49 protein-coding genes (2 of these 49 running past the window's edge) are annotated in these 57671 nt (G+C 60.4%); 12 read left to right on the forward strand and 37 right to left on the reverse strand.

Going from position 1 to position 57671, the window contains the following annotated elements:
• Window positions 1–1396, reverse strand: the 5' portion of a protein-coding gene (locus ABGT66_RS01575) for an L-serine ammonia-lyase, iron-sulfur-dependent, subunit alpha (RefSeq protein ID WP_346688362.1). 191 nt of this gene lie to the left of the window's left edge; the window shows 1396 of its 1587 coding nt (coding positions 1–1396); the start codon lies at window positions 1394–1396; its stop codon lies off the left edge, out of view.
• Window positions 1365–2294, reverse strand: a complete 930-nt coding sequence (locus ABGT66_RS01580) for a LysR family transcriptional regulator (RefSeq protein ID WP_346688364.1) — start codon at window positions 2292–2294, stop codon at window positions 1365–1367. The genes ABGT66_RS01575 and ABGT66_RS01580 overlap by 32 nt, the downstream gene beginning before the upstream one ends.
• A 112-nt stretch (window positions 2295–2406) precedes the next feature.
• Between ABGT66_RS01580 and ABGT66_RS01585 the strand changes: the two genes are divergently transcribed.
• Together ABGT66_RS01585 and ABGT66_RS01590 are read left to right on the forward strand one after the other, a co-directional pair.
• Entirely contained in the window at window positions 2407–2643 is a 237-nt protein-coding gene (locus tag ABGT66_RS01585) for a hypothetical protein (protein ID WP_346688365.1), read from the forward strand.
• 54 nt (window positions 2644–2697) lie between these two features.
• A complete protein-coding gene (locus tag ABGT66_RS01590; RefSeq protein ID WP_346688366.1) occupies window positions 2698–3756 on the forward strand; it encodes an alpha/beta hydrolase in 1059 nt (352 codons plus the stop codon).
• A 187-nt stretch (window positions 3757–3943) separates the two neighbouring features.
• Here ABGT66_RS01590 and ftsH read toward each other — a convergent pair whose 3' ends face one another.
• The 5 genes from ftsH to ABGT66_RS01615 all read right to left on the reverse strand — a co-directional run bounded on the left by ftsH (window position 3944) and on the right by ABGT66_RS01615 (window position 12740).
• Window positions 3944–5749, reverse strand: a complete 1806-nt coding sequence (gene ftsH / locus ABGT66_RS01595; protein ID WP_346688368.1) for an ATP-dependent zinc metalloprotease FtsH — start codon at window positions 5747–5749, stop codon at window positions 3944–3946.
• A 155-nt stretch (window positions 5750–5904) separates the two neighbouring features.
• Entirely contained in the window at window positions 5905–10557 is a 4653-nt protein-coding gene (locus tag ABGT66_RS01600) for a YadA-like family protein (protein ID WP_346688370.1), read from the reverse strand.
• 5 nt (window positions 10558–10562) lie between these two features.
• Window positions 10563–11033 carry a hypothetical protein gene (locus tag ABGT66_RS01605; RefSeq protein ID WP_346688372.1) on the reverse strand — a complete coding sequence of 157 codons (471 nt, stop codon included), beginning with the start codon at window positions 11031–11033 and terminating at the stop codon, window positions 10563–10565.
• A 453-nt stretch (window positions 11034–11486) separates the two neighbouring features.
• The gene (locus ABGT66_RS01610; protein ID WP_346688374.1) at window positions 11487–12107 is read right to left on the reverse strand and encodes a flavodoxin family protein; all 621 of its coding nucleotides are present in this window, start codon (window positions 12105–12107) and stop codon (window positions 11487–11489) included.
• A gap of 84 nt (window positions 12108–12191) precedes the next feature.
• Window positions 12192–12740, reverse strand: a complete 549-nt coding sequence (locus tag ABGT66_RS01615; RefSeq protein WP_346688375.1) for a flavodoxin family protein — start codon at window positions 12738–12740, stop codon at window positions 12192–12194.
• 160 nt (window positions 12741–12900) lie between these two features.
• Between ABGT66_RS01615 and ABGT66_RS01620 the strand changes: the two genes are divergently transcribed.
• Window positions 12901–13263, forward strand: coding sequence for a helix-turn-helix domain-containing protein (locus ABGT66_RS01620; protein ID WP_346688377.1), 363 nt, complete (start codon window positions 12901–12903; stop codon window positions 13261–13263).
• 131 nt (window positions 13264–13394) lie between these two features.
• Here the strand turns inward: ABGT66_RS01620 and ABGT66_RS01625 are convergent, their stop codons facing one another.
• The 6 genes from ABGT66_RS01625 to ABGT66_RS01650 form a co-directional block, all read right to left on the reverse strand.
• Window positions 13395–13823, reverse strand: a complete 429-nt coding sequence (locus tag ABGT66_RS01625; RefSeq protein ID WP_294192892.1) for a flavodoxin — start codon at window positions 13821–13823, stop codon at window positions 13395–13397.
• Between the two features lie 55 nt (window positions 13824–13878).
• Window positions 13879–14475 carry a DUF3793 family protein gene (locus tag ABGT66_RS01630; protein WP_346688379.1) on the reverse strand — a complete coding sequence of 199 codons (597 nt, stop codon included), beginning with the start codon at window positions 14473–14475 and terminating at the stop codon, window positions 13879–13881.
• 321 nt (window positions 14476–14796) lie between these two features.
• Window positions 14797–16038, reverse strand: a complete 1242-nt coding sequence (gene gltS / locus ABGT66_RS01635; protein ID WP_346688381.1) for a sodium/glutamate symporter — start codon at window positions 16036–16038, stop codon at window positions 14797–14799.
• 342 nt (window positions 16039–16380) lie between these two features.
• Complete coding sequence (locus ABGT66_RS01640) at window positions 16381–17577, reverse strand: M20 family metallopeptidase (protein WP_346688383.1); 1197 nt, start codon at window positions 17575–17577, stop codon at window positions 16381–16383.
• 133 nt (window positions 17578–17710) lie between these two features.
• Window positions 17711–19783, reverse strand: coding sequence for a heavy metal translocating P-type ATPase (locus tag ABGT66_RS01645; protein WP_346688385.1), 2073 nt, complete (start codon window positions 19781–19783; stop codon window positions 17711–17713).
• 63 nt (window positions 19784–19846) lie between these two features.
• Window positions 19847–20077 (reverse strand): hypothetical protein, encoded by a 231-nt coding sequence (locus ABGT66_RS01650; protein WP_294192882.1) that lies wholly within the window; start codon window positions 20075–20077, stop codon window positions 19847–19849.
• A gap of 407 nt (window positions 20078–20484) precedes the next feature.
• On the opposite strand from ABGT66_RS01650, the gene hydG reads away from it, so the two are divergent.
• The gene (gene hydG / locus ABGT66_RS01655; RefSeq protein WP_303148214.1) at window positions 20485–21912 is read left to right on the forward strand and encodes a [FeFe] hydrogenase H-cluster radical SAM maturase HydG; all 1428 of its coding nucleotides are present in this window, start codon (window positions 20485–20487) and stop codon (window positions 21910–21912) included.
• 105 nt (window positions 21913–22017) lie between these two features.
• On the opposite strand, the gene ABGT66_RS01660 is transcribed toward hydG, so the two are convergent.
• On the reverse strand, window positions 22018–22641 hold the full coding sequence (locus ABGT66_RS01660) for a methyltransferase domain-containing protein (protein ID WP_346688387.1): 624 nt from the start codon (window positions 22639–22641) through the stop codon (window positions 22018–22020).
• A gap of 617 nt (window positions 22642–23258) precedes the next feature.
• Window positions 23259–24509, reverse strand: a complete 1251-nt coding sequence (locus tag ABGT66_RS01665; protein WP_294192876.1) for a dicarboxylate/amino acid:cation symporter — start codon at window positions 24507–24509, stop codon at window positions 23259–23261.
• 417 nt (window positions 24510–24926) lie between these two features.
• Between ABGT66_RS01665 and ABGT66_RS01670 the strand changes: the two genes are divergently transcribed.
• The gene (locus ABGT66_RS01670) at window positions 24927–25790 is read left to right on the forward strand and encodes a Bro-N domain-containing protein (protein WP_346688389.1); all 864 of its coding nucleotides are present in this window, start codon (window positions 24927–24929) and stop codon (window positions 25788–25790) included.
• 60 nt (window positions 25791–25850) lie between these two features.
• Here the strand turns inward: ABGT66_RS01670 and ABGT66_RS01675 are convergent, their stop codons facing one another.
• Window positions 25851–26669 carry a NifB/NifX family molybdenum-iron cluster-binding protein gene (locus ABGT66_RS01675; RefSeq protein ID WP_346688391.1) on the reverse strand — a complete coding sequence of 273 codons (819 nt, stop codon included), beginning with the start codon at window positions 26667–26669 and terminating at the stop codon, window positions 25851–25853.
• 234 nt (window positions 26670–26903) lie between these two features.
• Here ABGT66_RS01675 and eamB point away from each other — a divergent pair, with 234 nt between their 5' ends.
• Window positions 26904–27491 carry a cysteine/O-acetylserine transporter gene (gene eamB, locus ABGT66_RS01680; RefSeq protein ID WP_294192870.1) on the forward strand — a complete coding sequence of 196 codons (588 nt, stop codon included), beginning with the start codon at window positions 26904–26906 and terminating at the stop codon, window positions 27489–27491.
• Here eamB and ABGT66_RS01685 read toward each other — a convergent pair.
• From ABGT66_RS01685 to ABGT66_RS01740, 12 genes are all read right to left on the reverse strand, one after another.
• A complete protein-coding gene (locus ABGT66_RS01685) occupies window positions 27488–27796 on the reverse strand; it encodes an AzlD domain-containing protein (RefSeq protein ID WP_346688393.1) in 309 nt (102 codons plus the stop codon). The genes eamB and ABGT66_RS01685 overlap by 4 nt on opposite strands.
• Entirely contained in the window at window positions 27793–28515 is a 723-nt protein-coding gene (locus tag ABGT66_RS01690) for an AzlC family ABC transporter permease (RefSeq protein WP_346688395.1), read from the reverse strand. Before ABGT66_RS01690 ends, ABGT66_RS01685 begins: the two co-directional genes overlap by 4 nt.
• A gap of 130 nt (window positions 28516–28645) precedes the next feature.
• Window positions 28646–29512 carry a lytic transglycosylase domain-containing protein gene (locus ABGT66_RS01695; protein WP_294192862.1) on the reverse strand — a complete coding sequence of 289 codons (867 nt, stop codon included), beginning with the start codon at window positions 29510–29512 and terminating at the stop codon, window positions 28646–28648.
• A gap of 389 nt (window positions 29513–29901) precedes the next feature.
• Window positions 29902–30843 carry a DUF3137 domain-containing protein gene (locus ABGT66_RS01700; protein ID WP_346688398.1) on the reverse strand — a complete coding sequence of 314 codons (942 nt, stop codon included), beginning with the start codon at window positions 30841–30843 and terminating at the stop codon, window positions 29902–29904.
• Window positions 30836–31579, reverse strand: coding sequence for a LemA family protein (locus ABGT66_RS01705; RefSeq protein WP_346688399.1), 744 nt, complete (start codon window positions 31577–31579; stop codon window positions 30836–30838). The genes ABGT66_RS01700 and ABGT66_RS01705 overlap by 8 nt, the downstream gene beginning before the upstream one ends.
• A gap of 94 nt (window positions 31580–31673) precedes the next feature.
• Complete coding sequence (locus ABGT66_RS01710) at window positions 31674–32555, reverse strand: DMT family transporter (RefSeq protein ID WP_346688401.1); 882 nt, start codon at window positions 32553–32555, stop codon at window positions 31674–31676.
• A gap of 12 nt (window positions 32556–32567) precedes the next feature.
• A complete protein-coding gene (locus ABGT66_RS01715) occupies window positions 32568–33575 on the reverse strand; it encodes a hypothetical protein (protein ID WP_346688403.1) in 1008 nt (335 codons plus the stop codon).
• Window positions 33576–33740: 165 nt separating this feature from the next.
• The gene (locus ABGT66_RS01720; RefSeq protein ID WP_346688404.1) at window positions 33741–36077 is read right to left on the reverse strand and encodes a BspA family leucine-rich repeat surface protein; all 2337 of its coding nucleotides are present in this window, start codon (window positions 36075–36077) and stop codon (window positions 33741–33743) included.
• Between the two features lie 44 nt (window positions 36078–36121).
• On the reverse strand, window positions 36122–37090 hold the full coding sequence (locus tag ABGT66_RS01725; RefSeq protein ID WP_346688405.1) for an NTF2 fold immunity protein: 969 nt from the start codon (window positions 37088–37090) through the stop codon (window positions 36122–36124).
• 50 nt (window positions 37091–37140) lie between these two features.
• Entirely contained in the window at window positions 37141–38019 is an 879-nt protein-coding gene (locus ABGT66_RS01730; RefSeq protein WP_346688407.1) for a LysR family transcriptional regulator, read from the reverse strand.
• 46 nt (window positions 38020–38065) lie between these two features.
• Window positions 38066–38518 carry a YhcH/YjgK/YiaL family protein gene (locus ABGT66_RS01735; protein WP_346688409.1) on the reverse strand — a complete coding sequence of 151 codons (453 nt, stop codon included), beginning with the start codon at window positions 38516–38518 and terminating at the stop codon, window positions 38066–38068.
• A gap of 11 nt (window positions 38519–38529) precedes the next feature.
• A complete protein-coding gene (locus ABGT66_RS01740; RefSeq protein ID WP_346688410.1) occupies window positions 38530–40461 on the reverse strand; it encodes an ATP-binding cassette domain-containing protein in 1932 nt (643 codons plus the stop codon).
• Between the two features lie 223 nt (window positions 40462–40684).
• Here ABGT66_RS01740 and ABGT66_RS01745 point away from each other — a divergent pair, with 223 nt between their 5' ends.
• The 3 genes from ABGT66_RS01745 to ABGT66_RS01755 all read left to right on the forward strand — a co-directional run bounded on the left by ABGT66_RS01745 (window position 40685) and on the right by ABGT66_RS01755 (window position 45998).
• Entirely contained in the window at window positions 40685–42820 is a 2136-nt protein-coding gene (locus tag ABGT66_RS01745; RefSeq protein WP_346688411.1) for a glutamine synthetase III, read from the forward strand.
• Between the two features lie 204 nt (window positions 42821–43024).
• The gene (locus tag ABGT66_RS01750) at window positions 43025–44506 is read left to right on the forward strand and encodes an aldehyde dehydrogenase family protein (protein WP_346688413.1); all 1482 of its coding nucleotides are present in this window, start codon (window positions 43025–43027) and stop codon (window positions 44504–44506) included.
• 220 nt (window positions 44507–44726) lie between these two features.
• Window positions 44727–45998 (forward strand): MFS transporter, encoded by a 1272-nt coding sequence (locus tag ABGT66_RS01755; RefSeq protein ID WP_346688414.1) that lies wholly within the window; start codon window positions 44727–44729, stop codon window positions 45996–45998.
• Between the two features lie 101 nt (window positions 45999–46099).
• Here ABGT66_RS01755 and ABGT66_RS01760 read toward each other — a convergent pair whose 3' ends face one another.
• The 3 genes from ABGT66_RS01760 to ABGT66_RS01770 form a co-directional block, all read right to left on the reverse strand.
• A complete protein-coding gene (locus tag ABGT66_RS01760; protein ID WP_346688416.1) occupies window positions 46100–46942 on the reverse strand; it encodes an amidohydrolase family protein in 843 nt (280 codons plus the stop codon).
• Window positions 46943–47084: 142 nt separating this feature from the next.
• On the reverse strand, window positions 47085–48308 hold the full coding sequence (gene pepT, locus ABGT66_RS01765) for a peptidase T (protein WP_346688418.1): 1224 nt from the start codon (window positions 48306–48308) through the stop codon (window positions 47085–47087).
• Window positions 48309–48330: 22 nt separating this feature from the next.
• The gene (locus ABGT66_RS01770) at window positions 48331–49758 is read right to left on the reverse strand and encodes a sodium:solute symporter family protein (RefSeq protein ID WP_294192835.1); all 1428 of its coding nucleotides are present in this window, start codon (window positions 49756–49758) and stop codon (window positions 48331–48333) included.
• 246 nt (window positions 49759–50004) lie between these two features.
• On the opposite strand from ABGT66_RS01770, the gene ABGT66_RS01775 reads away from it, so the two are divergent.
• Window positions 50005–50796, forward strand: a complete 792-nt coding sequence (locus tag ABGT66_RS01775; protein ID WP_346688420.1) for a radical SAM protein — start codon at window positions 50005–50007, stop codon at window positions 50794–50796.
• Between the two features lie 17 nt (window positions 50797–50813).
• Here the strand turns inward: ABGT66_RS01775 and ABGT66_RS01780 are convergent, their stop codons facing one another.
• The 4 genes from ABGT66_RS01780 to ABGT66_RS01795 all read right to left on the reverse strand — a co-directional run bounded on the left by ABGT66_RS01780 (window position 50814) and on the right by ABGT66_RS01795 (window position 54799).
• On the reverse strand, window positions 50814–51719 hold the full coding sequence (locus ABGT66_RS01780) for a DMT family transporter (RefSeq protein WP_346688422.1): 906 nt from the start codon (window positions 51717–51719) through the stop codon (window positions 50814–50816).
• A gap of 165 nt (window positions 51720–51884) precedes the next feature.
• Window positions 51885–52673: an SDR family oxidoreductase gene (locus ABGT66_RS01785; RefSeq protein WP_303147346.1), complete on the reverse strand. Its 789-nt coding sequence runs from the start codon at window positions 52671–52673 to the stop codon at window positions 51885–51887.
• Window positions 52674–52688: 15 nt separating this feature from the next.
• Window positions 52689–53597, reverse strand: a complete 909-nt coding sequence (locus ABGT66_RS01790) for a fumarylacetoacetate hydrolase family protein (RefSeq protein WP_346688424.1) — start codon at window positions 53595–53597, stop codon at window positions 52689–52691.
• Window positions 53598–53617: 20 nt separating this feature from the next.
• Window positions 53618–54799: a pyridoxal phosphate-dependent aminotransferase gene (locus ABGT66_RS01795; RefSeq protein ID WP_346688426.1), complete on the reverse strand. Its 1182-nt coding sequence runs from the start codon at window positions 54797–54799 to the stop codon at window positions 53618–53620.
• Between the two features lie 156 nt (window positions 54800–54955).
• Here ABGT66_RS01795 and ABGT66_RS01800 point away from each other — a divergent pair, with 156 nt between their 5' ends.
• Complete coding sequence (locus ABGT66_RS01800) at window positions 54956–55930, forward strand: LysR family transcriptional regulator (protein ID WP_346688427.1); 975 nt, start codon at window positions 54956–54958, stop codon at window positions 55928–55930.
• A gap of 23 nt (window positions 55931–55953) precedes the next feature.
• Here ABGT66_RS01800 and ABGT66_RS01805 read toward each other — a convergent pair whose 3' ends face one another.
• Both ABGT66_RS01805 and ABGT66_RS01810 read right to left on the reverse strand, forming a co-directional pair.
• Window positions 55954–56259: an AzlD domain-containing protein gene (locus ABGT66_RS01805; protein ID WP_346688429.1), complete on the reverse strand. Its 306-nt coding sequence runs from the start codon at window positions 56257–56259 to the stop codon at window positions 55954–55956.
• On the reverse strand, window positions 56252–56968 hold the full coding sequence (locus ABGT66_RS01810) for an AzlC family ABC transporter permease (RefSeq protein ID WP_346688430.1): 717 nt from the start codon (window positions 56966–56968) through the stop codon (window positions 56252–56254). The genes ABGT66_RS01805 and ABGT66_RS01810 overlap by 8 nt, the downstream gene beginning before the upstream one ends.
• A 182-nt stretch (window positions 56969–57150) precedes the next feature.
• On the opposite strand from ABGT66_RS01810, the gene ABGT66_RS01815 reads away from it, so the two are divergent.
• A protein-coding gene (locus ABGT66_RS01815) for a S8 family serine peptidase (RefSeq protein ID WP_346688432.1) crosses the window boundary here: on the forward strand, window positions 57151–57671 show its 5' end (the start). 835 nt of this gene lie beyond the right edge of the window; 521 of the gene's 1356 nt are visible here — the first part of the coding sequence; its start codon is at window positions 57151–57153; its stop codon lies off the right edge, out of view.

The raw sequence follows: 57671 nt of genomic DNA on the forward strand, positions 1-57671 counted from the left end.
AGCCGCCCATGACGTTTTTGCCGAGGCAGGGCACTTCGACGCGGTTCGCTACGGGGTCGCAGGCTAAGCCCGTGATGTTCTGGAGCGCCATCGAGGCGGCGTCAACGCACCGGCGCGCCGTCCCGCCAGCGAGCTGGACGAGCGCCGCCGCGGCCATGCCGGAGCCCGCGCCGCACTCGACCTGGCAGCCTCCGACCTCGGCGGCGAAGGTCGCGCCCTCGGCTATGAATATTCCGACGAGCCCCGCCGCGAGCATCGCGCGCGTGATTTCCGCGCGGCCCATGCCGAGCGCGCGCGCCGCGCCGATTACGGAGCCGGGCAGGCAGCCGCAGGAGCCCGCGGTCGGCGCGGCGACAATCACGCCCATCGAGCTTTTCGTCTCCATTATCGCCGTTATCGACTTTATCATCGAGTTGAGCACGTCGCAGGGCAGCAGCGCGCCGCGTCCGCGCGCGGCATCAATCATATATGCCTGCGAGCCGAGTATGCGGTCGGCGTAGTCAGTTCCCGCAAGGCCGCCGTCGAGCGCTCGCTCCATGATTTCGACGAGCGCGGACATTTTATCGAAAACCTCTTCGCGAGAGGTGCCGCCGCGCGCGGCTTCGTACTCCGCGGCGAGCTGCCACATTTCGAGATTTTTACCCTCGTTCCACGCGAGCATATCTTCCGCAGAAGAAAAAGGCACGGCTACGTTCGCGCGCGAGAGCGTCGGGAGCACGGGGTTGAGGAAAATCACGTCCGAAGCCCCGGCCATTTCGAGCGCGGCACGAATCGCCGCCTCGTCGGGCTTTTCATGGAATTTCGCGGAGAGCAGAGCTTTGCCGCCGCGCTCCTCCACGCTCATAAAATCCGGCGCGGGGATGAAGCCCACGGAGGCCGCCGCGTTTTGCCCCGTAAAGAGCGCGAGCAGCTCGTAGAAATCGCCGCGTATCGAGACGGGGAAATCCTCGAAGCGCGTCATCTCTATCATGCCGCCGCCGGTCGATATCGCCTCCCAGCGGCGCGCCGTCCCGCCGCGCGTCTCCGCCGTTATGCGGTAGGTGTTCGGATGCTCCGCGCCGTAGTCGTATTCGCGGAATTTCAGCTCGAGCCCCGCGGCCTTCGCGTTGTCCCAATATTTATCGACGCCCTCCGCCGTCAGCGGCGTGCCGAGAAATCCGCAGACGAGCCCCAAGTCCGTGCCCTGCCCCTCGTGGACGACCGCGAGCGAGCCGTTCACGTCGAAGTCTACGACTGCGCGCGCGGGCGTCGCGCCGAGAGACATGCGCACAATCTCCGCAATGCGCGCCGAGGCCGCCGTGTGCGAGCTCGACGGCCCGCGCATCACGGGGCCTATAACGTCGTTGAAAATGCTTGCCGGAGTTTTATTCATCGTCTTTTCCCTCACTTTCGGCATCTTCGCCGCGCTCCGTTTCCGCCGCCGCCGCGGCCTGTACGTATTCCAGGAATTTTTCCGCGGCGCGCGAGAACACCTGATATTTCTTCCACGCGAGGACGAGCCCCGCCGTCACGCGCGGCTCGAGCGGACGGAAGCAGAGGCCGCCGTTCGCGTAGAGGCCGCCGACGCCCTCAATCGTCAGCACCGCGCCGATTCCCTCCTCGGCCATCAGCGCGGCGTTGAATACGAGATTGTAGGTCGCCACGATGTTCAGCTCGCGGAAGTCGCGGCCGAGCCAGCCCGACATCTCGTTGTTGTCGAGCATCTGACGAGAGCATATCAGCGGCACGCCCTCCAAATCCGCGGGGCGCACGACGTCCTTCGCGGCGAGCGGGCAGTCGCCGCGCATCAGGAAGCCCCACTCGTCCTCCCGCGGAAACGTCAGATAGTTGTATTTATCGAGATTCACCTGCCCGACGAAGAGCGCGAAATCTATCAGCCCCTTGTCTAGCCGTTCGGCGACCGCCTCCTCGTGGCCGCTGAAAAGGTGAAAGCGCACGCCGGGGTAATCGCCGCCCATGCGCTTCATCTCGCGCAGTAGGAAGCGCATTCTGTCCGTCTCGGCGCAGCCGATGAAGACGTCGCCGCTCACAGCCTCGCCCGCCGCCGTTATCTCGCTCTCCGTCTTGTCGAGCAGCGCCGTGATTTCCTCGGCGCGCTTGCGCAGCAGCATCCCCTCCTCGGTCAGCGTAATCTTGCGGCTGCCGCGCACGAAGAGCCGCCGCCCGAGCTCGTCCTCAAGCTCCTTGATCTGGCGCGAAAGCGTCGGCTGCGTTATATGCAGATACTCCGCCGCGCGCGATATGCTCTCCTCGCGCGCGATTGCGAGAAAATACTGAAGCACACGAAGCTCCATACGACCACCTCCGGCTCTTATTATATACCTCGGAGGCATGGATTAGCCTTTAATTTAAGCATTTGATATAGCCGTTGCGCTTCCATATAATGCGCTTAAAGGATGTGAGGCGATGAAAAATCCTGAACAGAGCGGCGAAGCCGCGGCGGAGCGCAACCTTCGCGACGCGGGCTGCTGCGATGAATTTATCCGCGAATTCACGGAGCTCGGACGCGGCGGCAGAGAGGCAGAACAACGGCGGCTGCTCGCAAAGCGCAGGGCGGAGCTGCTCGACGAGCTGCACGAGAGCCAGAAGCGCATCGACTGCCTCGACTATCTGATTTACATGCGGCGCAGGGGCGGCGCGTAAATTCCGCGGAAGAAGCAAAGATTTACAAAAAACCATAAAATAGGAGGACGAACGATGAAAAAAGGATTTACGGCAAAATTCAAGGCGGCGGCGATTTTCTGCGCCGCGCTGCTTACGGCGGGGGCGGCTTACGCCGCGGAGACCGAGGAATGGGACAAGACCTTCCCGAAGAGCGGCAAGGTCGAGCACAGCAAGGTGACCTTCCGCAACCGCTACGGCATCACGCTGAAGGCCGACCTCTACAAGCCGAAGGGCGCGCAGGGCCGGCTCGCGGCGATCGCGGTCTGCGGCCCGTTCGGCGCGGTGAAGGAGCAGGCGGCGGGGCTTTACGCGCAGACGATGGCGGAGCGCGGATTCCTGACGATAGCCTTCGACCCGTCGTTCACGGGCGAGAGCGGCGGCGAGCCGCGCTACATGGCGTCGCCCGACATCAACACGGAGGACTTCATGGCGGCGGTGGACTATCTCTCCGTGCGCGACGACGTGGACCCCGATAAGATAGGAATCATAGGCATCTGCGGCTGGGGCGGCATGGCGCTCAACGCCGCGGCGCTCGACACGCGCGTGAAGGCGACGCTCGCCTCGACGATGTACGACATGACGCGCGTCAACGCGAACGGCTACTTCGACGCCGAGGACAGCGCCGACGCGCGCTACGCGAAGAAGCAGGCGATGAACGCCCAGCGCATCGAGGACTACAGGAGCGGAACGTACAAGCTCGCGGGCGGCCTGCCCGACAAGCTGCCCGAGGACGCGCCGCAGTTCGTCAAGGACTACTACGCCTACTACAAGACGGAGCGCGGCTATCACCCGCGCTCGCTGAACTCCAACGGCGGCTGGAACGTCACGGGCTGCGAGTCGTTCCTCAACCAGCCGATACTGCGCTACAGCAACGAAATCCGCAGCGCCGTGCTCGTCATGCACGGAGAGAAGGCGCACTCCTGCTACTTCAGCCGCGACGCCTATGCCGCGATGATAAAGGACAACCCCTACGCGGACAACAAAGAGCTGCTGATAATCCCCGGCGCGTCGCACACCGACCTCTACGACAACCTCGACGTGATACCGTTCGACAAGATTACGGAGTTCTTTACGAAGTATCTGAATAAGTAAAAATTACGGAAGCGGCGGCGAGAACGGCCCGGGCGCACGGCGCGGGCCGTTCTTTGCTTGTATATTCATGCGGCTGAAATTGCCGGCACGGCACAGCCTTGGCAGGCACGGCGAAGCCGCCGCCGCTCCGCGGATTTCGCGGGAACGGCGGCGGCTCTTTTGTTTTATCGGAAGCTTTATTCCGCGCTTATCCTTTTAGGATCTTCATAAACTCCTCGCCCGTTATCGTCTCTTTTTCGTAGAGGTACTGCGCGAGCTCGTCGAGCTTGGCGCGGCGGTCTGACAGGATTTTCAGCGCTTTTTCGTGCTGCGTCTTGACTATCGCGGAGACTTGGCGGTCTATCTGCGTCTGCGTCTCGGGCGAGCACTGCGAATAGGTCTCGCCGCCCAGGTAGCGCGCGCCTTCCGTTTCGAGCGCGACCATGCCGAACTCGTCGCTCATGCCGTAGCGCGCGACCATCGCGCGCGCGAGCTTCGTCGCCTGCTCTATGTCGTTCGCGGCTCCCGTGGACATCGTGCCGAAGGCCGTCTCCTCCGCCGCGCGTCCGCCCGTCAGCGTCGCTATTTTGTTTTCGAGCTCCTCGCGCGTGACGATGTAGCGGTCAGCCTCCTCGACCTGCATCGTGTAGCCGAGCGCGCCCGAGGTGCGCGGGATTATCGTTATCTTTTCGACGGGGGCGGAGCCGCTCTGCTCCGCGGCTACAATCGCGTGGCCTATTTCATGGTAGGCGACGGTGCGGCGCTCGCTCTCGGTCAGTATCGCGTTTTTCTTCTGGTAGCCCGCGATGACGACCTCGATGCTTTCCTCCATGTCCGCCTCGGTCGCGGCGGAGCGTCCGGCGCGGACTGCGCGCAGCGCCGCTTCGTTGACGATGTTCGCGAGCTCCGCGCCAGACGCGCCGGAGGACATTCTCGCTATCCTGTTGAAATCGACGCTCCCGTCCGTCTTGACGTGCTTCGCGTGTACGCGCAGTATCGCCTCGCGGCCCTTAAGGTCGGGCAGCTCGACGGGGACGCGGCGGTCGAATCTGCCCGGGCGCGTCAGCGCGGGGTCGAGCGACTCGGGCCTGTTGGTCGCGGCGAGTATCATGACGCCGTTGTTGCCTTCGAAGCCGTCCATCTCGGTCAGGAGCTGGTTCAGCGTCTGCTCGCGCTCGTCGTTGCCCATCGCGCGCGCGTCGCGGCGCTGGCCTATCGCGTCTATTTCGTCGATGAATACGATGCAGGGCGCTTTCTCCTTCGCCTGCTTGAAGAGGTCGCGCACCTTCGCGGCGCCCATGCCGACGAACATTTCTACGAATTCGGAGCCCGATATCGAGAAGAAGGGCACGTTCGCCTCGCCCGCGACGGCCTTCGCGAGCATCGTTTTGCCCGTACCCGGAGGGCCGACGAGCAGTATGCCCTTCGGCATCGAAGCGCCGATTTCCTTATATTTGCTCGGGTCGTGCAGGTAGTCGACTATCTCGGAGAGGTTTTCTTTCGCCTCGTCCTCGCCAGCCACGTCGCTGAACTTTATGCCCTCGGAGGATTTCACGTAGATTTTCGCGTTCGACTTTCCCATGCCGAAGGACATGAAGTTGCCGTTTCTGTCCATCATCTTTTTCGACATGTACTGCCCGATGAGGAAGAATATGCCTATCGGGATTATCCAGCTCAGCAGGATGTTGAGCAGCGGCGACATCTGCTTGATTATCTGCCCTTCGAATTTCGCGCCGGCCTCGTGCAGGCGGACGACCAGCCCGGGGTCGTTAAGCGGGCCTGTCTTGTAGATGTTCTTTTCGTCCTTGTCGGTGAATATTATCTGATTGCTCTGGATTTCGACGCGGCCGATTTCCTTGTTCTCAGTCATCGTCATGAACGTGCCGTAGTCGATGTTCTTGACCTGCTTTTCCGCCATGTACGGCATCGCGAGCAAGTTGAAGCACATCAGTATGAGCATCGCCACGCCGTAGTAATAATAGAGAGGCTTTTTGGGCTTCTGTACTTCGTGCAATTTTCCGCGCTCCTTTCGTTTCTGTCATTGACACAGCGCAATTCTAGCATACCGCGATAAAAAATAAAATGATACGCCGCAAAACGTTACGATTCGCGCCAAACGGCACGAAAAAAGCGGCCCGAAGGCCGCCTTCTAGTTAACTTTAACAATCGTTAGTTGTCATTCTCCTCAAGTCGCAGCGTTAGCTTCTTAATGGTTTCTTCGTTGCGTTCATTTCTCTCTTGTAGCTCTATGATCATAGCCTGCATAGCCATCATCTGCCTCTGCATACCCACCATGTCGCGAGCGAGTTCAGGTTTCTTTTTGATAGATTTACCTATAGCAAAGCTCACACCGGCACGTCCCATAACATCCCCATCCGAAGCTAACGACGCGCCTATATTGAACATTAGATTTTCACGTACATAGTGGAATACGCCAACTGCAACGGAGTATTCATCACGGTAAGTACCGATTCCAGCGGAAAGCGTAGTCGGTTCATACGGATTATAGGGTACGGGATGCAGCGCAGAAAGCGCGGCGGCATGAGCTCCCACGACATGGATATCTTCATTTAAGTGATCTATTCTTTGGTATGCATTCCAAAGCTGATCGCCTGTAACAGCATCGCTGCTTCCCCGGGCAATCCGTCCCGGAGCCAGGTTGCTGATTCGTGTGTTTGCCATATTGATACCAGAGCTGTTAATGTCAATATTTCCGACTCGTACGCTGTTGAACCGGGGATTATCCGATACATTGAAAGAATATGAGCCGTCCGTCTCTTGTCTTATATTTAGATTGCCGTTCGCTCCGTCTACCAAACGAAGTTTTTGCCCGTGGCTAATTTCATCTGCGGGACTGTCATTTGCTTGGAATATCCAGCTGCCCTCTTGCGATGTTTGTTTTATCGATTCCATTGTCTCATAAATATCACCGATAGCGTCGTTGAGCGTCAGGTTCTGCGCTTTGCCGCCAAATCCTTCTGTAACGGAAAAGCTATCGCCATCGTACGACACATTGTCGCCTAATATGCCGGAGATAGATGTTCCTAAAGAATACATTTGGCCTCCAGTAACGGCATCCTTGCTTCCATCTGCAATAGCGCCGTCTTTAACATTTGTCAACGCAACAGCGTCACCGCCCTTATTCAGCGTCACTTGGCTCTTCGAGTCATCATCATATGTCACCGCGCTTTCGACAGCGCCCTCAAGGTTAGCTATATTATTCTTGATATCATAGACGTCTCCCTCAACTGAAACCAATCTATTGTCTATGTCTGTTACATTTTGTTTGATATCGATAATATCATTTTGAACATCTCCGACATTACCGATAACTTCATTTAGCTGTCCAAAGTTCACGGCGTCAAGCTCATCCGTTCCTCTAGCTACATTGGATACGCGCACGGCTCCGTCATGGTCTGGGTGATCCAACACCGCAGCGTTTTCGGTCTCGTGGTAACGAATCGCGTATTTATCGAGTCCACCGATTGCTGCGCTCATATCTCCTATGCTGTCATCCACGTACTTTTTATTCGCGGCATCATAATCGCCGACCGGCGTAGCGACATTTCTTACAATGACGTTTTGAGCCCCGTCCCCTAAAGTCACTATATCTTTACGGGCCGAATCGTATCTAACAGAAAGTTCGCTGATATTTTGCAGCTCCGTAACTATCGCAGATGTCTCTGCAATATCAGCGCTGACGGCGGAAAGCTGCGAATAATTAACGGCATCTAATGCATTCCTTCCAGCGGCCACGTTACTAAGCTCGGTACCCGCTCCGTTGTTGTACTCCAAAGACACGGAAGTCTTAGTATCGTCGCTATACAGCACCGATAGGTTGTTAAGAGAATCGACTTTTGTGGTGACATCGCTAAACGCGTTATCTACATACTGTTTATTCGCCGCGTCATAAGCCCCGTTCGGAGTCTGTAAATTTGTAATCGACGCGCCGTCCATATCAATACCGGAAGCTGACAGAGATAGCTTCCCTCCTACGCTGACGCTGGTGCTCGCCGTAATAGTCCCGGCGCTTACGCTGTCGAACGCGGGAGAGGCCGCAACGTTAAACACATACGCTCCGTCAGTGTTTTTCTCTATTTCCAAATTCCGTCCGTTCGATATGCCGACTGTTCCGCCGTTGCCGACGGAGACTGGATCGTAGCTGTTGACTTTAAGATTCCAGCTTCCCTTGTCTTCCGCCGCGGCTTTGACCGCATTCAGCTGCGAAACGTTTACTGCGTCAAGGTCGTTCACGCCAGCCGCGACGTTAGTTATCGTCGTCCCGCCTTCTCCGCCTAAAGAAACCGTCTTTCTAGTTTCGTTTTCATATGTCACTGCAAGTGCGCTGGCCGCAACAGCATCACCCAGGCTGTCAATCTGTTCGCCGACATACTCTGTCAAGAAGCCTTTATTTACGGCATCATTTTCGTTGACCGGCGTTCCAAGGTTTTCTATTCTCGTATTGTTCATGTCGATGCCGGAGGCTGACAGGGACAGTTTTCCGCCCACGCTGACGCTGGTGCTCGCCGTAATAGTCCCAGCGCCTATACTGTCGAACGTTGGGGAGGCCGAGACATTAAACACATACGCTCCGTCAGCGTTTTTCTCTATTTCTAAATTCCGTCCGTTCGCTATGCCGACTGTTCCGCCGTTGCCGACGGAGACTGGATCGTAGCTGTTGACTTTAAGATTCCAGCTTCCCTTGTCTTCCGCCGCGGCTTTGACCGCATTCAGCTGCGAAACGTTTACTGCGTCAAGGTCGTTCACGCCAGCCGCGACGTTAGTTATCGTCGTCCCGCCTTCTCCGCCTAAAGAAACCGTCTTTCTAGTTTCGTTTTCATATGTCACTGCAAGTGCGCTGGCCGCAACAGCATCACCCAGGCTGTCAATCTGTTCGCCGACATACTCTGTCAAGAAGCCTTTATTTACGGCATCATTTTCGTTGACCGGCGTTCCAAGGTTTTCTATTCTCGTATTGTTCATGTCGATGCCGGAGGCTGACAGGGACAGTTTTCCGCCCACGCTGACGCTGGTGCTCGCCGTAATAGTCCCAGCGCCTATACTGTCGAACGTTGGGGAGGCCGAGACATTAAACACATACGCTCCGTCAGCGTTTTTCTCTATTTCCAAATTCCGTCCGTTCGCTATGCCGACTGTTCCGCCGTTGCCGACGGAGACTGGATCGTAGCTGTTGACTTTAAGATTCCAGCTTCCCTTGTCTTCCGCCGCGGCTTTGACCGCATTCAGCTGCGAAACGTTTACTGCGTCAAGGTCGTTTTCACCATTAGCTACATTAGTTAATTTGGTACCTGTGCTGTTAATGTTTTCAAGCGAAATCGTCTTTTTCCCGGAGTCGTCGTACTTTACGACAAGCTCGCTAAGCGTGCTTACTTCGCCGGATACGCCGCTTACGGCAGAATCTACATACTTTTTGTTAGTCGCGTCGCGTTCTAAAACAGGGTCTCCCAAATTTGTTATTTTGGCCTCGCCCATATCGATGCCATCTGCATTTGCTGAGATCGCGCCGGCTGTAATACTATTCGCTGTTAAACTGTTGGCCGTAACATTTCCGAAATTCGGATTGGACACGACATTAAAAGTGTACCCGCCGCTTCCGTCCGGCCTAATTTCTATATTACTGCCGTCGGAGATAGTTACAGATCCGCCGTTTTCGATTATCGACGGGCTATCATTATTAACTTTAAGGTTCCAAGCCCCTTTTCTTTGCGCTTCTGTCCGTACTTCATCAAGCTGAGAGACGTTCACTGCGTCGAGAGCGTTTTCTCCGTTCGCCACGTTTGTAAGTTTCGTGCCGTTACCATCGTTATTTGCTAAAGCTACTTCTGTCTTCGCTTCGCTAGTGTACTGGACGGCCAAGTTATTGAGTGAATTGACTGAGTTAACGACACTATCAACGGATGTATCTACGTATCTTTTATTCGCCGCGTCGCCGTCATTGACCGGAGATGCGAGATTGGTTATGGAGGTACCGGCCATATTTACGCCGCTCTCGCTGATTTGCACCTTTCCGCCTATCGTAACCGAAGTGAAATTCGGCGTCGGGGAAAGCGCGAAAGTTATAGCCTTGCCGTCCGCGGCGTCCGGCGTGATTGTGATATTGCCGTCGTCACCTGATTTCAACGTTACTGTGTCACCCGCTGCAATTTGCTGGCTGTCGGCATCTCCGACTTTTAAATTCCAGCCACCAGAACCGGACCCCGCATTGTATCCGTCAAGCGCTTTTTTCAGAGTCTCGACGTTTACCGCGTCATATCTGTAGTTAATACCGTCAGATGCCGTGAAGTTTTCATCCGTCAGGACTTCCGCAATGTCGCCGATCGTCGCTACATTCGTCAGATAGCGTTGAAAAGGCGCTACTGTTACAGTATTAGTTCCATTTTTTAATGAGTTATACGTGTACCCTGTGCTGCCGATTGATACTGTGTAGTTCCTGGTAACGCTGGACTGCGCACCTAAAGCGACCGAATTGAGCGTTTGTTCGTCTTGATTCTTACGGTCGCCGACAGTAGCGAAATAACCGATAGCAGTATTGTAACCTGCATCATTATCGCTGCCATAAGGGAAGTTAAACGTATAGGCACCATACGAAAGAGCCATATTAGTTTTAGAACGATCCTCGTATCCGTCATCAGGACCTGGAGTATTGCCATAATAAGCAGGATATCCCCATGCTTCAGCATTATCAGCAAGCGTAGGCGTCATTGCTTTAACAAATATTATCCCCAAGAATATGAGAATTATCATCGGGCGAAATTTTATATCATTTATGTGCTTTTTTAACATATTCTTCACCTCTTTCATGCCACCTATTTAGTCGAAAAATTGATTTTCACTGAGTTAAAGCGCAGCTGAATATCTCGGCTTATATCAACGCTATCAGCGAACCCCAACGCCTCATGCGCGGGCAGTACGACTGTCACGCCTTTTTTATTGTTTTTTATCCACTGTGAAATAACTTTTTTAAGCTCGGATGAAATGAGATTCGTAACGCGCAAATACTCGTTCTTAAATTGCACATTGAGCTCAACGCGTTTCTGCGTAATTTTTGCTTCCGCTTCCTTATCTTTGGCTACGGTTTTTCTGTATTGTTCGAGTTCTGCGTTAAGGCGTTTCTCCAAGTCATCGATATAACGCTGTCCTGCTTTACCCGGCGCACTAGAATCAATGACACGCGCGACATTTACGACAGCTACCTCCGTGGCAAAAGATGGGATTGAGAAAATTAATATCACAAACGCTATAGTTAGCATTGTGAATATTGTTCTGTTGTGTGACATTAAGATACCTCCGTTCGTTTTCTCTAGAAATAAAAGGCAAAGGCCGGACAAAAAGTTTGAAAAGAACGAAGTTTATCCCGAGTCTAAATAATTGCACGACTCAAAAGCATAAATGCGGCATAATACAGATGCAGCGCAGAAAATTATTGCGCATTTTAGGCATGATTGAAGAGTTATCACCAGGCAGGAGTTATATTTTATGAACTGAGTTTTCTCTGGGGGGGGGGGGGGTAAATATCAGTTTATCAATGTCGATTTTTTGATCCACCAGCCTTTCCTCCTAATCTATAAATTTTATGTGAAGCCTAAATCTATTTGAATTATACCAAAATTTTTCTGTTACGGCGTCTTCTGTGCCCTGCGTGCGAGGACTCTTCATATAATCTTTCGGCTGGCGTGGAAGTGCTCAAAAGCGGCCCGAAGGCCGCCTTTGAGAATTTATATCCCGCAGCTTTATCTTATGAAGTTTGTCGCGATTTTGGGTTCGCGCTCTAGCGCGGGCACTCCGGCCTTGCGGCCCGCCTCGATGCACTTCAGCAGCCACGCCATGTTCTCGCCGAGGACGCGCATCGTCTGGAGCCCTTCGGCGTCCTGCTTCGCCTCGTCGGGCGTGTTGCCGTGGATCTGGTTCCAGTAGTTCGACGAGACTATTGGCATGCAGTTTATCGTGAAATATTTGTTGAGCCTGTCGAAGGCCGCCGTCGCGCCGCCCCTGCGGCAGGAGACGACCGCCGCGCCGAGCTTGCCCGCGAGCTTCCCGCCCGCGGAGTAGAAGAGGCGGTCTAGGAAGGCGCATATCTGCCCGTTCGGCGCGGCGTAGTAGACGGGCGAGCCGGCTATGAGCGCGTCATACTCGCCGAGCTTCGCCGCCGTTTCGTTCACTATGTCGTTCCGCACGCATTTGCCGAGCTTGCGGCAGGCCCCGCAGCCCATGCAGCCCGGTATCTCTCCCTTGCCGAGCCAGAGGATTTCCGTCTCGATGCCGCGCTTTTCAATCGCGTCCGCCGCCTCGCGCAGCGCCGTGTATGTGCAGCCGTGCTCGTGCGGGCTGCCGTTTACGAGAAGAACCTTCATTATCGCCAACTCCTTTATAAAAAACGGAGCGCCGCGCGCCTTTCGGCTTCCTCCGCGCGGCGCCCCTCCGACGTATATTTTACTCTACTTTATCGACGCGCCGAGCCTGCGCGCCTCTTCAAGCTCCGGCTTGCCCTCGATGTCGCCGACGGCCATGACGCCGCCGCAGAGCACCTTGCCGCAGTCCTTCCATCCGATGTGTCCCATCAGGCGGTCGTACCAGTAGACGGTCTCCTCGAAGCCGTTGCCCTCGGCCGCCATCAGCAGCGCGCTCTCCTTGCGCGGGTTCGTATAGCTCGGGTCGCACTCCGCGACGGCGAAGAGCCTGTCGAAGGCGCACTTGAGCTGGCCGCTGATAGTCCAGTAGTAGAGCGGCGAGGCGAGCACGACGACGTCCGCCTCTTTATAAGCCGGGTATATCTGCTCCATGTCGTCCTTCTGCACGCAGGGGCTTTCGGGATTTTTGCCGCCCGCGCAGCAGCCGCGGCAGCCGTTTATCTTCATGCCTTCAAGCCAGAACTCCGTCACGCTGTGGCCCGCACTCTCCGCGCCCTCGCGGAACGCCTTTACCAGCGCCGAGGTGTTGCCGTTCTTACGCGGGCTGCCGTTCAGTACGATTATCTTCTTTCCCATTTTTATCTTCCTCCCGTTCGTTCTGCGCCGCGCCGCGCTCTTCGCGCGTTTCCCCCGCGGCGTTGACTTTGTCTCAATTCCACGCTACAAATATATACCTAACGCGGGCGCGCGCAAGTACGCACATTCGCGTGTAATACTTACCCGGAGGAAAGCGTATATGACAGAGGACAGAAAACGCTGCATCGCGGCGGCGTCGCTCGGAGAGACCGGCTTCAGCTACACGCTCTCGCTGATAAACGGCAAATACAAGATGGTGGTGCTCTACACGCTGATGGAGTTCGGCGTTGTGCGCTTCAACGAGATGAAAAAATATATCGGCGCAATTTCGTACAAGACGCTCAGCGCGACGCTCAAGGAGCTCGAAGCGGACAAGCTCGTCCACCGCGAGGAATATCCGCAGATTCCGCCGAAGGTCGAATACAGCCTGACCGATCGCGGAAAATCTCTGATACCGATACTCGACGGCATGTGCGAGTGGGGAGAGAAGAACCGCCTGCCGAAACGAGGGAGCGAAGCATAAAAAGATCCGGCCCGCGGGAGGAAGGCCGCGGGCCGGGATGTGTGGGGTGTGGAGTTGAACTCTATCGGAGGAGTTTTAAGCTTTCGCCGCGCCGCGCGGCCGCGCGGCGGGCGTAATCTGCAAGTTTGTGATTAGAATTTGGCGAAGCGCTTTCCGAACTCTTCGCACTGCTTTTTGCCCTCGTCGTCGGGCGTCAGGTTGATGATGAGCCCCTGCTCGAAGAGCGCGCAGTTGTCGCCCTTCATGCGGTCCTCCCAGTTGCGCATCCATTCGCCGTCGCCCCAGCCGAAGGAGCCGAAGAGGGCGACCTTCTTGCCCGCGAGCTCGGGCTCTATGGAGCAGAGGAACGGCTCGAACTCGCATTCCTCGAGCACCTCGGCTCCCATCGACGGGCAGCCGAGCGCGAGCTTCGCGTAGTCCGCGGTGCTGCGCGAGCCGAACTCCGCGACCGAGAAGAGGTCCGCGTGCGCGCCCTCCGCGCGTATTCCCTCGGCTATCGCGTTCGCCATAGCCTCTGTGTTGCCTGTAGCGCTCCAGTATATGACAGCTGTCTTATCCATTTATATTCCGCCTTTCCTGAATTTTATCCCCGCCGCAGCGGGAGCAGAGTATCCTTTATTGCGCGGGGCCGCCGCAGAGCTCCGCAAGCTGGACTATGCGCGCGCCGCGCTCCACCATCGAGCAAAAATATTCCGTGCATCTTCTGTAGCTTTCGAAAAGCCCCGCCGCGCGTTCGCCGTCGCCGTAAACCTTCCACGTGCCGCAGGCCTTGAAGTTTCTGCCCTCGTTCGCAATGAAGCCGCGCACGTCCTCGACGGGATAGCCGAGGAAAATTCCGATCTCGTGCGGGAACTCGCCGCATTTGCCGAGCCTCGAGCGAAGCCGCGCGATTTTCTCCGCGAGCGTCAGCCCGTGCCTGTAGCCGCAGCCGGCAAGGAAGTCTTCGGCCTCCGGCCCCATCGCCGCCGCGAGAAGCTCCTCGCGGTAGACGAAGACGAGCGCGTAGCGTTCGCACTCGCAGAGGATTTCCATCCTCACGCCGCAGGCGCGCAGTCCGTCCGCCGCTTCGCGCAGCTCCCGCGCCTCGGGCTTCCCCTCCGAAAAGTGGAGGGTGAAGAGGTTCGACGGCTTGACGCCGGCTAACGCGGGCGCGCAGTGAAGCGCGAGCAATTTTTCAACAGAGCTTCCGGTCGACATCGTTTTATCCGCCATCGTTTTTTCATCCTTGCGTTAGTCTTTGCTAACCACGCTGATATAATAAGTTAGCCAGCTCTAACTGTCAAGGGGCAAATTTATGTTTCGCGCGAAAATTTTGCGCGCGGGCGGCGGCGCTGCGCGCCTGCGTTAAGTTGACGGAGCTTCCGCGCGTCCGTATGACATGGATATCTCATCACTCACGGAGGTGACGGAAGACCCGTCGCACCATCTCCGTGAGGGTTATTTTTTGCGTTCGCCCGGCTTACGACGAAGCGCCACAAAAAAGCGCGGCCTTCCCCGACGTGAGGAAGGCCGCGCTGCGTTTAGCCGGCGGCGTTAGTTTCCGAAGCCTTTGACGAAGAACTTGATGAAGGTCAGCGTTTGCGGCTGGTAGATGATGTCGACGAGGAAGGCGCCGACTATCGGGACTATCATGAAGGCGCGGCTGCTCATGCCGTAGCGCTCGCAGACGGCGGTCATGTTGACGATCGCGGAGGGCGTAGCGCCGAGGCCGTGGCCGCAGAGGCCCGCGCACATGACGGCGGCGTCGTAGTTTTTGCCGAGGATGCGGAATACTACGAAGTAGGCCGCGCAGACCATGAAGAGCACCTGGCAGACGAGGACGAGCAGAAGTCCGCCGATGAGCCCCGAGAGGTCCCAGAGCGCGAGCGTCATCATCGCGAGCGAGAGGTAGAGGTTGAGCATTACGTCGCCGATGCCGTCGACGAGCGGGAAGCTGAATTTGTAGAGGCGCATCGAGTCGTTGATGTTGCGGACGATTACCGCCGTGAACATCGAGCCGACGTAGGTCGGGAAGCTCATGCCTATGAGCTTGCCTATCGCGCCGGAGACCTGCGTGCCTATCGCCATGCAGACGATTATCGCGACGACGTTCGTCATTATGTCGAGGCCAGTGAGCTCGCCGCCCGTGGCCGCGTTGACGCTCTTGATGTCGTCGTAGTTGTGCTGGTTTTCCTCGGGCTTGAGCTGGTATCTCTCAATGAGCGAGCGCCCGAGCGGCCCGCCGACGAGGACCGCCGAGATGAGTCCGAAGGTAGCCGCCGCCGCTCCTACGAGCGTGCCGTGCGGATAGCCCATGCGCACGAAGTCGCCGCCGTAGCTGAGCGCGGCGCCGTGGCCGCCTATCATGGATATCGCCGAGGCGAGCAGCGCGTACGGCGCTTCGACGCCGACGAGCGAGCCGACTCCGATTCCGATGAGGTTCTGGAATACGGAGATGACGCCGCAGCATATCCAGTAGACGACGAGCAGCAGGCCGCCCTTCTTGAGCAGTTTGAGGCTCGCGCCGAGTCCGACCGTCGTGAAGAAGGCCAGCATGAAGTAATCCTGGAAGATGTTCGTGAATTTCACCTGGAAGCTCCCCGTCACGTGGCCCGCGAAGGTGACGAACATGAAGATGAAGCCGCCGATGACGGGCGCGGGGATGCAGTATTTCGCAAGCGCGGGGATTTTCTTCCTGACGTAGTAGCCGAGCAGCAGTAGCAGCCCCGCGAGCGCGAGCGTCATGACGGCGTTCAGCACGATGCTTGTAATGTTGTCTGCGAATTCAAAGGACATTGTTTTACCTCCGTCCGCGGCCTTAGCCGCGTTTGATATTATTTTCCTGCGCCGCGCCGTGCGGGCTGCGGCGGCGTATAATGAAATCCGTTTGAAAACCCGCCCGCGGCCCAGCCGCGCTCCGGGCGTTCATTTTTATGGGGTTTGGCCCTCACTCCTTTTTAAGTAAAACTGTCTTGATGTTTTTAGGTAAAAATACGCATGTAATTTTTTAAAATACATGCAGTACGCGCTAGTATAGCACAAAAAAGAGAAGAGCGCCTCCGCGTCTCTTCCCTCCCGTCTTTTATGTTAGGTTTTGTTTTTTTGCGGGCGTTTTTGTTTTCGCCGCGCGGCGGTCTTTTACAGCGTCTGTTTCAGCGCCGCCTCGAAGCCGCCGCGCATCGCCAGCCGCAGTTTTTCGTCGGCGAAGACGCGCAGGCATATCGCGGCGAGGATTTTCGTCCCTTTGACGAGCGCCGCGTGGCCTTCGTCCGTCATGGTCGCGGCGGCGAACTCCCGCGTGTGGAGAGCAAGCTTCCGCTCCGTTATCGCGAGCTCCGGCTGTATCGCCGGGCAGCGGTACGATACGTTGCCTACGTCTGAGGAGCCCTGAGGACCGCGGCCCCGCGTACATTCGACGCCGTATTCCTTCATGACATCCTCCGCAAGCTTCTCCGCGGCAGGGTTCGGCAGCACCGGCTCGAAATGCCCCTCGAAGCGCTCCCACGAGACCTCGGTCGCGGTCGCTACGGCCGCGCCCCTCGCGCAGCGGAAGACGCCCTCTGTCAGCTCGTCGAGCATGTTTTTCTCCGGCGCGCGCGCCTCGACGCGGCAGACGGCCTTGTCCGGGATTATGTTCGCCGCGCCGGAGACATGCGTGATTAACGCGTGCAGGCGGCAGCCGTCGCGCATGTGGAGGCGCAGCATGTTCATCGCCTCCATGAAGAGCAGCGCCCCGCTCTGCGCGCTGCGCCCGTCCCACGGCGAGCCGGCGGAGTGCGCCGTCTGCCCCGTAAAGGTGAAGTCGAAGCCGTTGAGGCCGAGCGCGCGGTAGTCCGCGAGGCTTTCCGCGGCGTCGGAGTGTATCATCACGGCGAGGTCGGCGTCGTCGAATACGCCGTCGTCCGCCATTTTTATCTTCGCGCCGTCGCCCTCCTCGGCGGGCGTGCCGACTACGCGCAGCTCGCCGCAGAGCCCCGCGCCGGCCATTGCCTCGCCGAGCGCGAGCCCCGCGTAGAGCGACATCGTGCCGTGCAGGTTGTGCCCGCAGCCGTGGCCGATGCCGGGCAGCGCGTCGTACTCCGCCATTATCGCTACGGCGGGCTTTTTCGCGCCGAAGGATTTTTTCGCCATGAAGGCGGTCGGTATGCCGCAGAACGGATATTCGACCTCGAAGCCCTCCCCGCGCAGCTTTTCCGCCATGAGCCTGCTGCTCTCGTACTCCTCGCCGGACAGCTCCGGGTGCTCCGCGAGCCAGTCGCTGAAGGCCGCCATCTCCGCGGCGCGCGCGTCGATAATTTCCTCGGCCCTGCGCAAAATCGCTTTTTCGTCCTGCATTTCATACCGCTCCCTTCTGTTTTACGGATATTATAAAGCCTGCGCGCGCGGCGAAGGAGCATAAAAAAATCCCGCCGTCCGGGCGCTCGGCGCGCGGCGGGCGGCGGGAAGATACAAGCTGCGGCGGCGGCGCTTACGGCTGTTTTTTCAGCACGGGGCTGAGGGCGCGGCCGCAGGCGAGCAGCGTCGTGAGGTTGTGCAGTATAGCGGAGGTGCGCGGCGTGACGCGGCCCGCGAGGCCGAGCAGTATCAGCAGCGTGTTGACGCCGACTATCGCGGCGTAGTTCGTCTTTATCTTGCTCATCGTGCGCGAGCTTATGCGGCGAGCGTCGGCGAGCCGTTCGAGCCTGTCGTCGAGCAGGACGACGTTGGCCACCTCCTGCGCGATGTCCGCGCCGTGCTTCATCGTTACGCCAACGGAGGCTTCCGACAACGCGGGCGAGTCGTTTATGCCGTCGCCTATCATTACGACGCGGCGGCCCTTTTCGCGCAGTTCCTTGATGTATTTCGCCTTGTCCTGCGGCAGCATCTCGGCGCAGGTCTCGGTGATTCCGGCCTCGGCTGCGGTCTTCTGCGCGGCGCGCCTGCCGTCGCCCGTAAGCATGACTATGTTCGTCAGCCCTTCGGCCTTGAGTTCGGCTATGACGTATGGCGCTTCGCGCTTGAGCGGGTCTTCGATGCATATTATTCCCGCCAACTCGCCGCCTATCGCCAAATAGAGCAAGGAATAGCGCTCCGCCTCCTCCGTCGCTGCGGTTTTCTGTTCGTCCGTCCACGCAGTGCCTTCGTCGTCGAATACGAAGTGGCGGCTGCCTATTATCGTCTTTTCGCCGCGCAGGCTCGAAGCTATGCCGTGCGCGACCATATATTTGACTTCGGCGTGCTCCTCTTCGTGGCGCAGCTCCTCCTCCGCGGCTTTGCGGACGACGGCGCGCGCTATCGGGTGCGGGAAGTGCTCCTCAAGGCAGGCGGCGAGGCGCAGCACCTCTTCGCGGCTGCGTCCGCCGAAGGGCACGACCTTCGCGACGCGCGGCTCGGCGGCGGTCAGCGTGCCCGTCTTGTCGAATACCGCGGTGTCGGCCTCCGCCAGCGCCTCGATGTACTTTCCGCCCTTTATCAGCACGCCGTTTTTGACGCCCTCGCGCATCGCGGCGAGTATCGCGAGCGGCGTCGCTATCTTTATCGCGCAGGAGTAGTCGACCATTATCGCCGACGCCGCGCGCTCCGCGCTGCGCGTGAAGAGATAGACCGCCGCGGCGAGCGCGAAGTTGTAGGGCACTATCGAGTCGGCGAGCTTTTCGGCCTGGCTCTGGACGCTCGCCTTGCGCCCCTCGGATTCTTCTATGACTTTGATTATTTTGTCTATCCGCGTGGTCCCGGCGACGGCTTTCACTTCTATTGTGATTTCGCCTTCTTCGACCGCGGTCCCCGCGTAGACGCTCGCCCCGGCGCGGCGGACTATGCCGAGCGGCTCGCCGGTCATCGAGGACTGGTTGACGACCGCCTCCCCTTCGGCGACCGTGCCGTCGGCCGGTATTATCGAGCCTGCGCGGACTATGAGCATGTCGCCCGCGCGCAGCTCGGAGAAGGGTATCTCAACCTCCGCGCCGTCCTTCTTTATCCAGACTTTATCGACGCGCAGCGCAAGGCTCTGAGCAAGGTCTTCCTTCGAGCGGTGCTGCGTCCACGCCTCCATTTCTTCGGAGAGCGACATGAGCGTCATTATAACGCCGGCGGTCGTAATGTCGCCGCGCAGTATCGCGCTGGATATGGCGGCGGCGTCAAGTACGGCTACGTTGAGCCGCCGCAGGAGGAAAAAAGCCTTCAGCCCGCGCGCGACGTAGGGTGCGGCGCGCCACAGGCATATTACGCGGCGCACTTTGTACGGCAGAAAAAGCATACGGAAGGCCATGCCCGCGGCCGTGCGCAGCAGCGTCGGGACGAGCGGCGCGCCGCGCCGCGGCATCTCCACGCCCTCGTAGTATTCGCGCGTCATTACGGATACGGCGGCTAAAATTTCGTCCCTGCGTTCTCGTTCAAAATATATCAGCACGCTGCCGGTGCGGTGCGACGCCTTTACCTTTATAACTCCGTTCAGCGTCTCAAGCACGGCGCAGACGGACGGGGCTTCGTCCTTCGTAAACGTCCCCGCGGGCGTTCTCAGGCGCACGCGCCCCGGCAGTTCGTGAACTATCTTAAATTCCATAAATTCTTCCCCGCAATCATAAAGAGTCCGCATTTTGCGAAAAACGCGGACTCGTCCACTAAACTAGCAGCACTTTCCCTCGTCCGCGACGGCCTTGGCCTCCGCTATGGTGTCGGAAACTGCTTCCTTCGCCTTCTCGGCCGCGCAGGCGGCCTTCTCCTGCAGCTCGATGCCCTTCGCGAGCGCCTTTACCGTGGCCTTTTTAGCCGCGCCGCTCTTGACGAGCGCGTAAGCGCCTACGCCGAGAAATACTCCGGCGGCGATGAGCAGGCATCCTTTGCATTCCGCTTTCATAGGGAAACACCTCCTTAAAAAACAATTAGCGCAGGCTAAGTTAGCCCGCACAAACGATTATATCACCTAAAGCGGTTTGCGTGAGCCGCCGCTTACTATTTTTTGCCGCCTTTTGCGCGCGCTCCTTATTTGTAAAAATTCCTTGCTATCGGCCTCTAAGATTGTTAAAATAAGCGCGTAATATCAAAAGAAACGCCGCCCGCACTTTCCGCGCGCTTGGAGAACCTCCGGGACGCACGGCATTTGGCAGCGAGGAAGAACCATCTGTCTGACCGGATGTTCCGTTCGGAGAGAAGGAGCCGCAAGATAAAGCATAGCTATGGCCCTTCGTCCGGCGGACGAGGGGCCTTTTTATATGGACGGCGCGGGAGCGCGCGGGCGGCATAAAAAACAGGAGGGTGCGGAATATGTACGACAAGAATCAGTTTCAGGACGCCTCTTTCATCGACGACGCCGAGATACTCGGAACGCTCGAACAGGCTAAAAAATTAGCCGCCGACAAGGGCGCGGTGCGCGAGCTCATCGCAAAGGCGCGCGAGTGCCACGGCCTCGACCACCGCGAGGCGGCGGTGTTTCTCGAAATAACCGACCCAGAGCTCGAGGACGAGCTCTACTCGCTCGCGAAGGAGATAAAGGAACGCATCTACGGACGCCGCATCGTCCTCTTCGCGCCGCTCTACGTCTCGAACTACTGCGTGAACGGCTGCACCTACTGCGGCTTCCACAAGGACAACAAGATGATGTTCCGCAAGAAGCTCACGATGGAGGAGATCGACCAGGAGACAGACGCGATACTCGCGCTCGGACACAAGCGCATCGCGATGGAATCCGGCGAAGACCCCGTCAACTCGCCGCTCGACTACATCATCGAGTGCATGGAGCGCGTCTACGCCTACCGCAACTCGCGCGGCGACTCCATACGCAGAATCAACGTCAACATCGCCGCGACGACCGTCGAGGAGTTCAAGCGTCTCAAGGCGGCGCAGATAGGCACGTACATCCTCTTCCAGGAGACCTTCCACCGCCCGACCTACGCGAAGCTCCATCCCTGCGGGCCAAAGAGCATCTACAACTGGCACACGACGGCGCTCCACCGCGCGCAGGAAGGCGGCATCGACGACGTCGGCACCGGCGTCCTCTACGGCCTCTACGACTACAAGTACGAGACCGTCGCGCAGCTCATGCTCGCCGAGAACCTCGAAAAGGTCTGCGGCGTAGGGCCGCACACAATCTCCGTCCCGCGCCTGCGCGAGGCCGAAGGCGTCGACATCAAGACGTTCCCCTACATTCCGACCGACGAACAGTTCCTCCGCGTCATCGCGACGCTGCGCGTGGCGACGCCATACACCGGCATGATAATCTCGACGCGCGAGACGCCCGAGACGCGCCGCAAGGAGCTCGACCTCGGCATATCGCAGTGCAGCGCCGGCTCCTGCACCGGCATCGGCGGCTACCACAAGGAAATCGGCCAGCCCGACAGCCCCGACACCGCGCAGTTCAAAATCTCCGACGACCGCACGCCAGACGAAGTCCTCACGTGGCTCTGCGAGGACGGCTACATCCCGAGCTACTGCACCGCCTGCTACCGCCAGGGACGCACCGGCGACCGCTTCATGTCGCTTGCGAAATCGGGCCAGATACGCAACATCTGCCAGCCGAACGCGATACTCACCTTCAAGGAATACCTCATCGGCTACGGCTCCGACCATCTGAAGGAGCTCGGAGAGAAGGTCATAGCGAAGGAAGTCGAGCAGATACCGAGCGAGCGCGTCCGCGAACTGACGAAAGAGCGCCTCAAGAAACTCGAAGAGGGCGCGCAGGACCTTTACTTCTAAAGACCACGACGCATCAAACCATAAAACTCCCTTCCAATGCGGACAGGCCGAGGCGCAAAGCCCCGGCCTGTTTCGTATATGCGCCGCGCGCGTAAATTTCCGCGGCTAGCCGCGCAGCTCCGGCTTTTTCGCGATTACGCAGAGCCAGCCCTTTTCGCTGCGGCGCGCGGTAATTTCGGCGAAGCCGGCGCGCGCGAGGCGCGCCGTTATCTCTTCCTCGCCGCGGACGGTCATGTTGTCCACCACGTCGGTCCACTCCGCGCGCTCGGGGTCGGCCTGGTGGTTCGCAATCAGGAAAGTCCCGCCGGGCTTGAGCGCGCGCAGAACCTCCGCAAACGCGCCGTCGAGGTCCGGCCAGAAGTAAAGCGTCTCGAAAGCAGTCGCGATGTCGAAATATCCCGGCGGGTAGGGAATCGCCTCGGCGCTTCCCGCGCGCACCTCGCAGCGGCGCGCGGCTATCGCCTTCGCGTTGCGCCGCGCGCTGCACTCGAGGCCGCACTCGGAAACGTCTATGCCGCAGACCCTGCCCTCGCGGCAGCGCCGCAGCAGCAGCGCCATCGCGGAGCCGCCGCCGCAGCCTATGTCGAGCGCCCGCGCGCGCGGCGCGATTTCAACGAGCGAGAGCGCCCACTCGTGCAGCTCCCTGTGGCCTCTGTTCATCATCGAGAGAATCAGCTTGCCCACCTTGCCGCGCGGGCAGCCGCTGTCTTTGAATAAGTCCTTGAGCATTCAAATGCCTCCAATCGGCGGAATTTATATCATTAGGCACAACTGACGCAAGACGATTATAACATCGCGGCGGTTCCGATAATACTGCGCTGCGGCGCGAATCGAAGGCGGCCCGCAGAACGCGCGCCGCTCTCCGCCGCTTCGCGCGCCCCGGCCCGTTCCGCCCCGCGCGCCGGATTCTGCCGCCGCTCCGCGCGGACGCCGCAGCCGCACGCGCTCTGCGCCGGGACGGGAAATTATGGCGGCTTCCCGACGCTGAAGCCGCGCCGGAAAGTTTCGCCGCAATCTTCACCGAAAGGATTGACATATCCGTCCGCCGCTGTTAATATAATCGCGTCATCGGTTAGCTAAAGCTAACACAGAGACGAAGACGAAAGATTTCCGTGCAGGCTTCCCTTCGGCCGGCAGACAGAAAGCTCTCGTTGTTTTACCACACTCTCTCTCCTATAAGTCTCATAACCTTCCCAACACACGAAGCGCGCCCTCCGTAATCCCGCGGGGGGCGCAAACCTTTTCTCGCGGCGCGCGCCCCGCGGCGCGGGCGGAACGGCGCGGAAGCGCGCATACGAAAAGCGCGGCCCGAAGGCCGCGCGCTAGTCCGTAATTTTCCGAGAACGCTACGCCGCTTCCTTGCCCGCCATCGCCTTGACGAACCAGTCCTTGCCCTCGACGAGGCGCGAGATGATGAGGGACGAGCAGGTGTCGCCCGTCGCGTTGACCATCGTCGCCGCGGGGTCTACGAGGAAGCCGATCGTCGCGATTATCGGGAAGGCCTCGGGCGGGAAGCCGTAGAGGCTGACGATGAGCATTTCTCCGACGAGGCCGCCACCCGGGATGCCGGAGAGGACGACGCCCGAGAGCACCGCGACGGTGACGGCGGTCGCCATCGTGCCTATGCCGTCGAAGGGCAGGCCGAATATGCCGAAGAGGAACGAAATTTTAAGGATTCCCGAGAGGCAGGAGCCTTCCATGTGCGCCGTCGCGCCTATCGGAAGCGCTATCTCGCTGATGTCGCGCGGTATGCCCATCTTCGAGGCCGCCTCGAGGTTGAGCGGCAGCGTCGCCGTGCTGCTGCCCGAGCCGAGCGCCATGAGCGCGGGCGGGATTATGTTCGTCCAAAAGGTGCGGACGCCCTTGCCCTGCGTCGCCCACCACGAGTAAATCGTGAAGGCTACGAAGAAATATCCGAAGGTTGCGATGTGGTAGATGACTATCGCGCGGAAGTAAGCGCCCAAGAGCTTCGGGCCGTAGTCGCCGACGAGCGTCGCGAAGTAGGCCATGAGTCCGATGGGGGCATAGTACATGAGGTACTGCACCATCTTGAGCATCGCGTCGGCGAACACGCCGATGCCGCGTCCGACGGCGCGCCCGCGCTCGCCGAGCGACTGGAGACAGAAGCCGAAGAATATCGTGAAGAGGATGAGCGGCAGCATCGCGTTGCGCGAAAGCAGTTTGACGAAGTCGTCGGTCGTGACGGCCTTGACTATCTGGTCGGGCGTGCTGAGCGCCTGAATTTCGCCCGCCGCCTGCATTTCAATGTGGACGCCCTCCGCCGGCGGGAAGAGCGTGACGGTGACGAGCATCAGCAGCGCCGCTATCGCGCCCGTGACCGTGAAGACGAGGACGAGAGACTTCATAACCTTGCCGAGGCGCTCCATCGACGACATCGAGGCGACGGCGCTGCAAATCGTAGAGAAGACGAGCGGGACGACGACCATGAACATCGCGTTGATGAAGAGGTCGCCGAGCGGCTTGAGGATGAGGGCCCTCTCGCCCATCACGGCGCCGATGACGCAGCCGAGCGCGATGGCTCCGAGCAGGATGATCGGGAAGCGGTAAGACTTGAGTACGCTGTTCGATTCTGACATAAGAAAAGAATTCCCCTTTCGCGTTGTATTTGATAAATTTTGCCGCTCTATAAAGAAAGCCGCTCAGCCGGCGGCTTAGTATTCGGGCCTCCGCGCCTGAACGCGGTCAACCTGCAACGACTGTTTTGAACACATCTTTCCGCTTTTGGCATTATACAGCATTGTCTTTAAAATTACTACGGACGACGTGAAAAATATTTCAGATGCACAACGCGAGAAAAATATTAAGTTAAATAAAACAAAAAATTTGTTTCGCAACGACGCCGCCCTCCGCGCCGCAGCGCGGCGAAAGCGCGGGCCGTGCTCCGCGCGCGGAGCCGCGGCGTGAAACATCAGACAGCGCGCACGAGCGCGCCGCCGCCGCGGTTCAGTTTTTTGTTGTATGATAAGCGCATCTTAGAAAAGCGGGAGAAAGCCATGCCGGACAAAACAGCTCTGTTTGAAAACAAGAAGATTCGTTCCGTTTGGGTCGAGGCGGAGGAAGAATGGTATTTCTCGGTCGTCGACGTAGTAGGCGCGCTGACGGACAGCGCCGACCCCAAACAGTATGTCAAAAGGATGAGAAGCAGAGACCCGGAGCTTAATGCCAACTGGGGTACAATCTGTACCCCCCTTGAAATGATTGCGGCGGACGGAAAGAGGCGTAAAATCCAGTCCGCGAACACGGAAGGGCTGCTTCGCATCATCCAATCCATACCGTCGCCCAAGGCCGAGCCCTTCAAGCTCTGGCTCGCGCGCGTAGGCGCGGAGCGCATCGAGGAGACCGTAGACCCAGAGCTCGCCATCGACCGCGCCTTCGAGACCTATCTCAAAAAGGGCTACACGAAGGAATGGATTCACCAGAGGCTTTTGTCCATCCGCATACACAACGACCTGACCGCCGAATGGGAGAGCCGCGGCGTAAAGAAGGGCGTCGAGTACGCCATGCTCACCGACGAGATAACGAAGGCGTGGACTGGCATGACTACGCGCCAGTACAAGAGCTACAAAGGTTTGAAAAAGGAAAACCTGCGCGACAACATGAGCGACCTCGAGCTTGTGCTCAATATGCTCGCCGAGGCGACGACGACGGAGATATCAAAAACGGTCAGGCCGAAGACGTTTGAAGAAAACGCCGGAGTGGCGCGCCAGGGCGGCAGCGTAGCGGGAAACGCCAGAAAAGAAATCGAAGCGAAATCGGGCCGTCCAGTGCTGACGCAGAAAAACGCCGTCGACTTCGCCAACGTCATAGAGCTGATGGCAGAGACGGGAAACGACGCAAAAGAAGACGAAACGGAATAAGATACGCAAAAGCGGCGGGCCTCGCTAAGGCCCGCCGCTTTTCTGCGCGTTTATATTGGTTTAGTTGCAGCCGTGCGGTTCGTGGCCGCAGCCGCGGCATTCGCCCTGCGGCGCGCCGTCGTGATGTCCGCACTCGTGCGCTCCGTGGTCGTGGTGGTGGCACTCGGCCGACGGGTCGTCGTGCAGCTTGCCTTCGAGGTAGAGCTTTACGGCTTCGTCGACGGGGCCGCTGACGCCCGATATGAGCTCAATGCCGGCAGCCGCGAGGACGTTCTTCGCGCCGCCGCCGATGCCGCCGCAGATGAGCAGGTTCACGCCGTTGGCGCGCAGCAGGCCGCCGAGCGCCGAGTGGCCGCTGCCCTCCGCGTCGAGCGTCCTGTGCGAGGCGACCGCGCCGCCCTTTATCTCGTAGAGCTCGAACCAGCGCGTGTGTCCGAAATGCTGGAAAATCTGCCCGTCTTCCATCGTTACCGCTATTATTCCGTCTTTCATCATCGTTGCATCCTCCGTTTCCGAATTTGCCTCTGTATCCGAAATTCCGCAGCCTCCGCGCGCGAAGCGGCAGCGCGAGCATCTCGCGCGCCCGCCGCATATACGCTCCGCGGGGCTGAAATTGCCTCCGCCTATATGTATCGCCTTGCCGGAGCAGAGCGCGTCCGCGACCTTGCGCCGCGCCGAGTAGACTATGCGCTGGAGCGTGCCGCGCGAGACGCCCATCGACTGCGCCGCGGCGCTCTGGTCCGCGCCCTCGAGGTCGCAGAGCCGCAGGCTCTCGAGCTCCTCGACGGTGAGGCTCACGGCCCCATCCGCGCCCTCGGTCGAAAATCTCCGCGCCCGCGTGTCGCAGCAGACGCGGCGGCATTTTGTGATTCCGGCCAAATCCATCGCCTCCGCCCTTTCGCGCATATAATAGTGTGCATATGCACGCTTGTCAAGAAGCGCGTGCCGCGACGGATGCCGCGCCGCCGTTTCGCCGGATTACGGACGCCGCGGCGATTCGCGGCGCGCGCGTGAAATTTCCGCGCCGGCGCACGCCGCGCGTTTTTCCGAAGGCTGCGCCGTTTCGCGCTTCGCGGTGATAAAATATGAAAAAAAATTTCCGGAGAGTACGCTATGGAAGAGTTCAACCTTGTAGGCTTTGCGCTTTACGTTTTCGCCTCGGCCTTCACGCCCGGGCCGAACAATATACTTTCGATGTCGGCGGCGGGGCGCTACGGCATCGCGCGCGCGTGGCGCGTGCTCGTCGGCGTATTCGCGGGCTTCATAATAGTCATGCTGCTCTGCGCGCTCTTCTCGGTCGCGCTCGCGTCGCTCGTGCCTAAGATTATGCCGTTCATGGAGTGGGCGGGGGCGGCCTATATTCTCTGGCTCGCGTGGAAAACGTGGCGCTCGTCGGACGCCGCGGACGGCGAGAGCGACGTTGACTGCGGCTTCTGGGCCGGCTTCGTGCTCGAGTTCGTAAACGTGAAGATTATGCTCTACGGCGTGACGGCGCTGACCTCGTTCGTCATGCCGGCCTTCGATTCGACCGCCGCGGTCGCGGCCTTCGCGGTGCTGCTAGCCGCGATAGGCTCAGTCGCGAACTGGACGTGGGCGCTCTTCGGCGTGCTGTTCCAGCGCGCGCTGCGGAACCACGGCAGGCTCTTCAACGCGATTATGGCGCTGCTGCTCGTCTACTGCGCAGCCGGAATACTCCTCTAAAATCCGAGCTGGGCTATAACGAAGGCCGAGGCGATGGCGGCCGCCATGACGGCGACGACGTTGCCGCTGTACCAGCCCGCTATGAAGGCCGCTATAGTGCCAGCGGCGGAGCTGTAAAAGCCGCCGGTCGCGAAGAGGCAGTCGGGGAAGGTTATCGAGCCGATGACGGCGAAGGGCATGTAGCCGAGCACCGCGGAGACAAGCGGCGGCAGCCTGCGCCCCGCGAGCAGGAAGGGCGGCAGCACGCGCGACGGCGCGGTCGCAAGCATCATCATTATGAAAAGGTATATAAGCTCCGGCCTCACGCGGTTTCCTCCTTCTCAGGCGGGAAGAGCAGCGCGCCGAAGAGCGCGGCTCCGCCCGCGGAAATCATTATCGCGACGCCCTTGTTGAGCTCTGAAAGCACGGGCGCGAACTTAAACAGCGTCGAGAGCGCCATCGCCGCGAGCGTGACGGCGAGCGCGGCACGGCTCTTCCGAGCCGACGGTATTATCAGCGCTATGAAGAGCGCGTATATCGCTATCCCCATGCTCGCGCGCAGCGCGGGCGGCAGCGCCGAGGTGCCGAGCCAGCCGCACACGGTCAGGACGTTCCAGGTGATATATATCGGGAGCTGAAGCCCCCAGAGGAAAGGAACGCTCACAGCGCCGCCGCCTTGCAGCGACGCGACGCTGAAGCTTTCGTCTGTCAGGAAAAAGAAGAGCGCGGCCTTGCAGAGCGGATTGCCGCCGCCCTTCATGCGCCGAGAGAGCGACGAGCCCATCATGATGTGGCGCGCGTTGAGCAGCGCGGTCGCGAGTACGATGTCCGCCGCTGGCGCGCCCACGGCGAGAAGGTTGAGCGCCGCGAACTGGCTGGCCCCCGCGAAGACTATCAGCGACATCATCAGGCTTTCCCACACGGAGAAGCCCGCGGTCTCGGCGAGTATGCCGAACGCCGCCCCGCTCGGTATCATGCCCGTTATGACGGGCAGGCTCTTGCGCGCTCCGCGGAGAAATTCCGCCGCGCGGCCTCCGTCGTCCATCTTACGCCCTCCCCTGCGCGAGTTATAAACATGATTATACATCGCCGCGCCGCGCGAACGCAGGCGGCGGAGCATAAAAAAATCGGGAGGCGCGCGGCCTCCCGGTTACGTCAGAGTGTTTTCGTCTTTCTTAATATCCCATAGCTTCGGAGTGGCTCTTGAGCTGGGCCACGTTCTTGTTGACCTTTTTCAGATAGTTGGTCGCGATGCCGCCGTAGTATCTGTTGAGCGCCTTCTGCACCGTGCCGTAGGCAGTGATGTAGCGCGAGAGTATCAGCACGCCGGCCTCGACCCCGCGCTCGGGGTCGAACATGTGGTCGCGCGTCGGCGCTATGCCCTTCGCGCGCAGCATTCCGTTGTGGACCTTCCACATGACCTGCATGACGCCGAGCGCCCCCGCGCTGCTCTTCGCGTTCGGGTTGAAGTGGCTCTCCGCCTTCGCTATGCCCACGGCGAGATTCGACGGTACGCCGTACTTAATGCTGTAGAAGACGAGCGCGCTTGCTTCGCGCCACGCGGTTTCGTGCGGTATCTTCGGATTCACCTTTCTGATGAACGTCGCGGTGTTCGCCACGCTGCGCTGCTTCGCGGGCGGCAGCTTGTCGAGCCTGTTGAGCGTGCTGAGCGGGTGGTCGTGACGCCATTTCGCGAGATCTTCCTCCGTCAGCCCCTGATGCTTCAGCGCGCTGTATATCGACTGGTCGTACCTGGCCGACCGCGCCTCCTCGCGCCGCTTCTCCATTTTCGCCTTCGTCGCGGCGTTGTCCTGCGCGATGCGGAGTATCTGGCTCCGTATCTTTTCCGCAGCCGTCTGCGTCTCGGCGGATTTTTCCGCCGGCCTTATCACAGTTTGATCCGAGAGGGTGGTATGTGTTTTCGGCTGTGGTTCCGTGCCGCCCATTCCAGCGTTCGGATGGATGACGATGGAGAGCAGGAGCAGGAGCATAGCTGCGATCCGCGGCAGATGGAAATGCCGCTTTCTCATTAGTTTCCGCATATTTACCTCCTTGAGAGTTCGAACGCGGCGCGGAGCTTTCTCTCCAAAAAGCGGACTCTGTCCGCCGTCTCTTGGATTTTTTGTGTAGCGTCCGCCGCCGGCACTCTAAACGCGGTTTCTATGATAACGGCAAGAGCCGAGAAGTCAAGGCTGAGGGGCCAAACGCCGCGTTTTGCAAGGCGCGGCGGGCCGTCCGCTTAATTTCGCGGCGCAGATACAGTCGCCGGAGAATGTTTTTCGTTAAGAATCGACTGCGGGAAGCCGCCGCCGCGGGCGCGGACGCGGCTTTTTTACGTTTTCTTTAAGTTACGGCGAATTGTAAAAGCTCCGTAAAACGGCTGAATTGTACGACGCGCGGCTGCAATTTACGCCGCGCGCACGTTTCTGCTTCATTCAGGAAGGTCTATAAGAAGCTCCGCGGCTTTGCGCAGGACGGCGATGTCTCCTCCAAGACGCTCCTTCTGCACGCCCACCGGCTCGTCGAGGACGGGGACGAACATTCCGCGCCGCTCGACCGCGGCGTATAGCTTTTCCCCGACGAAGACGAGCGAGACGGGCGCGCCCGCCGCATCCGAAAATTCCATAATCTTCCCGATGAGCTGCGGCGTCAGGATGTAATAGGCGTTGTGCTCGTCATCCGCGAAGACGTTGAATTTGTCGTTGAAGGCGGCGTTCTCCGTCATTATCTTATGTTCGGCGCGCGCACCGCCGGCGTCGGTGAAGAGCTCGCGCCGGAAGACCTGCACGAAGCCGTCGCTCTTCTTCGTATCGTCGAAGCGCGAGAAGCACATCACCTGACCGTCGAAGAGCGTCTGAAGCTCGCGCTTCTTCTCCTTCTTCACCATGCGGCGCGCCGTCACGTCGCTGATGCGGAAGCGCACGCCCTCGTAAAGCCCGGTCAGCAAATCCTCGCGCTTGAAATACTTTTTGTCGCCGCACTTGACGACCGCGGCGTCGCGCACCTCCTCCCACTCGAAGCCCTCGCGGCTGCGGAACTCGAGCTGCGAGAAGCCGGGGAGCGCGCCTATGACCGGCAGCACATATTTAGCCTTGAAGCTCTCGACGAAGCGCGCGTGCGCGCGGCGCGCGACGATTGTGTGAAGAAAGCCGAAGGTCCCCGCCGATGCGACGGCCGCCGCGATTGCGTTCTTCATCATCGCGGAGCCGCCGCCGTCCGCGAACTCGTGCGTGCAGAAGAGCCACCAGTAAAGCGGAAACGCAAGCGCCGCGAGCGCGTAGGCCAAGTACGTGCGCTTCTTCGCGCTCTCGCGCAGAGCGTCGAGCTCCGCCTCGCTTATCGCTTCGTCCGCCGAAAAGGTCTTATCAGTCAAAGTTTACCTTGAACTCCCTTTTTTTATCGTCTATCTCGTAGAACTCCGCCTTCTCCATGCCGTGGATGCGCGCGACGACGAGCCACGGGAACGACGCTATCGTCTGGTTGTAGAGCGAGACGTTCGCGTTGTAGAGACGGCGCGCCGCCTGGAGATGCTCCTCCACGTCGCTGATGGAGCGCTGGAAATGCTCCATAGATACCGACGAATAGAGCACGGGGTACTGCTCGGCGAGCGCGTTGACAGCCGTGCCGACGCCGCCGAGGCTCTGCTGAATCGACGACAGCAGGCCCATCTTCTCGCCCGCGCTCAGCTTGCGCCCCGCAGCGCCGCTTTTCTTTCCGCGCCGCTGCTGCGCCAGCTTCGTCTTGATTTCCGCCATCTTCGCGGACTGCGCGGCGACGGCTTCGTTTATCGCGTCGGCCTGCTCGCGCGTCAGCGCACCGCCCTCCTGCGTCTTGTCCGTAACGTCCGCGCCGCTGCGCAGCCCCGTGACCGCCGTGTAGGTTTCATACTCGTGGCTGAGAAATTTCTTGACCGCCTCGATTTCCTCCGAGAGCAGGTCATAGCGCTTTTCGAGCGCCACGTCGATATCCGAGCCGCCCTCCTCGACCTTCACCGCAAGGCGGCGCAGCCTGTTGTAAATCGAAATATACCCAACGACGGCGGCGAGCGCCGCGCCTCCGGCTATCATGTACGTCTGCATCGCGAAATCGTCCTCCTCCGGCGTCCGCAATGCGCGGCCCGCCGCCATAATTATACGACAGGCCCCGCCTGATGCGGCGGGGCCCGGAAATTATGCGCGCGGCTTTAATTCGCGGCGCGCTCCGTCATTCGTTTTTCTTCGAGAGCGCGAGCAGGAGGATGCCGGAGAAGAGCACCGCGACGCCCGCGGAGCCTATCAGCGAGAGGCGCTCGCCGAGCAGCACGGTTGAGAGGAACCACGCGGTCAGCGGCTCTGCGAGGCCGAGCGTGTAGACGACGCCGAGCTCGACGTTCTGCACGCCTATTGTGAAGAGCGTGTATGGGATTACGGTGCTGAGGAAGGTCAGCAGCGCCATGCAGAGCGCGCCGCGCGGCGTGAGCATCCAGGCCGCGTCGCCGACGGCGAGCCACGGCAGAGCCATGAGCGCGCTGACGCCGCTCACCATCGCTATCGTCTCGTACGCGTCGCGCTCTATCATGCGCAGGCCGACGCCCTCGAGCGCGAAGGAGAGCGCGGCGCAGAAGGCGAGGAATACGCCGAGGACGCTGACCTCGAGCGCACCGCTGCTGCCGCCGAGGACGAGCATGACGCAGCCCGCGACGGCGAGCGCGGTGGCGGCGTACCAGCGCGCGGAGAGGCGCTCGCCGAAGAAGAGCCGCCCGCAGATTCCCGCGACGGGCGGGGCCGCGCCTATCGCGACCATCGTGCCTACGGCGACGCCGGTCATGCGCACGGCTGTGAAAAAGGTGAGCTGGTAGGCCGCGAGCCCCGCCGCCGCAAGCAGCACGCCGCGCACGCTCCAGCCGCCCGCGAAGAGCCCGCGCCCGCGCTTCGCGAGCATGAAGAGCATCAGGACGATGCCGGAGAATACGACGCGCGCCGAGCCGACGGTCAGCGACGACGCGCCCTCGGGCGCGAAGGCCTGTATAGTCCCCGTCGTGCCCCAGCACATTCCTGCCGCGAGGACGCAGAGCGTGCCTTTGAGAGAATTTTTGGAAACAGCCATGAGCTTTCCTCCTTAGACGCGGCAGCAGCCGCAGGCCTCCATGCGGCGCACGGGATGCGCTACGTGCGGCAGCAGCTCCCATATAAGCTCGCGCCTGTCTTTGACTGCGAAGAGCGCCTCTTCCGAAAGCGTCCATATCTCGAAGGGCTCGGCCCCCTCCGTCAGAGCCGCGCCGAAGCGCGAGAGCCGCTCCGCGCGCTCCGCGGCCTCGGCCTCCTTCGCCGAGACGAGGTAGAGCACGCTGATGCTGTCCTGCTCCTGCTCGTCGATGTCGAAGTAGTCCGTCAGCTCGACGCGGCGCATGAGCGTAGTCCAGCGGCGGAATTTTGAAATTTCCGCGAGCTCGTATGATTCGTCGCCGCAGTCAAAGACGAAGGCGAAGCGGTCTGTGTTCACGAGGCGCATCGGGTCGTTCGGGTGCGGCTTGAAATGGTCGTAGCAGCGGTGGTCGTAGCGGCAGACGTAAAAAACGTCGGGCGTGTATGCGTCTATCTGCGCGCGGTGGGCTTCCGTCCACGCCGCGGCTTTCGCGCAGGCGGCTTCGAGCCTGCCGCGCCGCCCCCAGAGGCCGCCCGGGACGAACTCCGCCTCCATCTCGCGCTGCGCCGCGCCCTCCATGTAAGGCCACGAGAGCGCGCCGTCCTTTACGCTGAACAGCTCCGCGTCGGGGACCTTCGGGAACATGTCGAGCCGCGGCCTCGTGTAATACTGCTTTATGCCCCAGCGCTGCGCGTGCGCCGCGTCGAGCTTTTTCAGAAATTTCGCGGCGCGCACGGAGCGGGCGCGGTCGGCGGGGGCTTTGCCCGGCTTCTCGTCGAGGAAGTTTTCGAGCGCCGCGCGGCGGAACTCCTCCGCGCCCGCCTCCGTCAGCGAATATACGCCGCCGCGCGCGTCGAGCAGCCCCTCGCCCGCGAGCCGCGCGACCGCCTCCATATCCGCGCCCTCGGCTTCGAGCATCTCCCTGTCCCAGCACGGATAAAGCCTGTCGAAAAGAGTTATCAGCATCATGTTGTCTATCATGGCGCGCCTCCTTTACGGATTTTTTATAAATGCATCGTTTATGTCATAAATGATAAAACGAGCGGGCGCACACGAAAAGAGAGAGAAATTAACAGCGGTTGTGAAGATTTCTCACAGCCGCGCGAAAATACCGCCGCGCGTGCAGGGCGGCTGGAGGCGAAGGGCTCAGGCGCGCGGAGGCTGCGCTTTCAGTTCGTCCGCGTAATGCGACGCTACGTATTCGGCGCACTCGGCGAGGCCGTATTTCGAGCCGTATTGCAGCAGCGCGTCATATACGGCCTTCGCCCCGAATATTTTTATCATTTCCTGAAGGTCGTATTCCCTGCTGTTCCGGTCGAGCGCGGCGAGGCACATGAGGCGCGACTCCATATCGCAGTAGCGCGGCGACCTGAGGAATATATGCCTCGGAGACTGGTCGCGCAGCCGCCACGCCGTCAGCGGCTGCCGGAACGACTCCGCTTCGCAGAACATATAGGCCATATTTTTAACTTTCGAGACGTCCCAGCGGTCGAGCGGCTGATCGAAGCGCTCCGCGCCGTCGAACATCAGAGCCATGTTTTCGACGTTCGAGACGTTCCAATCGTTCAGCGGCTGGTTGAAGCTCAAGGCGCAGTGGAACATATCGCTCATGTCCCTCACATTTGAGACGTTCCACGACGCAAGCGGCTGATTGAACGCATCCGCCTGCTGGAACATCCTGCCCATATCCGTGACGCCGGAGACGTCCCACGCTTCGACCGACCGGTTGAAGCTCTTCGCCGCGTCGAACATGCCGCACATATCCTTCACGCCGGAGGTGTCCCACGAGCTTATATCCTGATTGAAGCTGCATGCCCACAGGAACATGAACCGCATACTGCGCACCTTTGAGACGTTCCAGCTTCCCAGAGGCCGGTTGAAGTTACGGCAGCCGCAGAACATTCCTTCCATATCCGCGACGTTCGAGACGTCCCAGCCGTCGATTGGCTGATTGAAGTGAAAAGCGCAGTGGAACATATTTCTCATGTTTTCGACGCGCGAGACGTTCCACCGGTCGAGCGGCTGGTTGAAGTCCGTGGCGCTGTCGAACATCCCGCTCATATCCGTTACGGACGAGACGTCCCAGCCGTTCAGCGGCTGGTTGAACGTCCCCGCGCCCGCGAACATATTGGACATGTCACGGACGTTGGAGACGTTCCACCCGCTTATGTCGTGGTTGAAGAACTTCGCGCCGGCGAACATATTCTTCATCGTGACCACGTTCGAAGTATCCCACAGCTCTATCCCGTCGAAGTTTTTGCGCTTCGACTTTCGGAATAATCCTTCCATGTCGGTTATCAGCGACGTGTCGATGCCGCCGAGCGGCAGCTTCGCGTCAGTGTCCAAAAGCTCTATCAGCTCGCGTTTGGTGCGCGGCCTGCGCTTTCCCGTCACCGCGGCGGCGCGGACGGAGCCTTTCAGCTCCGGATGGGCCGATTCCAGCTCGCTCATATATTCAGCCGCGTGCCTGCAGTCGTAACGCGAGAGCTCGGCGTACACCTGCGCGGCGTCGCATCTGCCGAGGACTTCCTTCAGGTACTCACGGTATCTCTTTTTGTTGGTGAGGAAGAAGTTGAGCGCCAAAGTCTTGACGCAGGTGAAGCGCGGAGCGTTCAGGAACATATCGTTGATGTTGCAGGATCTCGCTATCTGCCACATATCGAGAGTCCGGCTGAAGCTCGCCGCGTCGTTGAACATCTTTTCCGCCGTTTCGACGCGGCTCACGTCCCATTTGTCGAGCGGCTGGTCGAAGCTCGACGCTCCTCTGAACATGCCGCTCATATCCCTGACGCCGCCGGTCCGCCACGAATTGAGCGGCTGGTTGAAGCGGGCCGCCTTCGCGAACATGCCGGACATATCCTCGACCTTCGACGTGTCCCATGAATCGATATTCTGATCGAACTCGGGGCACATACTGAAGGTCATTCCCATGTCCGTGACGCTCGACGTGTCCCATTCGTCCAGAGGCTGGTCGAACGACTGCGCGCCGCAGAACATACACGAAATGTCGCGGACCTTTGAGACGTTCCATGAGTTGAGAGGCCGGTTGAAGCTCTTCGCGTAATAAAACATGCAGCGCATATTCTCTGCGTTCGACACGTTCCAGCCCTCAAGCGGACGGTTGAAGCTGCGCGCCGATGCAAACATGGATTCCATGTTCCTGACGTTCGAGACGTCCCAGCCTTCGAGGGGCTGGTCGAACGCGGAGGCCTCGCTGAACATACGCGACATATCCCCGACCTTCGAAACGTCCCAACATTCTATGGGATGGTTGAAATATTTCGCCATGCAGAACATGCCCTTCATCGTGGTCACGTTCGAGGTGTCCCACGTTTCAAGGCCGTCGAAGTTTTTGCGCTTCGACCTGAGGAACAGCTCAGTCATGTCCGTTATGAGAGACGTATCTATGTCGCCGAGGCGGGTATCCTTCTCCAGAAGCTCCTTCAGTTCTTTCGTACAGGCCGGCTTATACTTTTTGCGCATTTTCCCGAGTCTCCTTTCGTCATGCAGAGCGCCGCGCTTCCGCGCTACAGCCCGCAGCGACGCCAGTCGTCGAAACGTATCTGCGCGTAATCTATCTTCCAGCCCTCCGCCGTCCGCTTCATCAGGAAACGGTATTCGCTCTTCGCGCCGTCTTTCTCTTCGGCGTAGAGCCAGAGCTTGTTTTTTGTTATCTGTTCCGCGTCGGTGACCTTTACCGCCGCGTATGTCCCGGGGTTGGAATAGGAGAGGCTTACGGGACGCCAGCCGGGCCTCGGTTTTTCGCTGACGAACTTGTCCCATATGGCGAGCAGCGTCGGCGCAGTGTTCGGATGGTCGAAGCCGTTCCGCTCCGTCTCCGCCTCCCATTGCGTCATCGCGGCGAAGAAGGCGCAGAGGGTCTCCTTCGCTTCGCGCACGGAGTTCGGGTCGAGCGTCGTTTTCTTTTTCGCCTTCTCGCGCTGTTCTATGTGAAAGGCCTCCGTCTGCTCGGGCGTGAAGAGGCTGTCTGCGATGATGTTCAGCCGCCGGTTGCCCGCGACGGACATCATGCCCTCGTAGGTGATGCGCGTGCGCTCCGCGTGCAGATAGGCAAGCTTCGGAAGCGAGGCCGCGAGCGTCAGTCCGCCGTCGTCGAGCGCCGTGTCGTTGAGCGATATTAAATTCACTTTGGAGCTTGCCAGCGCGCCAAGCCCCGCTCCGTTTATGGCTGCGTTGCCGTCGAGGGTCAGAATCTGTAATTTCGGCATCGACGCAAATATCGGAAAGCAGCCGTCCGTCAGCAGGCCATTCGTCACGCCGAGGTTGACCATGTTTTTCAGCCCCGCGAGCGGCTTTATCAGCTCGTCCGTCAACGGCGCGCCGCAGGCGTGGAAGCTTACCATGCCGGAGAGCGCGCCCAACCGCTCCGTTATCTCAATCGTGGGTTCGCGGGCTTCTATTGACGCGCCGTTGTCGAATATGAGAGCGCCGTCGCGCCAGTCGACGCATCTGGCTCTTTTCGGGAAATCCTTCATGGGGGAGTCTCCTTCCTCCGTATCGGGCGATGTATGCGGAGAGCCGCGCGTCAGCCGCGCAGCTCGGGGATCATGCGTTTTGCGTAAGAGATGAATTCGAGGGCGGCGGGAGAGAGTTTTTCCGCCGAGGGGTAGGCTATGCCGAAATGTATCGCGCGCGGCGGGTCGAGCGGGATTATCGCGGCGTCGAGCGTGCGGCACTTCGTTATCAGCTCGTTCATGATGCTCATGCCGAGGCCGCATTCTATCATCGAGATGGCCGCGAAGTTTTCAATCGTGGAAAATACAATGCGCGGGGATATGCCCGCCTCTTCGAGCACCGCGGCGACATCCTCGTCGCGGCCGAGCGCGGGCATGATGAAGTCCTCTTCGGCGCAGCGCGCGAGCGGATAGGACGAAGCGCCCGCGAGCGGGTGGTCTTTGGGCAGGACGGCGACGATGGGGTCGTCGGCGAGCGGTATCCACTCGCCCTTCATGCCGGGACGCTTCGTGTAGAAGCACATCTCGACGCTGCCGTCGTCGAGCCAGTTTTGAAGTTCCTGCCTTATCCCCTCGCGTATCTGTATCCGTATGCCGGGATAGTCGGCGCGGAACGCCTTGATGACGTGCGGAAGCCACTGTATGGATACGCTCGGATAGCTTCCTATAGTGACGCTGCCGCTTTCAATGCCGCGTATCTCTTCCATCTTGCGCGAGAAGCGTTCGCTGCACCTCACAAGTTCGCGCAGCTCCGGCGCGAGGCGCAGGCAGTTGTCCGTCGGAGTCACGCCGCCGCTGCCGCGCAGAAAGAGCGGGAAGCCGAGCTCGTTCTCCATCGCGTCTATCATGTGCCAGACGCCGGAGGGCGTGTAGCCGTAGTCCTTCGCTACCTTCGAGAGGCTGCGGCAGTCTATCGCGTCGAGCAGTATGCGGCACTTTTTGAGATCCACGGGCGTGTCTTCCTTTCTCCGCTCCGTCCGGGATTTTACGCCGCCGTCACCACGCGAGCTTTACGACTATTTTTTTGACGCGCGACGGCGCTTCTCCGCACGAAGCGCCGGGGCGGTGTCCGTCCCACGGCGCAAGCAGCGCCGCGACGCCGCGCGAGAGCTTCACCGTGCTGCCGCTTCCTTTATAAAACGCTATGTCGTTCGCCTCGTCGTAAGGGACGGTCTCCGTCAGCGTTTCGATCGGCGCTGCGCCGATCATTTCTTCACCTTCCAAGACAAGCTGCAAATCCCAGAGCTTTCTGTGCGCCTCGAAGGGTATCTCGGTCTCGGGCTTCGTCTCGTATTCGTTGAAGCGCAGGTCGAGCTGCGGGAAGTCCATGTTTTTCAGCTCGTCGAAGGATTTTTCGCGCGCGGCGCGCAGGAACTCCGCGAGCTCCGCGCAGCGCGGCATGTAACGCGGGAGATTTTCTATGAAATTGTCGAGAGAGTCGTAAATCATCGCCGTTCCTCCTATTTTATCTCTTCTATCTTGAGGCTGAGCTCCTCCCATTCGTCGTAGAGGGCTTTCAGTGAGTTTTCCTTTTCCTTGAGCTCTATCATAAGCTCCTGGATGCGGGATGAGTCCGACAAAACCTCCTGCGAGCAGAGAAGCTCGTTTATCTCCGTCTTGCGCGCCTCGCCCTTTGAAATTTCTTCCTCGACGGCTTTGAGGCGGTCGACGAAGCCCTTTTTCGCGCGGTACAGGCGGTTGCGCTCCTCGGCCTCGGCGCGTTTCTGCTCCTTCGTTTTGCTCTCGGCCTTCTCGGGCTGCGCCTCGCCCGCGCGTTCCGCCGCGGCGCGCGCTTCGCGTTCGGCGCGTTTTTCTATGAACCACGAGTAATTTCCCGGGTAGTCGTAGACGCTGCCGTCACGTATCTCGAGCACGCGGTCTACAAGGTCGTCGAGGAAGGCGCGGTCGTGCGATACGATGAGTATCGTGCCGCCGTATTCGAGCAGGGCTTTCTGGAAGAGCTCCTTCGTGCCGTAGTCGAGGTGGTTCGTAGGCTCGTCGAGTATCAGCAGGTTCGACTCGGAGAGCAGCATCTTGAGCAGGCCGAGGCGCGACTTCTCGCCGCCCGAGAGGACGGAGACGGGCTTGTGTATCTCGTCGCCCGAGAATAGGAACGCGCCCAGGAGATTGCGCTTCTCCCCTTCGAGCAGCTTCGAGCCCGTGTTGTTGACCTCCTGCCAAATCGTGCGGCTGTAGTCCAGATTCTGCGCGCTCTCCTGCGAGAAGTAGGCCTTCTTTACGTTGAGGCCGAGCGACGCGCGTCCCGCGGTCGGCTCCTCTATCTGGTCGAGCAGCCGCATCAGCGTAGACTTGCCCGCGCCGTTGACGCCGACGAGCGCGACGCGCTGCCCGCGCTCTATGACGAAGCTGACGTCGTGAAAGACGACGTGGTCGCCGTAGCGCTTCGCGAGCCCTTCGGCCTTGAGCACCTCGCGCCCGCTGCGCGGACACTCCGGGAACTTGAAGCTGACGCTCTTCTGCGGCCCTTCGAGCTCGGTAATCTCCATTTTTTCAAGCTGTTTTATGCGGCTCTGCACCTGGCGCGCCTTCGTCGCCTTGTAGCGGAAGCGCTCGACGAATTTCTGAATTTCCTCTATTTTCTCCTTCTGCTGCTCCCACTCGGCTTCGAGGCGCGCGCGGCGCTCCTCGCGCTCGGTGAGGAATTTTTCGTAGCCGCAGGAATAGAGATGGATTTCGCCGTTCGCGAGCTCCGCGACGGTCGTCACCATGTTGTCGAGGAAGCGGCGGTCGTGCGAGACCGCGATTATCGTGCCGCGGTAGTCGCGCAGCCACGACTCAAGCCACTCCATGCTCTCTGTGTCGAGGTGGTTCGTCGGCTCGTCGAGCAGAAGTATATCCGCGTGCGACAGCAGCAGCGCAGCGAGCGCGATGCGCATCTTCCAGCCGCCGGAGAACTCCGAGGTGCGGCGCGCGGCGTCGCGCTCTGGCGCGAAGCCGAGCCCCTTCATGACCTGCTTCGCCTCGACGTCGAAGCCGAAGCCGCCCTTCGCCTCAAACTCGCGCTGAAGCCTGTCGTGCTCCGAAAGCAGCTGTTTCACCGCGTCGCCCGAGGCCGCGCTCATGCGCTCCTCGCAGTCCGCGAGCCGCGCCGCTATGTCCGTAAGCCCGGCACGCTCGCGCAGGTAGTCGAGCAGAATTTCGTCCTTCACTTCTACAAGGTCCTGCGGCAGATAGCCGACAGCGTGGCCCTTCGGCATCGAGATGCTTCCTTCGTAGTCCGCTTCGCCCGCGAGGACGCGCAGCAGCGTCGTCTTGCCAGCGCCGTTGCCGCCGACGAGGCCGACACGGCTCTTCGGCGGGATGAACCAGTCTATCCCGCGCAGCACCTCCTGTTCGCCGAAGCGCACCTTCAAGCCCTTTATCTCAATCATAGGAAATTGCTTCCCTCCGTTGCAAAACAATCGCAACCATTATAAACGCAAACGCGCGCGGTGAAAACGACGCGGAGGCGGAGGCGCGCGCGGCAAAAAATTTTTTCTCCGCGGCTTCGCGCGGCGCGCGTGAAATTAAGCGCGGCTTTCCGCTTGATTTTACGCTTAAAACGCGCTATAAAGATACGAGTGCATCAAGCATTACGCATTCGGAGGATAATGTATGACCGAGATAAGAGAATACCCGAAGATGAAAGACATTTACGGCTCTCTCGTCTTTGACCAGAGGGAGATGAAACAGCGGCTTCCGCGCGACGTTTTCGACAGCCTCATCGCGGCTATGGAGGGACGCCAGAAGCTCGATTCGAGCATCGCGGACACCGTAGCGCTCGCGATGAAGGACTGGGCCGTAAGCAAAGGCGCCGACCACTGGGCGCACTGGTTCCACCCGCTCACCGAGCTGACCGCCGAAAAGCACACCGCCTTCCTCATGGCCGACGAGAACGGCAACCCGCTGAACTCATTCCGCGGCAAGGACCTCATGCAGAGCGAGCCTGACGCCTCGTCCTTCCCGTCGGGCGGCACGCGCAGCACCTTCGAGGCGCGCGGCTACTCCGCGTGGGACCCGACGAGCCCGGCGTTCATAATCAAATCGAAGAAGGGCGGCACGCTCTGCATCCCGTCGATATTCATAGCCTACGACGGCTCGCCGCTCGATATGAAGACCTATCTGCTGCGCGCGATGCAGGCGATAGAGACGCGCTCGATGAAGATGCTGAAGCTCTTCGGCAATCGCGGCGTCCGCTACGTACACGCGACCGTCGGAGGCGAGCAGGAGTTCTTCCTCCTCGACCGCCCGCGCGCACAGAAGCGTCCCGACATCCGCTTCTGCGGACGCACGCTCGTCGGCTCGCCGCCGCCGCGCGACCAGAAGATGGAAGACCATTACTTCGGCGCTATCCCGACTCGCGTCCTCTCCTACATGGAGGACGTGCAGCGCGACCTCGCGCGCCTCGGCGTAGACCTCGCGACGCGCCACAACGAAAACGCGCGCTGCCAGTTTGAGTTCGCGCCGCAGTTCACCGAGGCGAACCTCGCCTGCGACCAGAACCAGCTCGTCATGGAGACGATGCGCAAAATGGCGCGCGAGCACGAGCTTCGCCTGCTCTTCCACGAAAAACCGTTCCAGGGAATGAACGGAAGCGGCAAGCACATCAACTTCTCGCTGGAGGACAGCGAGGGACGCAACCTGCTGAAGCCCTCGACGAACCACAGGAAGAACGTCATATTCCTTTCGTTCCTTTCCTCCTTCATACTCGGCACGGCGGAGCACTTCGGACTGCTCCAGGCCTCAGTCTCGACGCCCGGCAACATGTACCGCCTCGGCGGACAGGAAGCGCCGCCGAACATCATCTGCGTCTATCTGGGCGACGCGATAGCCTCGATGCTGCGCGCGGTCGAAGAAGGCACCGACGACGGCACGATGAAGCCGTCGCGCGGCACGCTCGACCTCGGTCTCTCGAAGCTGCCCGACATCGTCGCGTTCGACAGCGACCGCAACCGCACAAGCCCGATAGCCTTCACCGGCAACAAGTTCGAGTTCCGCGCGCCCGGCGCGTCGCAGGCGATGGCGATACCCGTCATGGCGCTGCTGACCGTATGGGCCGCCGGCATGGAAAAATTCCTCGGCTTCTTCGAAGAAGAGATAAACTCCGGCCTCGACCCCGTGGACGCCGCGATAAAGACGATACGCAAAGTCGCCGCGATGAGCCGCAATATACGCTTCGAAGGCAACGCCTACAGCGCGAACTGGCACGAAGAGGCGGAGCGCCGCGGCCTGCTCAAAGCCAAGACGATACCGGAGGGCATAGACCTCTTCGTCGAACCTTCGACGATAAAGATGCTCGAAGAGATGGGCGTCTTCTCGAAAAAGGAAATCGAGGCCTTCCATACGATAAAGCTCGAGCAGTTCGTCAAGAGCATCGAAATCGAGATGTCCGTGCTGCGCGACATGGTCTGGGAAGGAATCCTGCCCGCGCTCTCGAAGCAGATACTTCTCGAAAAAAGCTCGCGCGACGCGGTCGCAGGCTACGGCCTGCCGTCCTTCGAGAAATGGGACAAACTTCTCGTCCGCCTCGCCTCCGCGAAGCTCGACCTCATCGAGAAGACCGCGGAGCTCGCCGCGCTGCGCGAGAAGATGGCGCAGATGACGGCGCGCGCCCACGCCGAGGAGATCGTGAAGTCCGCGGTGCCGCTCATGCTCGAGATACGCAAAATCGCAGACTCGGTCGAAATCTTCTTCTCTTCCGAGAACATGCCCTACCCGAACTACAGGAACCTGCTCTCGCTCTCCGCGTAACGCGCGGACGCAGAAACCGAACCTTCCCCCGCCAAATGCGGGGGAATTTTTTATGCTCTTTTAGTTACTTTTATTCATGCAATATAAGATAGTTATTTATTTCTTAATATTGACATTGCCAAAAGAAAGAATATTATATCAGTGTCAGATTTGAAGACAAATACCAAGACATTCGCAGAGGAGGATACAGAAATGACTTTGGCAATGCCTGAACTTTTGAAAGAATACGGCTGTTTCATCGGCGGGGAGTGGCGTCCGGCGAAAGACGGCGCTACCTTCGAGACGCACTGCCCGGCGGACGGGCGGCTGCTCGCGTCGTGCGCGGAGGCGACGCGCGAGGACGTGGACGACGCGGTAAAGGCCGCGTGGAAGGCGTGGGAGTCATGGAAGAACGTCGCTCCTGCGGAACGCGCGGCGATTTTGATGAAGGTCGCCGACGCGATCGACGCGCATAAAGAACACCTCGCGATGGTCGAATCGCTGGACAACGGCAAGCCGATACGCGAGACGCTGAACGTCGACGTGCCTATGTCCGCCGACCACTTCCGCTATTTCGCCGGCGCGGTGCGCACCGAAGAGGGAAGCGCCGCGATGCTCGACGGGAATACGCTCTCGCTGATACTCCGCGAGCCTATCGGCGTAGTCGGGCAGGTCGTGCCGTGGAACTTCCCGTTCCTCATGGCGGCGTGGAAGCTCGCGCCGGTACTCGCCGCTGGCTGCTGCACGGTATTCAAGCCGTCGAGCATAACGCCGCTTTCGGTGCTGGAGCTCGCGCGCATCGTCGAGGGCATACTGCCGCCCGGAGTCTTCAACGTCGTCACCGGCAAGGGCTCGAAGTCGGGTCAGTACATACTCGAACATCCGGGCTTCCGCAAGCTCGCATTCACCGGCTCGACGGAAGTCGGGCGCGACGTCGCGAAAGCCGCGGCGGACCGCCTCATCCCGTCGACGCTTGAACTCGGCGGCAAATCGGCGAACATCTACTTCCCGGACTGCAAATGGGACATGGCGATGGACGGCCTGCAGATGGGCATACTCTTCAACCAGGGGCAGGTCTGCTGCGCCGGTTCGCGCGTATTCGTCCATGAGGACATTTACGACAAGTTTATCGCAGACGCTGTCGCAGCTTTCAACAAGATAAAGGTCGGTCTGCCGTGGAAAGAAGATACGCAGATGGGCAGCCAGATCAACAAGCACCAAGTCGAGCACATCCAGGAATGTGTCGACGCGGCGGTCAAAGAGGGCGCGACTGTCGCCTGCGGCGGAACTCCCGCGACGGAAGGCGAGCTTGCGAACGGAGCCTTCTACAAGCCTACGCTGCTCACGAACGTGACGAACGACATGACCGTCGCGCAGGAAGAAATTTTCGGCCCGGTCGCCTGCGTCATAAAGTTCAAGGACGAAGACGAAGTAATAAAGATGGCGAACGACAGCAAATACGGCCTCGGCGGCGCCGTATGGACGCGCGACATCAACCGCGCGATCCGCGTGGCGCGCGCGATAGAGACGGGCCGCATGTGGGTCAACACCTACAACTCGATCCCAGCCGGCGCGCCGTTCGGCGGCTACAAGGAAAGCGGCATCGGGCGCGAGACTCACAAGGTGATCCTTGAACATTACACGCAGATGAAGAACATCATGATCAACCTCGGCGAATCGCCGACGGGCTTCTACCCGCAAGACTAAACGGCCACGCGGAGACGATAACGCAAAGCATACGGAGCTCCCGCCTTCCCTGAGAAGGCGGGAGCTTTTCACGCCGCACAAGCGAAATTTCCCCGGCGGACGAAAGAGCCGTGCGCCGCGCTATTCCGAACGTTTCAAAAAAAATTCCGCGGCCGTGTAATATAATGGGAACATAGAAATTCTCACGCCGCGGCGGCGCGGCGACTGGACGTGGTGCTATATGGCGCTGAGGGACAGGGCAGCCTCTCTTCTTGATACAGTATTCGCTTCGCTGAAGCACAGGGACTTCCGCATATTCTGGACGGGCCAGTGCGTCTCGCTGCTCGGCACGTGGATGCAGCGCACCGCGCTGATGTGGCTCGTCTACACCATGACGGACTCGCCTTTCCTCGTCGGCCTCGTCGGCGTCGCGCAGTTCATGCCGATGCTGCTTTTCACGCTCTTCGCAGGCGCGATAGTCGACCGCTTCACTAAGCGCAAAATCCTCATCGTCACGCAGTCGCTGCTTATGCTCCAGGCCGTCGCTCTCGCGGCGCTCGCCTTCTCTGGTTCGGCGGAATACTGGCAGCTTCTGACGCTGTGCGTATTTCTCGGGATAACGACGACGATAGACGTTCCAGCGCGACTTTCGTTCTTCGTATGCCTCGTCGGAAAGGACGACGTGATGAACGCCGTCTCGCTCAATTCTTCGATAGTCAACCTGGCGCGCATCATAGGCCCGGCTCTCGCGGGAGCGGTGATGATGGAGTTCGGCGCGGGCGTCTGCTTCCTGCTCAACGCTCTGAGCTTCCTCGCCGTGCTCTACAGCTTGACGCGGCTGCGCACGCAGGAGCCGAGCGCTCTGCCCGCGGCGAAAAAGCGCAGCGTCGTCAAAGAGGTCGTCGAAGGCGTCGATTATATACGCCATGACGAAACGCTTTCTATAAACGCCGTGATTTTGGCGGTCGTCTGCACGTTCGCGCTCAACAGCGAGGTAATGATTCCCGTTTTTGCGAAGACCGTTCTTGAAATGGGCGCGGACGCCTATACTGGAATGCTTTCCGCGATGGGGGCCGGCTCTCTCGCAGGCGCGATGACGATGGCGTCGCTTGCAAAGCGCGGCGAGAAAAAATGGCTGCTGCCGGCGGGCGCGGCGGCGACGCTCGTCATGCACATGCTGATGCTCCTCGCGTGGAACAGGGGCACTGCCTATCTGTTCGTCGCCGCTGTAGGTTATTTCAACCTTGTCTTCCTCAACGCGGGAAATTCCATCTTTCAGGTGCACACTCCCGACGAGTACCGCGGGCGCGTCATGAGCGTCTACACTTTCCTTTCGCAGGGCTCCCTGCCGCTCGGCAACTTCTTCGCGGGCTCCGTCATGCAGAGCGCGGGCGGCTGGGCCGGCTACCCCAGCTGCGGCCTCGCGGCGGCGCTGCTGCTCTTCCTCTTCCTGCGCAAAAAAAGAGAAACGCTGCGCAGCTGGTTCGTCCAGGGCGGCGTGCTGAAGGGCTGAGCTTCGCGCAAGCCGCGCAAAACGACGGCGCTGCGCACAGCGCATACAAAAAGCCGCCGCTCTCGCGGGAAATCGCGGAGCGGCGGCTTTCGTCTTAAGCTTTATCGGATTCCGAGAAATTCGCGGACGTTGCCGCCGAAGAGCTTTTCTTTATCGCCGTCGGTGAGCTTCGTCTGCGCGGCGAGCTTTTCGTAGCGCGGGAGGCCGAGTATCGGCCAGTCGGAGCCGAAGAATATTTTGTCGCCAGCGCCCGCGGCGAATATCGCGTCGAGAATCTCCGGGCCGTAGAGCCACGGCCACGCCGCTGTGTCGTAGCGCGCGTTCTGCAGCAGCAGCCGCATCTCGGGCATCGCCTCGAAGGCCCAGAGGCCGCCGCCGAAGTGCGCGAAGATCACCTTCGTCATCGGGAATTTGCGGCAGAAGTCGGCGGCCTCGCGAGCGCCGTATTTCCCCTTGCCAGCGTACTGGTGGCCCGCCTGCTCCGCTGTGTGGAACATGACGAACTTGCCGCGTTCCTCGCAGAGCGCGCAGAGGCCGCGCAGCCGCAGCGTGTCCGAGAGCGTGAAGGACTGACCGTCGGGGAACAGCTCGCCGAGGCCGAGCGCTCCGGCGTCGAAGGCCCGCTCCGCCTCCTCGAGCGCGCCGGGGCGCGCGGGCGAGACGACGGCGAGCGGCAGGATTCTGCCGGGGAAGCGCCGCGCCGCGTCGAGCACATAGTCGTTCATCTCGCGGCAGAGCCCCTGGTCGCGGAAGGCGAATGTCGTGACGAGCGAGCTTTCCACTCCGGTCTCGTCCATCGCGGCGACGAGCTCCTCCGCCGTCCCCCACTTCTGAACCTTCGACGAGGCGAGCAGGGCGAACCACGGCTCGCGCTGCGCGAGCCTGTCGAACTCTTTTTGCAGAAATTCAGGATACACATGTACGTGCGAATCTATTATTTTCATTATGTTCATCCCCTCTGAGATATACAACGCAGAAAATAAATCATCGACGCGGCTCTGTCAAGACGGCGGAGGCACAAAAAAGCGGACGCGGCGCGTATTTTGCGCCCGTCCGCCTTTTTTCGCAGCTTGCGGATTTTTCAGCCTATTTCGCGAAGCTTTTGACGATGCCTATAAGTATGTTCGCGATTTTCTCCATCGACTGCACCGGCACGTATTCGTAGCGGCCGTGGAAGTTGTGGCCGCCGGTGCAGATGTTCGGGCAGGGGATTCCCTCGAAGGAGAGTATCGTGCCGTCGGTGCCGCCGCGCATCGGCGTGTAGAAGGGCGCGACGCCCTCGGCCTTCATCGCCGCCTCTATCGCCTCGACTATCTCGAAGCAGGGTTTTATCGCCTCGCCGATGTTGCGGTAGGTATCCTCTATCTCGACGGTCACGCGCCCCTCGCCGTAGACCTTGTTGAGGAACTCGGCGATGTCGCGCAGCCTCTGCTTGCGCGCCTCGAGCTTCTCAGCGTCGTGGTCGCGCAGCAGCAGCCGCAGCGTCGCGAGCTCGACCTCGCCGCTCGCCTCGAGCACGTGGTAGTAGCCCTCGTAGCCCTCGGTGTGCGACGGCGTCTCCGCGGGCGGCAGCATGTTGATGAATTCGTTCGCGATGAGTATCGCGTTTATCATCTGATTTTTCGAGAGGCCCGGGTGGATGTTGACGCCCGTCACGTCGACGCGCGCCGCAGCGGCGTTGAAGGTCTCGTAGGTTATCTCGCCGAGCGGGCCGCCGTCGAGCGTGTAGGCGAATTTCGGGTTGAAGAGGTTTTTGTCGAGCGTCTTCGCGCCGAGGCAGCCTATCTCCTCGTCGGTCGGGAAGAAGAACTGTATCTCGCCGTGCTTCTCGCCGGGGTTGTCGTGGAAATACTGCGCCATCGTCATTATCTCGGCGAGGCCGGCCTTGTCGTCCGCGCCGAGCAGCGTGGTGCCGTCGGTCACGACGAGGTCCCAGCCCTTGTAGTTCTTCATGTGCGGGAAGTTCTCGGGGCTCAGCACGACGCCTAGCTCCTCGTTGAGCGTCACGTCCCCGCCGTCGTAGTTCGCGACGACGCGCGGTTTCACGTCCTTTCCGCTCAGGTCGGGCGACGTGTCGAGGTGCGCGCTGAAGCCTATCGAGGGCGCGCCCTCGCAGTTCGCGGGGATTTTCCCGTAAACGCAGCCCGACTCCGAGACCGCGGCGCACTCCGCGCCGAGCGCGCGCAGCTCGTCCGCGAGCACCGCCGACAAGTCGCGCTGCTTCTCCGTGCTCGGCACGACGGCCTGTCCGTAGGCCGACTGCGTGTCTATGCTTACATATTTGAGAAATCTGTCGAGAAGCTCCGTCATTTTGTCCGTCTCTCCTTTTATTCTATGCTTTTCTGCCGCCGTAGACCTGCGACAGAGGAACGACGCCGCTGCCCTTCGTCATCGACGAGACGATGAAGATTACCGCGAACGAGAAGGGCACCGTTATTATCGCGCTCTTTATGCCGAAGGGCGACTGCAGCAGAATTTCCCATATTATAGTCCCGACTCCGCCAGCGAGGATGCCGCATACGCCGCCCGCCTTCGTCACGTTCTTTGCGAAGAGCGCGCAGACGAGCGCCGGCGTCACCGACGCGCCGTACATCGAGTAGGCGTACATCTGGACGGAGAGAATGTCGGGGAAGAAGCGCCCCATGACGTAGGCGAGCACCGATATCGCGACGGCGGAGACGCGCAGCGTCATGAGCTTCTCGCGGTCGGTCGCGTCGCGGTGGAAGAAGCGGTGCCAGATGTCGTAGGTGACGTTCGAGGCTATCGTCAGCACGTAGGAGTCGCCCGTCGTGATGATGAAGGACATGCAGGCCGCCATCAGGATGCCTCCGAAGAGCGGCGGCAGGAAGTTGATCGCGAGCTGGAAGATGACCGTGTCGGGGCGGTCGATGTTCGGGAGCAGGTAGATGCCCGTCGTCGTCAGCGTGATGATGAGCGCGCAGACGACTATTTCGGATATGACGAGGCCGAGCCCGGACTGCTTCGCCGTCTTGACGTCCTTCGCCGCGCCCATGCGCTGAATCATGTTCTGGTCGCCGAGGACGAGGAAGAATATCGGGAATATGTAGCCGAGCGCCTGCACGAAATTCAGGCTGCCGATGAAAGAATTGCGCCCCTCTGGAAGGTTCGCGAAGACGCCGAAAAATCCGCCGTCGACCTGCCCCGAGAGAATCGGTATCGCAACGAGGAAGCCGCCGACGAAGAGGAACGCGCCTATCGCGTCCGTGTAGGCGACGCTGACCATGCCGCCCGTCACCGCGAGTATCAGCATGATGAGGCCCGAGACGATGACCGCCGTGTTGAGGTCGACGCCGGTCGTCAGGTTGATGAGGCTGCCCGCGGCCGTGAACTGCGACGAGAGGATGCCGACGTAGCCGAGGACGATGCAGACCGTCGCGATGACGCGCGCCGCCGTTCCGTAGCGAATCTCAAAAAGCTCGGGAATCGTGTAGGTCGTCGCCTCGCGCACGCGGCCCGAGACGAGATAGAGTAGCAGCATCCCTATCGGCGCGCCCATGAAAATCAGGATTCCGAAGAGCGGGCCGTTGCGCCAGATCAGGTTCGCCGACCCGGTGATTCCGCCCGCGCCGCACCACGTCGCGAGAAGCGTGCCGATGAGGACGATCGTCGGAAGGCTGCGGTTCGCGACGGCGAAGTCGTCGGAATTCTTGACCTTCTTCTTCGTCAGGTAGAGGCCGACGCAGAGGACGCCTACGAGGTAGAGGACCACACAGCTGATGATGAGAGGGCTTGCGTGCATAAAAACAGCTCCTTATGAAATTTTATCGAAACTCCGCGAAACGCGCGGCGTTTTCCGGATTTGGAGTCCGCAGCCGGCACGGCGGCGGCGAGGTATAGGATTTGCTTGTGAAAAAATATTCATTATCGTCAATCCCATATATAAGGTGGTTCAGATATTACCATCTATTCATTCTTTGTCAACGACGTATAATCATGGAAAAATCGCCGACGCGCCGGACGCGCGGCGCTCGGGAGGAGGCGCGCCGTGGTCACAGTACGTTACGTAAAGGTAAAAAGCCTGCTCTCTCCGACGAAGCTCGGCGCGGACTTCGTGATAAACCCATACGTCGGCTGCCCGCACGGCTGCGTATACTGCTACGCCGCGTGCATGCGCGGCGCGGCGGAGCGCGGCGAGCCGTGGGGCTCGTACCTCGACGTAAAATGTCCCGCCGCGCCGCCGGACCTCGCGAAACTCTACCGCCGCAGCGTCCTTCTCTCGTCGATGACCGACGCCTACAATCCATACGAGGAGCGCGCGGGCGTGACGCGCGCGCTGCTGCGCTCGCTCGTCCCCGCGCAGCCCGACGTCGTGATAATTACGAAGTCCGCGCTCGTTTCGCGCGACGTTGATATTTTCCGGGAATTCCCGCGAGTCAAGGCGGTCTTCTCGTTCAGCTCGACGGACGACGATTTCCGCCGCCGCGCCGAGCCGCACGCCTCGAGCCCCGCGCGCAAGCTCGCGGCGATGGAGACGCTGCGCGGCGCGGGCGTCGAGGTCGGCGTCATGGCCGCGCCGATTTTTCCGGAAATCACCGACTGCGCGAAAATCATCGAGGCCTGCGCGCCGTTCGCCTCGTCGATGACCTTCGACACGCTCAACCTGCGCGCCGGCAACCGCGACAAAATCCTGAACTTCGTCAAAACCCTGCGCCCCGGCCTAGCGCCGCTCTACCGCCGCATATACGCGGAGGGCGACCGCGCCTACTGGCGCGAGCTGAGAGCGCGCATAGAAGCGGACTGCCGCGCGCGCGGGCTGAAATTCTCAATATTTTTCTAAAGCTTGGAAAAGCGCCCCTACCTATGCCGCGCGGGCACGGCGGTGCAGGCTATCGCGACGAGTATCAGCGCGCAGCCTACGACCTCGTGGACGGATGGAATTTGGTGGACGAATATCGCGGTCAGGACGACGGCGACGACTATCTCCATCGTGCAGAGCAGGCTCGCCATCGCCGCGGGGATGCATTTGAGCGCGGCGAAGAAGACGCCGTAGGCGACGAGGCTTCCCGTGAAGGCCTGGAGCGTCATCAGCGAGAAGAGCGGCAGCGTGAAGTTCGTGAGGTCGCTCCAGCCGTACCAGAGCGTCTTGAAGGCGAAGAGCAGCACGATGCCGACGGCGTTCGAGAAGAAGAGCAGGCGGAACTCGTCGACCTTGTGCTCGAGCGAGAAGCGGCGCGTCGCGAGCGCCTGCCCGGACATGCCGGCGACTGCGAGCAGCCCCCAGAAGAGGCCGGGCAGCGAAATATTCATCAGCGCGCCCAGGCTGCCGCCCATGCCGATGAATACGCCGCAGACTATGAGGACGCCCGCGACGCACTGGAGGACGGTCGGGCGCTCGTGCGTGAAGTAGAGCGAGCCCATTATCGCCGCGAGCGGGAACGTGTAGTGGATGACGAGCGCTTCTGCGACGGAGAGATATTCGAGCGAGGTCAGGAAGCCGCCGCCCGCGAAGGCGACGGAGAGCGTGCCGGAAATTACGTAAAAGCGCAGATATCCGCTTTCGACGCGGAAGGCTTCGACGCCCTGCGTGAAGAAGAGGAAAAGCCCGGAGGCCGTGAGCGTGAAGAGCGAGCGGTAGACCATCACGGACATCAGGTCTATCCCCGCGGCGGTGAGGACCTTCGCGACGGGGCTGATTATCCCCCAGCAGACGGCGGCGGTGAGCGCGAGCAGCGCGCCGCGCCAATAGTTGTTGAGCCTCATTTTCCCATCCCTTCGAACACCTGCGCCTAAGCGCGGATTACGCAGACTATAGCATATTTATGCGGGCGGTCAATACGGCGCGCGCGAAGGGAAAAAAGCGCGGGCTCCGCGCATGTGCGGGGCCCGCGCCTTGAGTTTTCGTCTCTTTCGTAAAGCTCAGCGAAGTTATATCGCCTTCACCATTCCGCCGTCGACGAGCACCGTCTGGCCAGTGATGAAGGTGTTCGAGGGCGCGCAGAGGAAGGCGGCGAGCTTGCCGTATTCGTCGGGGCGTCCGTAGCGGCCGAGCGGGATTCCCGCGAAGGCTTTTTTCTGGAGCTCTTCGACGGTGATGCCGGCTTTCTCGGCGCGTATCTTGTCGAGCTGGTCGATGCGCGCGGTGCCGATGCGTCCGGGCGCTATGACGTTGATGAGGATGTTGTCGCGCCCGAGCTCCTGCGAGAGCGTCTTGGCGAGGCCGACGACGCCCATGCGGAAGGTGTTCGAGAGGATGAGGTTGTCGAGGACGGCCTTGACCGACGACGAGGTGGAGCAGAGTATGCGCCCGCCGCCCTGCTCGCGCATGTAGGGAAGGACCTCGCGTATCGTGCGGATGTAGGAGAGCAGGCAGAGCTCGTATGCGTCCTGCCAGTCCTTGTCGCTGAAGGCGTCGAAGGGGCCGGGCTTCGGGCCGCCGGTGTTGTTGACGAGCGCGTATATCGGGCCGCACTTCTCCGCCGTCGTCCTGACGAGGTTCTTTATGTCGTCGGGGTTCGTGATGCTGCCGACGAAGAACTCGGGGCGGTTGCCGGTCTCCTTGAAGATGTCCTCCTGCGCCTCCTTGAGCTGGTCCTCGAAGGGCGAGAATATCATAACCTTCGCGCCCTCGCGCGCGAGCTCGCAGGCTATCGCCTTGCCGAGTCCGCTGCTCGAGGCCATTACGAGCGCGCTTTTGTCTTTGAGTCCGAGATCCATGTTTATTTCCTCCTCTTATTTATTTCTGATTTTCAGGTCGATTACCGGGTTGACGAGCGGTTCGAAGGCGAAGCCGTCAGGCCCCGTGATGCGGCACTCGGCTACGTCTCCGTCCTGGATGTGCACGGCGCGCGGCGTTCCGGTCGAGAGTATGTCGCCGGGCAGCCAGCCCTGCATGTGCGAGACGAGCGCGACGAGGCGCGAGGGGCTGAAGGTCATGTTCGAGACGGTGTTCTTCGCGTGGACTTCGCCGTTGTGGACGGTCGCCACTTCGAGCGCCGAGACGTCGGGAATTTCGTCGGGCGTCACGAGCTGCGGGCCGAAGGTGAAGAAGGTGTCGAAGCCCTTGACGATGGTCAGGTAGCGCGGGTTGAGGCGCAGTATCGACTCTTCGGTCATGTCGAGTATCGTCGTGTAGCCCGCGACGTATTTGAGCCAGTCCTTCTCCTCGATGAACTTGCATTTTTTACCGATGATGACGCCGAGCTCGCCCTCCGCGGTCGTCTTCTGCGCCTCGGGCAGCGCGGGGATTTTGATCTCGTCGCCGGGGCCCGCTATGCACGAGGCTGGCTTGTAGAAGCTGCCGGGGAAGACCTGCGGGGTCTTTTCGCCGAGGTCGCCCGCGTGGTCCTTGTAGTTGAGGCCGATGCCGAATATTCTCTGCGGGTTCCTGTAGAGCGGGCCGTAGACCACTTCGTTGTAGGGAATCGCCTCTTTTTCGGCGAGCGCCTCGGCCTCGGCTTTGCCGCCAGCGTTGTACCACTCGGTGAGCGGTTCGAGCTGCTCCTTCTCTATGAGCGGGAGTATCTCGCCCTCGGGCTCGAAGCCCGCGCGCAGGCCGAGCGCCGTCAGCGGCAGCAGGCCGCTCTTCGTCACGAGCCCGGCGCGCTCCACGTTCCATTTGCGGAATGTCGCTAATCTCATCTATATGAACCTCCTTGGGTTTATTTTACCGCGAGCCGCGCGAAAGCGGCCTTCATACGCTCGCAGCCCTCGGCGATGTTGTCGAGGCTGTTGGCGAAGCTCATGCGCAGATAGCCCTCGCCGTTGACTCCGAATACGCTTCCGGGGACGAGCGCTATCTTCGCCTCGTCGAGCAGGTATTCCGCGACCTCGGCGCAGGGGCGGCCGAGCCCCTTGACGTTGATGAAGATGTAGAACGCTCCCTTCGGCGAGAGGCAGCTCGCGCCCGGCATGTCGTTTATCGCCTTGACCGCGTAGTCGCGGCGGCGCTGGAATTCGCGCACCATCAACTCGACCTCGTCCTTTTCGTCGCGCAGCGCCGTTATCGCGGCGCGCTGGACGAACGACGCGGCGCAGGTCGTGTTGTGCTGGTGTATCTTGTTCATCGCGACGATGAGCTCCTTCGGCGCGGCTGCGTAGCCTATGCGCCAGCCCGTCATCGAGTAGGCCTTCGAGAAACCGTTGAGCGTCACGGTGCGCTCCGCCATTCCGGGCAGCGAGGCGATGCTCGTCTGTTTCTCGCCGTCGTAGACGAGGCGCTCGTAAATTTCGTCGGAGATGACGAGCAGGTCGCGCTCCTTCGCGAGCGCGGCTATCCCTTCGAGCTTCGCGCGCGACAGCACGCCGCCGGTCGGATTGCAGGGCGTGAGCAGGACTATCGCCTTGGTGCGCGGCGTTACCTTCGCGCGCATCTCCTCAAGGCTCGGCTCGAAGCCGTTCTCCTCGGTCAGCGAGTAGGAGACGGGCTTCGCGCCGAAGAGCGCGGGGACGTTGAGATAATTTATCCAGACCGGGTCGGGTATCAGCAGCTCGTCGCCCTCGTCGAGCACCGTGCAGAGCAGGTCGAAGACCGCCTCCGACAGCCCTGCCGTCACGAGCACGTTCTCCGCCGCGCAGGGGATGCCGTTCGCCGCGCGCAGCCGCTCGGCTATCGCCTCGCGCAGCTCCGTCATGCCGAAGTTCGAGGTGTAGAACACCTCGCCGTCGCGCAGGCTCCTGGCCGCCGCCTCTTTTATGTAGGCGGGCGTGTCGAAGTCCGGGCGGCCTATTTCAAAATGAATGACGCGCTCCCCCGCGCGCTCCATCGCGAGCGCCTTTTCGTTGACCTTGCGTATGCCGGAGGGCGCGAGCGCGCCGACCCTCGCGGCGGTGAAATCTCTCATATTTCATTCCCCTTTCCTTGAATCACGGCGTTTCCGAAAAATTCGCTTTTCCTCTTATTCCGTCATTATGTTAGTGAAACGCCGCCTTGCTGTAAAATACTTATGCGCGTATAACGTTATATGGCTGTTCCTATAACGGCGGGAGGAGGCGGCGCGTTGCTCAAGGACATCGAATACATCTACGCGGTATATAAAGAGCGAAGCTTTTCGAAAGCGGCGCGGCGACTCTTCATCTCGCAGCCGTCGCTCTCCGCCGCGGTCAAGCGCGTCGAGCAGGAGCTAGGCCTGCCGCTCTTCAACCGAAGCACGAGCCCCGTCTCGCTCACCGAAGCCGGAGAATATTACATAAAATCCGCGGAAAAGATAATGGAGATAGAGCGCGAGATGCGCGCGCACCTCGCGGAGCTCGCGGGCGGCGGCCCCGCGAGCCTGCGCGTCGGCAGCTCGATGTTCTTCTGCTCCTACGTGCTGCCCGACATCGTCGGGGAATTCCGCAAAGAGCACGGCAGCGTCGTCGTGACGCTCTCCGAGGGCAGCAGCGTCGCGCTCTCTGAGAAGCTCAAGGACGGGAGCCTCGACTTCATGCTTGAGGCGGAGCCGCCGGACAAAAATATTTTCGAGTCCGCCGTGTGGACGACGGAGGAAATAATCCTGGCCGTTCCCGCGGCCTTCGCGGTAAACGGCGGGCTTGAGGAATACCGCTGCACATTCGAGGAGCTCGCGGCGTCGCGCAAGGGCGGCCCGCGCAAGCCCGCCGTGCCGCCGGAGCGCTTCGCGGGCGAGGAATTTCTGATACTGACGAAATGGAACGACCTGCACCGCCGCGCCATGGCGATATGCCGCCGCGCCGGCTTCGCGCCGAAGGTCTCAATGTACCTCGAACAGATGATGACGGCATATTATCTCGCATGCGAGGGCAAGGGCATCGCCTTCGTGCGCGACGCGCTGCTCGACTGCCTGCCGCCGACGGACAAGGTCTTTTTCTACCGCATCGACAGCCCGGAGTCCGAGCGCGGAATCTACCTCTCCTACAAAAAATCCGGCGGCCTCACCCAAATACAGCGCGACTTCATAGAATTCATGAAAAGGGCTAAGCTCCCGCGCGAAAGCGCAAAGACGGCGGAAGAGTAAAACCGCCGCGGCGCGCGGAGATTCTACATAAACATATTCACCGCAAAGACGACGGCGCAGCAGAGGACGGCGACCTGGAAGAGGCTGCCGCCGAACCATGCGAGCGCCGCGCCCGCTACGAGCGCGGCGAGGCCCGCGGCCTGGCTGCCCGTGGACTCCATGATAGCGGGGAAGGTCATGACGGCGAGCGTCACGTAGGGGACGTAGTGCAGGAAGGCGCGCACGCGCTTGTTCTTTATCTCGCCGCGTATCACGGTGAGCGGCAGCACGCGGATGAGGTACGTCACCGCCGCCATGACGAACAGATAAACGTAGACTTCTTTATTCATCGGAGACCTCCTCCTTCAGCGGGAAGAGGAACGCAGCCGCGCCCGCAATCGCAATCGTCAGGATTATCGTCCTCGTGCCGCTTGAAACGCCGAGGAAATTGAAGCGCGAGAAGATGAAGCTCGCCGCCATCGAGACGGCGATGAGCAGCGCGAGCGTCTTGTCGCCGCGCGCGGGCGGCACGATGACCGCGATGAACATGCCGAAGATTCCCGCCGAGAGCGCGTCGACGACGTTGACCGGCAGCACGTTGCCAGCGACGACGCCGAGCAGCGTTCCGACCGACCAGCCGGGGACGGCGCAGGCCGCCATGCCGTAGCTGTAGTACGGGTTCACGGGCGCGGGCTTCGTGACGGAGAGGCCGAAAATCTCGTCCGTCAGATATGCCGCGATCGCGAGGCGGTGGCGCAGCGGCGTGCCCGGCGCGAGCTTCTGGCTCATTGCGCAGGACATCAGCATATAGCGCGCGTTCGCGACCAAAATCATCAGCGCGACGGCGACGTAGGAGGCGCACGAGGAAATCATCATATATCCCGCGAACTGCCCCGTCGACGAGGCCTGCGTCAGCGAGCTCAGAAAAGCCTGAAAGGGCGTGAGCCCCGCGTTCTTCGCCGCGATGCCGAGCGTGAACGAAACTGCGAAATATCCGAGCATCACAGGCACGGCGTCACGCGCGCCGCGCGCGAACACAACAGCGTCGTCTTTTCTCATTTTGCGCCAGACCTCCAAGCCCCGCGCCGCGCGGGAAGTTCTTGCGCATATCTTATCATAGGAAGCGCGCGTGCGCGCGCGGCGCGCGAAATACGCTTGAACGCCGGCGGCGGGGCGTTATAGAATTATTCTGGTAAAAGCGCGCGCGGCGCACCGCGGCGCCGAAAGAAAGGACGAAAGGCATGGCACGAAAACTCTGCAAAATCATAGCGGCGCTGGTATCGGCGGCGATGCTCGCACTGCCCGGCGCGGCTTCCGCAGCCGAAGCGGAAAAGCCCTACGCCGAGGGACGCATACTCGTCAAGCTCGCGCGGACGGAGGAGCGCGAGGGCGCAGCGCGCATGCTCACGGCGCGGAACGCGGCGGGCGCGCGCATCGCGGGCATGACGGTAGCGAAGAGCTGGGATTTTTCCCAGCCCGCGGCAAACGCGCGGACGAACGGCATGCCGCGCGCTCTCGCGTCGAACGGAGAGGAAAGCGCCACGATAGCGCTGCTCACCTCCGAGACGATGACGACGGAGCAGATGCTCGCCGCGGCGGCTGACGAACCGTCGATAGAATACGCCGAGCCGGATTACAAAATCTACAAGACCTCTCTGACGGACGACCCGGGGCTGCCCGAGCAGTGGGCGTACACGAACGAAATAGACAGCCCGAGCCCCGAGGGAGGCAAGGCCGGCCTTGACGTAGAAAGCGCGTGGAG

Origin of the sequence: uncultured Cloacibacillus sp., from assembly GCF_963926575.1 — a bacterium.
Lineage (GTDB): Bacteria > Synergistota > Synergistia > Synergistales > Synergistaceae > Caccocola > Caccocola faecigallinarum.

Coding starts and splice junctions, on each gene's coding strand:
- ABGT66_RS01580 (WP_346688364.1), bottom strand. CDS start 2,294: ATGGAGCTTCGTGTGCTTCAGTATTTTCTCGCAATCGCGCGCGAGGAG.
- ABGT66_RS01585 (WP_346688365.1), top strand. CDS start 2,407: ATGAAAAATCCTGAACAGAGCGGCGAAGCCGCGGCGGAGCGCAACCTT.
- ABGT66_RS01590 (WP_346688366.1), top strand. CDS start 2,698: ATGAAAAAAGGATTTACGGCAAAATTCAAGGCGGCGGCGATTTTCTGC.
- ABGT66_RS01600 (WP_346688370.1), bottom strand. CDS start 10,557: ATGAAAGAGGTGAAGAATATGTTAAAAAAGCACATAAATGATATAAAA.
- ABGT66_RS01605 (WP_346688372.1), bottom strand. CDS start 11,033: ATGTCACACAACAGAACAATATTCACAATGCTAACTATAGCGTTTGTG.
- ABGT66_RS01610 (WP_346688374.1), bottom strand. CDS start 12,107: ATGAAGGTTCTTCTCGTAAACGGCAGCCCGCACGAGCACGGCTGCACA.
- ABGT66_RS01615 (WP_346688375.1), bottom strand. CDS start 12,740: ATGGGAAAGAAGATAATCGTACTGAACGGCAGCCCGCGTAAGAACGGC.
- ABGT66_RS01620 (WP_346688377.1), top strand. CDS start 12,901: ATGACAGAGGACAGAAAACGCTGCATCGCGGCGGCGTCGCTCGGAGAG.
- ABGT66_RS01625 (WP_294192892.1), bottom strand. CDS start 13,823: ATGGATAAGACAGCTGTCATATACTGGAGCGCTACAGGCAACACAGAG.
- ABGT66_RS01630 (WP_346688379.1), bottom strand. CDS start 14,475: ATGGCGGATAAAACGATGTCGACCGGAAGCTCTGTTGAAAAATTGCTC.
- gltS (WP_346688381.1), bottom strand. CDS start 16,038: ATGTCCTTTGAATTCGCAGACAACATTACAAGCATCGTGCTGAACGCC.
- ABGT66_RS01640 (WP_346688383.1), bottom strand. CDS start 17,577: ATGCAGGACGAAAAAGCGATTTTGCGCAGGGCCGAGGAAATTATCGAC.
- ABGT66_RS01645 (WP_346688385.1), bottom strand. CDS start 19,783: ATGGAATTTAAGATAGTTCACGAACTGCCGGGGCGCGTGCGCCTGAGA.
- ABGT66_RS01650 (WP_294192882.1), bottom strand. CDS start 20,077: ATGAAAGCGGAATGCAAAGGATGCCTGCTCATCGCCGCCGGAGTATTT.
- hydG (WP_303148214.1), top strand. CDS start 20,485: ATGTACGACAAGAATCAGTTTCAGGACGCCTCTTTCATCGACGACGCC.
- ABGT66_RS01660 (WP_346688387.1), bottom strand. CDS start 22,641: ATGCTCAAGGACTTATTCAAAGACAGCGGCTGCCCGCGCGGCAAGGTG.
- ABGT66_RS01665 (WP_294192876.1), bottom strand. CDS start 24,509: ATGTCAGAATCGAACAGCGTACTCAAGTCTTACCGCTTCCCGATCATC.
- ABGT66_RS01670 (WP_346688389.1), top strand. CDS start 24,927: ATGCCGGACAAAACAGCTCTGTTTGAAAACAAGAAGATTCGTTCCGTT.
- eamB (WP_294192870.1), top strand. CDS start 26,904: ATGGAAGAGTTCAACCTTGTAGGCTTTGCGCTTTACGTTTTCGCCTCG.
- ABGT66_RS01690 (WP_346688395.1), bottom strand. CDS start 28,515: ATGGACGACGGAGGCCGCGCGGCGGAATTTCTCCGCGGAGCGCGCAAG.
- ABGT66_RS01695 (WP_294192862.1), bottom strand. CDS start 29,512: ATGCGGAAACTAATGAGAAAGCGGCATTTCCATCTGCCGCGGATCGCA.
- ABGT66_RS01710 (WP_346688401.1), bottom strand. CDS start 32,555: ATGGCTGTTTCCAAAAATTCTCTCAAAGGCACGCTCTGCGTCCTCGCG.
- ABGT66_RS01715 (WP_346688403.1), bottom strand. CDS start 33,575: ATGATAGACAACATGATGCTGATAACTCTTTTCGACAGGCTTTATCCG.
- ABGT66_RS01720 (WP_346688404.1), bottom strand. CDS start 36,077: ATGCGCAAAAAGTATAAGCCGGCCTGTACGAAAGAACTGAAGGAGCTT.
- ABGT66_RS01725 (WP_346688405.1), bottom strand. CDS start 37,090: ATGAAGGATTTCCCGAAAAGAGCCAGATGCGTCGACTGGCGCGACGGC.
- ABGT66_RS01735 (WP_346688409.1), bottom strand. CDS start 38,518: ATGATTTACGACTCTCTCGACAATTTCATAGAAAATCTCCCGCGTTAC.
- ABGT66_RS01740 (WP_346688410.1), bottom strand. CDS start 40,461: ATGATTGAGATAAAGGGCTTGAAGGTGCGCTTCGGCGAACAGGAGGTG.
- ABGT66_RS01745 (WP_346688411.1), top strand. CDS start 40,685: ATGACCGAGATAAGAGAATACCCGAAGATGAAAGACATTTACGGCTCT.
- ABGT66_RS01750 (WP_346688413.1), top strand. CDS start 43,025: ATGCCTGAACTTTTGAAAGAATACGGCTGTTTCATCGGCGGGGAGTGG.
- ABGT66_RS01755 (WP_346688414.1), top strand. CDS start 44,727: ATGGCGCTGAGGGACAGGGCAGCCTCTCTTCTTGATACAGTATTCGCT.
- ABGT66_RS01760 (WP_346688416.1), bottom strand. CDS start 46,942: ATGAAAATAATAGATTCGCACGTACATGTGTATCCTGAATTTCTGCAA.
- pepT (WP_346688418.1), bottom strand. CDS start 48,308: ATGACGGAGCTTCTCGACAGATTTCTCAAATATGTAAGCATAGACACG.
- ABGT66_RS01770 (WP_294192835.1), bottom strand. CDS start 49,758: ATGCACGCAAGCCCTCTCATCATCAGCTGTGTGGTCCTCTACCTCGTA.
- ABGT66_RS01780 (WP_346688422.1), bottom strand. CDS start 51,719: ATGAGGCTCAACAACTATTGGCGCGGCGCGCTGCTCGCGCTCACCGCC.
- ABGT66_RS01785 (WP_303147346.1), bottom strand. CDS start 52,673: ATGGATCTCGGACTCAAAGACAAAAGCGCGCTCGTAATGGCCTCGAGC.
- ABGT66_RS01790 (WP_346688424.1), bottom strand. CDS start 53,597: ATGAGATTAGCGACATTCCGCAAATGGAACGTGGAGCGCGCCGGGCTC.
- ABGT66_RS01795 (WP_346688426.1), bottom strand. CDS start 54,799: ATGAGAGATTTCACCGCCGCGAGGGTCGGCGCGCTCGCGCCCTCCGGC.
- ABGT66_RS01805 (WP_346688429.1), bottom strand. CDS start 56,259: ATGAATAAAGAAGTCTACGTTTATCTGTTCGTCATGGCGGCGGTGACG.
- ABGT66_RS01810 (WP_346688430.1), bottom strand. CDS start 56,968: ATGAGAAAAGACGACGCTGTTGTGTTCGCGCGCGGCGCGCGTGACGCC.